Raw genomic sequence first — 45,708 nt, 5'->3', positions numbered from 1 at the left:
CATTTCGCAAAACCCCTATCTGCGCATGCAGGTAGGGGTTTTGTCTTTGTGGGCTAGAAACTCCCCAGCCCCGTGATATCGTTCCCCATCACGTCACCCGCGCCCGCCAGAGACCTGCCGATGTCCAACAGCTGCCTGCACCCCGGTTTCATGATCGTCCATGGCAACCGCCTCGACGACCTGCGAAGCCTGGTCGTAAGCTGGATGCGCCGCTACCCGCTGGCGCCACTGGAGAATGAAATCGCCCTGGTGCAAAGCAATGGCATTGCCCAGTGGCTCAAGTTGGCCCTGGCAGAAGACCCGCTTGAAGACGACCAGGGCGGTTGTGGTATCGCCGCAGCCATTGACGTGCAGCTTCCCGGCAGCTTCATGTGGCAGTTGTACCGCAGCGTGCTGGGCCGCGAGGAAATCCCCGAGGTTTCACTGCTCGACAAGTCACCCTTGACCTGGCGCCTGATGCGCCTGCTGCCCACGCTGGTGGAGCAACAGCACTTCGAGCCACTGCGGCGCTTTCTGACCGACGACAGCGACCTGCGCAAGCGTTATCAGCTGGCTGAGCGCCTGGCAGACCTGTTTGACCAGTACCAGGTTTACCGAGCCGACTGGCTCAAGGCCTGGGCTGCTGGCGACCACATCGTCATCACCGCCCGCGGCGAGCGCAAGCCACTGCCGGCGGGCAACCGTTGGCAGGCCGAGCTGTGGCGCGCGTTACTGGAAGACGTCGGCCAGCAAGGCATGGCCCAGAGCCGCGCCGGTGTGCACCAGCGCTTCATCGAATGCATTGATCAGTTGCAGCAGGCACCTGCCGGGCTGCCACAACGGGTAATCGTGTTCGGTATTTCCTCGCTACCCGCCCAGGCGCTGGAGGCGTTGGCCGGCCTGGCCCGGTTCAGCCAGGTACTGCTATGCGTGCACAACCCCTGCCGGCACCATTGGGCTGACATCGTTGCCGACAAGGACCTGTTGCGACACCAGTACAAGCGCCAGCAGCGCAAGCAAGGCATGCCCCTGCAACTGGACGATCAGTCGCTGCACCAGCACGCCCACCCGCTGTTGGCGGCTTGGGGCAAGCAAGGCCGCGACTACATCAACCTGCTCGACAGCTACGACGACCCCGGCAGCTATCAGGGCGTATTCAGCGACGGCCGCATCGACCTGTTCAGTGATGGCAACCCCGCCACAGTGCTCAACCAACTCCAGGACGACATCCTGGAACTGCGCCCGCTCGCTGAATCCCGCGCATTGTGGGGCCCGGTGGATCCAGTCAGTGATCCCTCGGTGCGCTTCCACATTGCCCACAGCCCCCAGCGTGAAGTGGAAATTCTTCACGATCAGCTGCTTGCCCGGTTCAGCGCCGATGCTACATTGCGCCCGCGCGACGTGATCGTCATGCTGCCGGATATCGACACCTACGCGCCGCACATCCGCGCGGTGTTCGGCCAGTTGCCCCGCAAAGACCCCCGTCATATCCCCTTCACCCTGACCGACCAAGGCCAGCGTGGACGCGAGCCGCTGTTGATCGCTCTGGAGCACCTGCTGAAGCTGCCGGAGAGCCGTTTTGCCGTGAGTGAAGTGCTCGACCTGCTGGATGTGCCGGCAGTGCGTGCCCGCTTTGGCATCCGCGAAGCAGACTTGCCCACCCTGCACCGCTGGATCGAGGGCGCAGGTATTCGTTGGGGGTTGAATGCTGAACAGCGGGCCAGCCTTGGTTTGCCCGGCGGCCTCGAGCAAAACTCCTGGCGCTTTGGCCTGCGCCGTATGCTGCTGGGTTATGCCGTGGGTATCGGGGAAGCGTGCGACGGCATTGAGCCCTACGACGAAATCGGTGGCCTGGACGCGGCATTGATTGGCCCGCTGGTCGCCTTGCTCGATGCGCTTGAGGTTGCCTGCGAAGCGTTGGCCACGCCGGCTACCGTAGAGCAGTGGGGCGAGCGCCTGAATGCCCTGTTGCAGGTGTGTTTCGTTGCCGACGACGAACGCGACGAATTTCTGCTGATGCAGTTGCAGGACCTTCGCGAAACCTGGCTGCAGGTGTGCGAAACAGTGGGCCTGCAAGACCCGTTGCCGTTGACGGTAGTGCGTGAGGCTTGGTTGTCTGGGCTGGATGAAGGCAAATTGTCCCAGCGCTTTCTGGCCGGCTCGGTAAATTTCTGTACCCTCATGCCCATGCGCGCCATTCCGTTTAGGGTGGTCTGCCTGCTGGGCATGAACGACGGTGACTACCCGCGAGCGCAGCAGCCCCTCGACTTCGACCTCATGGCCAGTGACTACCGCCCCGGTGATCGCTCCCGGCGCGAGGACGACCGCTACCTGCTGCTTGAGGCACTGCTTTCGGCGCGGGATCAGCTGTATGTCAGTTGGGTCGGGCGCAGCATTCGCGATAACAGCGAGCGCCCCGCTTCGGTGCTCATTGGCCAGTTGCGTGATCACATTGCTGCCGGTTGGCGCCTGCCTGGCGCCGAGCAGCACGACCTGCAGGCCGCAGGTGAGCAGTTGCTGCATGCCCTGACCCAGGAACACCCGCTGCAGCCATTCAGCCCGCGCTACTTCGAGCGCGGCAGCCCGCTGTTCAGCTATGCCCACGAGTGGCAGGTACTGCACCAGCAGGCTCCTGTGGACAACCCGGCCGAAGCGCTGGAGCCTTTCATCGATGATGAACCGCTCAGCCTGAACCAACTGAGTGACTTTCTGCGTCACCCGGTCAGGCACTTCTTCAGTCAGCGACTGAAGGTTTACTTTGAGGCGCTGGAAGCCCCAACACCGGACGAAGAGCCCTTTGTGCTCGATGCGTTGCAACGCTACGCCGCCAGCGAAAGCCTGCTGGGCGCAGCGCTGGCCGACCCGGCCAACGCGCAGCACGCCCTGCACACTCAGGCCCGACGCCTGCAGGCCTGCGGGTTGCTGCCGCTGGCAGGCTTTGGCCAGCTGTTGCAGGATGAATTGATCGAACCGCTGCCCAACCTGCTGCAGCGTCACCAGCAGCTCCTGGCCCGGTGGCCGACGCAGGTGGACGGGGCCTTGCCGGTGCATTTCGAGCAGGGGCCGCACCGCCTGGAAGGCTGGCTTGGCCGGGTGTTCCAGTCTGACGACCAGAGCCTGTTGAGCATCACTACCGTGCCCAACACCCTCAGCGCCGGGCGAAACAGCCTCAAGTGGCACCGCCTGATCGCGCCCTGGGTCACCCACCTGGCGGCGTGCGCCGCCGGGTATCCCTATCACAGCGCCCTGGTAGCCAGTGACCTGACCTTGCTACTGCCCCCGCTTGACCCGCAACAGGCCGCGCAACGGCTCGGCGAGCTGATGGTGGCTCGCCAGGCAGGCATGAGCGCGCCGTTGCCGGTCGCGCCGAAAACAGCCTTCGCCTGGCTGGGCCAGGATGACAGCGATAAAGCCCTGGCGGCGGCAGCCCGCGCCTATGAAGGCGATGAGCGCAACAGCGGTGGCGAGCGTGACGAGAGCGTCGCCCTGGCCCGGCAGTTCCGCGATTTTGCCGCGCTTACCGCTGACGAAACCTTCGAAGGCTGGTGTGAAACCTTGTATCGCCCCCTGTTCGATGCCCCCTGGCAGACCCTGGGCAACCCGGAGACAGCCGCATGACCCAGGACCGCCCACTGGCCTTGACCTTCCCCCTGCACGGCAGCCAACTGATCGAGGCCAGCGCCGGCACCGGCAAGACCTTCACCATCTCCGCGCTGTACCTGCGCCTGATCCTTGGCCACGGTGGCGAGCACGGCTTTGCCCGCGAACTGCTGCCACCTCAGATCCTGGTGGTGACCTTCACCGACGCCGCTACCAAAGAACTGCGCGAGCGTATTCGTACGCGCCTGGCGGAGGCAGCGCGGTTTTTCCGGGGTGAACTGGAAGCAGCCGACCCGCTGTTGGTGCAACTGCGTGATGACTACCCGCAGGACGCCTGGCCCCGTTGCGCCGGGCGCCTGGAAATCGCCGTGCAATGGATGGACGAGGCCGCTGTCTCGACCATTCACGGCTGGTGCCAGCGCATGCTGCGTGAACATGCTTTTGACAGTGGTAGCCTGTTCACTCAGACCCTGGAAACCGACCACAGCGAGCTGCTGGGCCAGGTCATGCGCGACTACTGGCGGCGTTTCTGCTACGGCATGCAAAACCAGGCACTGGCCTGGGTGCGCAGCCATTGGGGCAGCCCTGATGCCTTGCTGCCCCGCATCCGGCCCCTGTTCGGGCGGGTGCGCACCGAACCGTCAGGGCCTGACCCTGAGGCCCTGATCGACGCCGCGCTGCGTGAACGCGACGGCCAACTGGCCCAGCTGAAAGCGCCGTGGGCAGCCTGGGCCGAAGAGCTGCGGCAGGTTTGCCGTGATGCCCTGGCAGCCAAGCAGGTGGATGGGCGCAAGATGCAGGCCCGCTATTTCGAACCCTGGTTCGACAAACTCGCCCTTTGGGCCGCCGACCCGCAGTGCGTTGAGCTGGACCTGGGGACCGGCTTCACCCGCCTGACGCCTGCGGGCATGGCCGAGGCCTGGAAGGTCGGCGAGCCACCCACGCACCCGGCGCTGGACGCCATGCAAACCCTGCAGCAGAACCTGCAGGCCTTGGCCACCCCCGACGCCGCGTTGCTTGAGCACGCGGCGGGTTGGGTGGCTGCCGGGTTCGAGGTGGAGAAACGCCGCCGCGCCGAGATGGGCTTCGACGACATGCTGCTGCGCTTGCAGCACGCCTTGAACGGTGATGCCGGGGAACGCCTGGCCAGCCTGGTGCGCGAGCAGTTCCCGGTGGCGCTCATCGACGAGTTCCAAGATACCGACCCCGTGCAATACGGCATTTTCGAACGCATCTACCAGATCGGTGAAAACCGCGCCGAAACTGGCCTGTTCATGATCGGCGACCCCAAGCAGGCCATCTATGCCTTCCGCGGCGCCGATATCTACACTTATCTGGCTGCACGGCGCGCCACCCACGGGCGCTTGCACAGCCTGGACACCAACTACCGCTCCAGCAAGGCCATGGTCGCGGCGGTGAACCAGGTGTTTCTGCAGGCCGAAACCCGCGCGGCAGGGCGGGGCGCGTTTCTGTTCCGTGAAGCCGAGGACAACCCGTTGCCCTTCATTGCCGTGCGCGCCAAGGGCCGCAGCGAGCAACTGATGCTCGACGGGCAGCCGTGTGCCGCCTTGCAGTGCTGGCAACTGGCAAGTGATGCACCCGTTTCCGGGAGCCTGTACCGCAAGGAGATGGCAGCCAGTTGTGCCAGCCATATCGTCTCGCTGCTCAACGGCGGCCAGCAGGGTATGGCAGGCTTCCAGAACGCACAGGGCGAGCTGCGTCCCTGCCTGCCGTCAGACATCGCCATCCTCGTGCGTGATGGGCATGAGGCGCAGCTGGTGCGTGCAGAGCTCGCTGCACGAGGTGTGCGCAGCGTCTACCTGTCCGACAAGGACTCGGTGTTCAGCGCACAGGAGGCACATGACTTGCTGGCCTGGCTGAAAGCCTGTGCAGAGCCAGATTCGGAGCGCTTGCTCAAGGCGGCCCTGGCCAGCGTCACCCTCGGCCTGTCGCTCACCGCGCTGGACCGCCTCAACCAAGATGAGCGGGTTTGGGAAGACTGGGTCATGCGCTTTCGCGCTTACCGTGAAACCTGGCAGCGCCAGGGCGTGTTGCCCATGCTGCGGCACCTGCTGCACGACTTCGAGCTGCCGCGCACGCTCATCCGCCGCACTGACGGCGAGCGGGTGCTCACCAATTTGCTGCACCTGGCCGAGCTGCTGCAACAGGCAGCCGGTGAGCTGGACGGCGAGCAAGCGTTGGTCCGTCACCTGGCCGAGCAACTGGCCAATGCCGGCCAGGCGGGCGATGAGCAGATTCTGCGCCTGGAGAGTGATGAGCAACTGGTCAAGGTGGTGACCATTCACAAGTCCAAGGGGCTGGAATATCCCCTGGTCTACCTGCCGTTCATCTGCACCAGCAAGCCGGTGGACGGTAGCCGCCTGCCGCTGGCCTGGCATGACGGCCAAGGCAATGCCCACCTCACCCTGACCCCCGACGCGCAGCAGATCGAACGCGCCGACGACGAGCGCCTGGCCGAGGACCTGCGGTTGCTGTACGTCGCCCTGACTCGCGCCCAGCATGCCTGCTGGCTGGGTGTCGCCGACCTCAAGCGTGGTAACCACAAGCGCTCACAGCTGCACCGGTCGGCCTTGGGTTACCTGTTGGGCGGGGGCGCTGAACTGGCTGATTCCCAGCAATTGACGGTATGGCTGCAAACACTGGCAGACACCAGCCCGCACATCACCTGCCCAGGCCTGCCAACGGCTGAAGCTCAGCATTACCGCATGCCCCACGCCCAGCGTGAGCTGGTGGCGGCGCGCACCCCGCGGCGCTCGGCAGCCGAGCACTGGTGGATCGCCTCCTACAGCGCCTTGCGCATAGGTGACCAGGCGTTGGGCGCCGACAGTTCCCAGGCCCAACAACTGCTGGATGATGAATGGGTTGATGCCACGGCCCTGCGCGAAGTGGCGGCAGGCAGTGGCGATATCCACCGTTTCCCCCGCGGTCCGAACCCGGGTACCTTCCTGCACGGGCTGCTGGAATGGGCGGGCCGTGAAGGCTTCGACAAGGTGGCCAGCGACGCTAGCCTGATCGAACGTACGGTCGGGCAACGCTGCAATCGCCGTGGCTGGGAAGGGTTCATACCCACATTGACCGAATGGCTGGCCCGCCTGCTGACCGAACCTTTGCCGCTGGCAGCAGGCGGCCTCAGCCTGACCCTGGGGCAACTGAGCCGCTACCAGGTAGAAATGGAGTTCTGGTTCGCCAGCCATCAGGTCGATGCGCAGCAGCTCGACCGCCTGGTAGCACACCATACTCACCCTGGGCAGCCGCGCCCGGCGGCTCAACCCACGCTGCTCAACGGGATGTTCAAGGGTTTCATCGACCTGGCGTTCGAGCTGGACGGGCGCTACTACGTCACCGATTACAAGTCCAACTGGCTGGGCCCGGATATCCAGGCCTATGACCACGCGGCCATGCAGCGCGCCATCCTCGAACACCGCTACGACCTCCAGTACGTCCTCTACCTGCTGGCTTTGCACCGCCAACTGCGGGCTCGGCTGGCGGATTACGACTACGACCGCCACGTGGGCGGTGCGCTGTTCATTTTCCTGCGCGGGGCCAGCAGCAGCGGGCATGGCGTGTACCACACCCGGCCCCCGCGTGCGCTTATCGAAGGCCTTGATGCGCTGTTCCGGGGCGAGCATCCGCCCGTGCAGCAGGACCTGTTTGCCGGAGTCGAGCCATGAGCCGCACCTTGATGGACCTGTTACCCACGCCGCTGCAGGCCGAGCACTTGCTTGCACTGGCGCCCCAGCGCAACAGCAATGACCTGTTGCAACTGCTCGACCGTTGGGTGGAGCGCGGCTGGCTGCGTGCCCTGGACCGCGCGTTCGTGTCATTTCTCGAGGAGCGCGCGCCGGGCAGCGACCCACTGCTATTGCTGGCCGCTGCCCTGGCCAGCCACCAGCTGGGCCACGGGCATGTCTGCCTGGACCTGCAGCAGACCCTCGCCGAGCCAGACTTCGCGCTGTCGTTGCCACCCGAGGGCGATGCCCTGATCGGGCCGTTGCTGTTGCCTTCGCAGTTGTTGGCCAACCTCGACCTGCACGCTTGGCGCCAGCGCATCGCCGCAAGCCCGCTGGTTGCGGCCGGCAATGCGCCCGGCCAGCACACCCGGCCACTGGTGCTCAGCGGCGAGCGCCTGTACTTGCGCCGTTACTGGAGCTACGAACGGCGGATCGATCACAACCTGCGCCTGCGGCTGACCCAGGCAGACGCCTTGCCCGCCGACTTGCCCGCTCGCCTCGCCCAGTTGTTCGAGACGGGTGAGTCACCCGGGCAGGTGGACTGGCAGAAGCTGGCCTGTGCCCTGGCCACGCGGGCCGGCTTCAGCATCATCACCGGGGGGCCCGGCACCGGCAAGACCACCACGGTGGTGCGCCTGCTGGCCTTGCTGCAGGCGCCGGCGGTGGAGCAGGGCAGGCCGCTGCGCATCCGCCTGGCCGCCCCCACCGGCAAGGCTGCTGCGCGGCTTACCGAGTCCATTGGCCAGCAGGTCGAGCGCCTGCAGGTGAGTGATGAGGTGCGTGGGCATATCCCCACCGAGGTCAGCACCGTCCACCGCCTGCTGGGCAGCCGCCCTGGGTCGCGGCACTTCCGCCACCATGCCGGCAACCCGTTGCCGCTGGACGTGCTGGTGGTCGATGAGGCGTCCATGATCGACCTGGAGATGATGGCCAACTTGCTCGATGCCCTGCCGCCCAAGGCACGGCTGGTGCTGCTGGGGGACAAGGACCAGCTGGCGTCGGTAGAGGCGGGCGCGGTGCTCGGTGACCTGTGCCGGGATGCAGAGCAGGGCTGCTATTCCCCGGCCACCCAGGCATGGCTCGAAGGCATTGGCGGCCAGTCGCTGGCAGGCAGCGGCCTCACAAGCGGTGATGCCCACCGTCACCCACTGGCACAGCAGGTGGTAATGCTGCGGTTTTCCCGGCGTTTCGGCGAGGGTAGCGGTATTGGCCAGCTGGCACGGTTGGTCAACCACCAGGACAGCGACGGTGCACGCAACCTGCTGGCCAAGCCCCCGGCCGATGTTCACAGCCTGGCCTTGAAACAGGAGCACGACCGCGCCCTCGACCGGCTGCTGCTCGATGGCCTCAACCTGGGCATCGACGGCCCCCAGGGCTATCGAAGCTACCTGCGCACCCTAGGCCGCTATCGGCCGGCCCTGGGCACCGCATTCGATGACCCGGCCTGGGAGCACTGGGCCGCCCGGGTACTGCACAGCTTCGAAGACTTCCAGCTGCTGTGCGCCGTGCGCCGGGGTGCCTGGGGTGTCGAGGGTCTCAACGAGCGTGTGGCGCGGGTGCTGCACACTGCCGGCCTGATCGACACCCAGCAGCCTTGGTACGAAGGCCGCCCGGTGCTGGTGACCCGCAACGACTACGGCCTGGGCCTGATGAACGGTGACATCGGCATCGCCCTGCGCCTGCCGGACGAGCAAGGTATGCCCCTGCTGCGTGTGGCGTTCCCGCGTAACGATGGCAGCGGGGGCGTGCGCTTCGTGCTGCCCAGCCGGCTGAACGAAGTGGAAACCGTGTTCGCCATGACCGTGCACAAATCCCAGGGTTCGGAGTTTGGCCATACCGCCCTGGTGCTACCCGATGCACTGAACCCGGTACTGACCAAAGAACTGGTGTACACCGGCATCACCCGGGCCAAGCACTGCTTCACCCTGGTCGAGCCACGTCAGGGGATCTTTGAAGAGGCGGTGGCGCGTAAGGTGCGGCGGATTTCCGGGTTGATGCTGGAAGAGGTATAGGGCCAGACAAAGGTGCAGGCAATCGTCGGCGATGGGCTGCAACGCAGCCGCACCAACGCCCAGCGGTGCCACCCGCTCACTCCAGAAACTGACAAGTGCGCGTCTCCCCCATCAACATTAAACGGTTCAGCTCTGTGACTTCACGGATGTAATCCCACAGCAGGGTAATCCGCTTCAACTTGCGCAAGTCCTCCCGGCAGTACATCCAGAATTGCCGCGTCACCTCTACCTCCTCCGGCAACACCGTCACCAGCCTTGGGTCTTGTGCGGCCAGAAAACACGGCAGAATCGCCAGGCCACGGCCCTGCAGGGCCGCCGTGTACTGGGCGATCACGCTGGTGCTGCGCAGGTGCGCAGTGGCGCTTGGGATCAGGTTGGCCAGGTACAGCAGCTCCGAGCTGAACGCCAGGTCATCGACGTAGCTGATGAACGGGTGCCCCGCCAGGTCCGCTACCTGCCTTATCGGCGCGTGGCTGTCGAGGTAGGGCTGGGTGGCGTACAGCCGCAAACGGTAGTCGCAAAGCTTGCAGCATACATAGGGCCCGTGCTCCGGCCGCTCCAGGGCGATGACGATATCCGCCTCGCGTTTGGACAGGCTGATGAAGTGCGGAAGCGGCAGGATGTCCACGGAGATTGCCGGGTAGGCCTCAACGAAATGGCTGAGCTGGGGGGTGATGAAGAAGCTGCCGAAGCCTTCCGTACAGCCCATCCGCACATGGCCGGACAGCGCCACACCCGACCCCGATACCTGCTCGCACGCCATGTGCAGCGTGCTTTCGATGGTCTCTGCATAGCTCAGCAGGCGCTGGCCCTCCGCGGTCAGTACGAAGCCTGTGGTACGCGACTTCTCGAACAGCAAGGTGCCCAGCGCTCCCTCCAGTGAACTGATGCGCCGGGACACCGTGGTGTAGTCCACACCCAGGCGTTTGGCGGCGCTGCTGGCTTTGCGGGTTCGGGCGACTTCAAGAAAGAACTTCAGGTCGTCCCAGTTCAATGCGCTGAGGGATGTGAGGTCTTTTTGCATGATGATCCGGTTTTTTTGTGCGTTCTTGTTGGATGTTTGCACATCTATACTCGAAACATGCCTTTCAACGCCACCCCGCGTTTGCCCGGCGCTGGCGATCTCGTCCTGACAATAATTCCAAGGAGAACGCAGATGAATGCACCGCAATCCCCCGACCAGGCCAAAGTCGAGCAGGTAAAGCTGCTGATCGACGGGCAATGGGTGGCGTCCAGCACCGGGGAGTGGCGTAACGTCGTCAACCCGGCCACCCAGCAAGTGCTGGCACGTGTGCCGTTCGCCACGGTGCAGGAGGTCGATGCTGCGGTGGCGGCAGCCCAGCGCGCCTTCGTGAGCTGGCGTGATACCCCGATTGGTGCGCGCATGCGCATCATGCTCAAACTGCAGGCGCTGATCCGCGAGCACAGCAAACGCATCGCCCAGGTGCTCAGCGCTGAACAGGGCAAAACCCTCGCCGATGCCGAGGGCGATATTTTCCGCGGGCTGGAGGTGGTGGAACACGCGGCGTCCATCGGTACGCTGCAGATGGGCGAGTTTGCCGAGAACGTGGCCGGCGGCGTGGACACGTACACGCTGCGCCAGCCGATCGGCGTGTGTGCGGGTATCACCCCGTTCAACTTCCCCGCCATGATCCCCCTGTGGATGTTCCCCATGGCCATCGTGTGCGGCAATACCTTCGTGCTCAAGCCTTCCGAGCAGGACCCGCTTTCCACCCTGTTGCTGGTGGAACTGGCGCTGGAAGCCGGTGTGCCGCCTGGCGTGCTCAACGTGGTGCATGGCGGCAAGCAGGTGGTGGACGCCATCTGCACGCATAAGGACATCAAGGCGATTTCGTTCGTGGGCTCAACCGAGGTGGGTACCCACGTGTACAACCTGGCCAGCCAGCACGGCAAGCGCGTGCAGTCGATGATGGGGGCGAAGAACCATGCGGTAGTGCTGCCTGACGCCAACCGCACGCAAACCGTCAATGCCTTGGTCGGCGCCGCATTTGGGGCAGCCGGGCAGCGTTGCATGGCCACGTCGGTGGCGGTGTTGGTGGGCAAGGCCCGGGAGTGGCTGCCGGACATCAAGGCGGCTGCCAGCAAGCTGAAGGTGAACGCCGGCAGCGAGCCTGGCACCGACGTCGGCCCTGTGGTTTCCAGGCGCGCCAAGGAGCGTGTGCTTGGCCTGATCGAAAGTGGCATCCGCGAGGGGGCTAAACTGGAGCTCGATGGCCGCGATGTGAAGGTGCCCGGTTACGAGCAGGGCAACTTCGTCGGCCCCACCCTGTTCTCCGGTGTCACCACCGACATGCAGGTGTACACCCAGGAGATCTTCGGCCCGGTGCTGGTGACCCTCGAGGTGGATACCCTCGACGAAGCCATCGCCCTGGTCAATGCCAACCCCTTCGGTAATGGCACCGGCCTGTTCACCCAAAGCGGCGCGGCTGCGCGCAAGTTCCAGAGCGAGATCGATGTCGGCCAGGTCGGCATCAACATTCCCATTCCGGTGCCTGTGCCTTTCTTCAGCTTTACCGGCTCGCGGGGCTCCAAGCTGGGTGACCTCGGCCCGTACGGCAAGCAGGTCGTGCAGTTCTACACTCAGACCAAGACCGTCACCGCGCGCTGGTTCGATGACGACAGTGTCAATGACGGTGTGAACACCACCATCAGCCTGCGCTAAGGAGTACCGCATGCGTATTGCATTCATCGGCTTGGGCAACATGGGGGCACCCATGGCCCGCAACCTGATCAAGGCCGGGCACGCGCTTGAACTGTTCGACCTGAACAAGGATGTGTTGGCAGAACTTGCCGCACTGGGTGGGCACATCAGCGCCTCGCCCAAGGAGGCAGCGGCTGCCGCCGAGCTGGTCATCACCATGCTGCCGGCCGCTGCCCATGTGCGCAGCGTGTACCTGAACGAGGACGGCGTGCTGGCCGGTATCCGCCCAGGCACCCCTACGCTTGACTGCAGCACCATCGACCCACAAACGGCGCGCGAGGTGTGCAAGGCTGCTGCGGCCAAAGGTGTCGACATGGGGGATGCACCCGTCTCTGGTGGCACCGGGGGCGCGGCGGCGGGCACCTTGACCTTCATGGTCGGCGCCAGTGCTGAACTGTTTGCCACCCTCAAGCCGGTGCTGGAGCACATGGGCCGTAACATCGTGCATTGCGGCGATGTAGGTACCGGGCAGATCGCCAAGATCTGCAACAACCTGCTGCTGGGTATTTCGATGATCGGTGTTTCCGAGGCCATGGCCCTGGGCAACGCGCTGGGCATCGATACCCAGGTGCTGGCGGGGATCATCAACAGTTCTACAGGCCGGTGCTGGAGTTCGGACACCTATAACCCCTGGCCAGGCGTCATCGAGACTGCACCCGCGGCACGCGGCTACACCGGCGGCTTCGGTGCCGAGCTGATGCTCAAGGACCTGGGGCTGGCCACGGAAGCTGCGCGGCAGGCGCATCAGCCGGTGATTCTTGGCGCCGTCGCCCAACAGTTGTACCAGGCCATGAGCTTGCGCGGGGAAGGTGGCAAAGATTTCTCTGCCATCGTCGAGGGGTACCGCAAGAAGGCTTGATGCAAGCAGTGGAGTTTACTGTGGGCCTGGCGCCCCTCCCTCTGTAACTGCGCACCAGAGGGAAGGGCGTGCGGGCCCCGTTTTTTTATTCCGGCCCTATCGCAGGGGGTAGCCCAAGCGGCTGCCTGTCACGCGAAGACGAAGTACTTGCGTACGGTTTCGACCACTTCCCACGTGCCTTTCATGCCGGGTTCGATCACGAACACATCACCAGCCTTGAGGTGCTTGGGCGCTTCACCTTCCGGGGTGATGATGCAGTAGCCATCGAGGAAGTGGCAGTACTCCCACTTGTCGTAGTTGACCTCGAACTTGCCCGGGGTGCAGATCCAGGTGCCCATGATCTTGCTGCCGTCGGCCGACAGGTAGGCATTGAGGTTCACGGTGTGCGGCTCGCCGCCGATACGTTTCCACTTGGTGGCGTCCACGACCGGCGTGGGGCAGGTTTCACGCAACACGGTGATGAAATCGGACATGGCACAACTCCTGGTGACTGGTTGGATGACCCGTCACCATAGGGTGTATGGCCAGCGCGGAGTTGCCTGAACTCGACGTCGAGGTGCCTGGACGCGCTATGCCGTGCCGGTGGAGCATAAAGCGGTTTCTTACTGACTCAGGCGATACGTCCTATAAAGCGGGAGGCCCCATCTGATGGTACTAACGCTGGGAATGCTGTGAAATTCACATCGTTTTTAGTGTGTATAATACACATTAGCTGTCGATGGGAGCGAGAATGCGCAGTCGAGAAGTCATCAAACTCATTGAGGCTGACGGGTGGTATCTGGTGGAAGTGAAGGGGAGTCATCAACAGTTTCGGCATCCTGTGAAGAAAGGCCGTGTCACTGTCCCGCATCCCAAAGCGGAGCTACCAAAAGGAACCGTGCATAGCATTCTGAAACAATCTGGCCTTACACCTACTCCAGGTGTGTCGAGCCACGCTAATGGAGACAATCAATGAAGTTTCCCGTCGTATTGCACAAAGACCCCGAGTCGGAGTATGGGGTAGTTGTGCCGGATGTAGCCGGTTGCTTCTCCGCCGGTCCAACTGTCGCCAAAGCGCTTGAAGCTGTACAGGAAGCGCTGGCGCTTCATTTCGAAGGGCTTGTCGCCGACAACGAGCCATTACCGCAGCCGCAGGAAATTGATGTACATGTGGCCAACCCTGACTACCAAGGTGGAGTATGGGCCGTTGTGGATTTTGATGTGACGCCTTACTTGGGCAGGGCGGTCCGTTTCAATGCGACGCTGCCGGAGCACCTGCTTCAACGTATCGATGAAAAAGTCAGGCACGATCATCGCTACGCTTCCCGTTCAGGCTTCCTCGCTTCTGCCGCCATGCGTGAACTTGCATCGTGAACCTGACCATCGACGGTGGCGCGGCTTATGCCCACCAATACCGCACAAAGTGAAAGAACACCGGCGCGGCAAAGCACACCGAGTCCATGCGGTCGAGCATGCCGCCGTGGCCTTCGATCATGTGCCCCCAGTCCTTCACGCCACGGTCGCGCTTGATGGCCGACATGACCAGCCCGCCGAAGAAGCCCATGGCGTTCACGGCCAGGGCCATCAGCGCCGCCTGCCAGAAGTTGAACGGGGTAATCCAGCACAGCAAGGCGCCGATCAGCGTCGCCAGTGCCACACCACCGGCCAGGCCTTCCACCGTCTTGGACGGTGACAGGTTGGGCGCGACCTTGTGTTTGCCGAACAGTTTGCCGCACACGTACTGCAGCACGTCGCTGATCTGCACCACCAGGATCAGCCAGGCGATCAGCAACAGGTTGCGGCCTTCGTAGCCGGGGATATCGAGGGTCATCAGCGCGGGTACCGAGGACACGCAGTACACCGCGATCATCAGCCCCCACTGTACCTTTGAAGCCCGCTCCAGAAAGCGCGTGGTGTCGCCGCCGAAGCTGGCCAGGATCGGCAGCAGCAGGAACAGGTAAACGGGGATGAAGATGCTGAACATGCCGTACCAGTCCATGGCAATCAGCACGTACTGCACCGGCAGCGCCACATAAAATGCCGCTACCAGTGCCGGGTAGTCACTGCGCCGGGTGGGGGTGAGGGTCATGAATTCGCGCAGTGCATAGAACGACACCCCGTAGAACAGCACGATCACCCCGTACTTGCCGAACAAAAAGGCGATGCCGATCACCAGCACCATCACCCACCAGGCGTTGATACGGGCGTTGAGGTTATCGATGACCGCATGGGGGCCGGGGCCTGCCCGCCATTTCAGCAAGCGGCCGATCACGCTGGCGAGCAGCAGCAGGGCGCCAATGCCGGCGAACAACGAGAGGGTATTGTCGTGCATGTCAGGCATCCTTGGGTGCAAGGTTGAGCAGGGCCTGGCTGGCCCGATCGAGAAACGCCTGCTTGGTCTCACCGGCCTGCAGGTGCATGGGTTCACCGAAACTCAGCGTGCACAGCAACGGCAGCGGCAAAGCCCGGCCTTTGGGCATCACCCGGTTGAGGTTGGCAATCCAGACGGGTACCAGTTCGACCTGCGGGTGGGCGGCTGCCAGGTGGTAAAGCCCGCTTCTGAACGGCATCAAGGGCTCGTCGCCCAGGTTGCGGGTACCCTCGGGGAAAAAGATCAGCGAGTCGCCCTGGGCCACCGCGTCCAGTACCGGTTGCAGCGGGTTGCCACCGCCTTCGTCACGCTGGCGGTTGATCAATACGCCATTGAATACCTGCCGGATCAGGAAGTCGCGGATGCCGGGCTTGGCCCAGTAATCCGCGCCTGCCACCGGGCGTGCACGGTTGCGCAACGCCTGTGGCAACGAAGCCCAGAGCAGCACGAAGTCGCCGTGGCTGCTGTGGTTGGCAAAGTACAGGCGCTGAACGGGCTCCGGTGTGCAGCCCAGCCACAGGGCGCGAGCGCCGGTTATCAGGCGTGCGGCAGAGGTGATGACGTAGGCGGTAAGGTTGGCGAGCATGGGTTGATCATCATCCGTTGAAAGGCAGTATCAGCAAGGTGGCCAGGGCCACCATGATTTGCAGCGCCAGGCACACGCCCTGTCGACGTAGCAGGGCCAGGGCGGCCTTGCTGCGTTCGGGCCAGTTGCGGTGGTCAGGCGCCTGCGGTTTGAGCGAAAGCTCGATGAGCGCCCGGTCCAGCGCCAGGGTATCCGCTGCCAGGTCGTGACTGTTGGCGAGGTGGGCGAACAATGCAGCATCCAGCCCGACGCGAATCGCCCAGTACTTGTGCAGCACACCCAGGGCGGTCAATACGGCGCAGGCCAGGGTGGCGAGCGGGTGCACCGTGACACCGAGCATGGGCGCCATACCATAGGCAAGCGCCAGCAGGGTAAGGCCGTCGGAGAAACGCTCCAGTTGGCTACCACGCTGTAGCAGGGTGGCAACGACCCAGAGGCTCATGATGGCCTCCTCAGGTGCTGCAGCACCCGTTGGTGTGCTGCATGCAGCCTGATGCCCGGGCGCGCCTTGCGGACCAGCGCTTCGGCCTGGTGGGCGTCGGCGCAGCGCCCGCTCACTATCAGCCAGGCTGCCACGGCGCAGGCACTGCGGGAGTAGCCCAAGGCGCAGCAAACCAGTAATGGGCCCTGGCTGTGCAACTGCTCGATACGGGCGGCGGCCTGGCGCAGCAGTTGCGCAGGCGGCGGGATCAGATCAAGCGCCGGGAAGTGCTCGTAGTATTCGGGTGCACCGGTTGCCGTGGGGCTGGGTTTGGCCAGAAACGGCAATTCGGCGCACAGGTCGACCACGGCCGCAAAGGGCAGCGTGCGTGCCGGGATCCGCCCCAGGTAAACGCCGTCGCACACTTCGTTTGGCTGCGGGTGGCGCCACGTCCACACTCGGGCGTTGAGCCAGGCGCCGAGCAGGTAGGGGCCTAATAGCCAGGTAGCCGCCACCGATAGGTGCCCGTCAGCATTTTTCTGAAAACCGCCAGCCCCGAGCACGGCATAGTTCAGTGCCACCAGCAGCAATGACACGCAGGGCCAGAGCAGCCACAGCCAGCCGCCGCGCAGAGTGGCAGCCGCCAGGGTGCACATCAGTGCCCCTGCCAGGTAGTACGAGGCGATGCGCCAGCGCTTGGTATCCCGTGCTAACTGCGCACCTTGCCAAGGCAGCCGCCCTGCCTTGGGCCACAGCCAGAGGCACACCAGCCCTGCAAGTGCGCCGGTCGGCAGGTCAATGAAGTGATGCTGCCAGGTGGTCAGCACCGAAAGGCCAATCAGCCCCATCCAGCCGTGTACCAGCCAGCGCCAGGGCTGGCGGTGCACGTGGCGGGCGAACATCGTCCAGATGATCACCAACAGGGCAATATGCAGCGAGGGCGCCTGGTTGAAAGGTTTGTCAAAACCCATCAGCAGGTCGAACAGCCCGCCAAACAGCCCGTCCAGTGCTGGCCGCTCGAAGGTAAAGCGCAGCGGCCACAGGATGAAGCAGGCCACGCAGATCAATTGCGCCGACAGTAGCGCCAGGGCATGTCGGTCCATCTCCTGCCGGGTGCGCGGCAGCAGGAACGACAAGCCATACAGCAGGTCGATAGACCAGTACGGGATGATCGTCCACGGCCACAGTGGCATGCGGGTTTCCCAGCCGAACACCAGGCTGCCCACATCGCTGCGCCCTGCGGCGTAGTTGTTGGCCAGCCCATAGCTCAGGAAAAACAGCGGCCCCAGCAACAGCAGCCAGCACACCCCTCGGCGTATCAGGCCGGCTTCGCGCGTGGGGTTCATTCAACGTACCCGCTGTGCCAGGCTGACGCTGAAAATACCCCACTCATCGATACGCTGGGTGAGCTTGCGGAAGCCTGCCGCCTCCACCAACTGGTCCATTTCGGCCTGGCTGCGACGGCGCATTACCCAGGCCTGGCCTTCGCGGTGGCTGGTGAGGGCGCGGGCGATCATCTCCAGCTGTGGGTGCCACGGCTGGCCGGTGTAGACCAGGTAGCTGCCATCTTCCATCGCATCGGCCAGCCCGGCGAGTGAGTTGCCCACCAGCTGGTTGCTGGCGAACAGCTCATACAAGCCGGAAACCACAGCCAGGGTTGGCGGTTGTTCAAGCGAGGCCAGGCTCTGGCGATCAAACGCATCGCCCTGAACGAAGCGGGCAATGTCGGCCAGCCCCTTCTCCTGGATCAACGCCGAACCTTGCTCCACGTTAAGGGGGCTGTAATCACGCAGCAGGATCGAGTCTGGCAATTGCTCCAACTGCTGCAGCGCTTCCAGAATGTAGCGGCCGTGGCCAGCTGCGATATCGAAGATGTGCACCGGGCGCTGAGCCTGATGCAAGCAGCTGATGGCCTGGCGTAGCAGCTCTTCGACGTGCAGCTTGCGCTGGCGAATACCGCGCCAGCCAATGGCATCGAGGTAGTTCTTGTCTATTTGGGCACCCAGCCAGCCTTTGCCGGAAGGCTTGTTGCGGTACACGTAATCCAGGGTGCTGCCAGAGTCGAACCCGGTGTCGAAGCCCAGCTTCACGCCTTCCGACAGCCCGCTGCCAAACCGCAGCCCCGCCCGGGTAGCGCGCCAGTACAGGTCACGCGGGGAGTTGCGCGGCAGCGGTGCGGCCAGGCTTTCGGCCTCGGCGCAGGTGGCGCCGGTCTTGTCCGCATCCAGCAGCGATGGCAGCGCGCAGGGGCTGGCGAAACAGTGCTCCACGAAGCGCTCGATGCGGCGCAAGGCATGTGCCCGGTCGCGTTCGCCCAAGGTGTCGTGGAAGAACCCGGGCAGAACGTGCATTTCCTTGCGGGTGCTGCCCAGGTTGTGGAAGAAGCGCTCCTGCGGCTGGCGCTCAACCACCAGGTCGGCACCGGACACCAGCAGTTGCGTTGGCACCTGTATCGCCTGCGCATCGGCAACTACACGGTCGGCAGCGTCGTACAGCCCCAACAGCATGGTCACCGAGATCGGCCGGCTGATGAGGGGGTCGGCGGTATACGACATCACCCGTTCCGGGTCATGGGTAAGCAACCCTGGCTTGACGTAACTGTTGACGAAAAAGTTGCCGCGCACAGCCTTGAGCAATTTCAGGCCAGGGCGGGCGAAGGGCACGTACAGCTTGACCTTGAAAGCCGGTGAGGCCAGCACCAGGCAGCGCACCTTCGGCGCGTAATCATGCGCCCAGGTGGCGATCAGCACAGCGCCGACGCTTTGTGCCACCACCACAAGTTCCTGCTCGGCGATACCGTGGCTGGCCTGAATGTGCTCGATGAACGTCTGTACGTCGCGCACGCTGGTGGCAAAGCCCGGGCTGTCACCCCGTGCACCTGGGGAAAGCCCATGGCCCCGGGCATCCCAGGCGAAGAAGTCATAGCCCGGCATGTCCAGCTCATCAGCCAGGTGGGCCATGCGGCCGCCGTGTTCGTGGCCGCGGTGGAACATCACCACCGCCCGGCGCGGCTGGTACTCGTTGCGGGTTGCAGGCCAGTGGCGGTAGTGCAGCTCGACGCCATCATGGGTAGAGAAGTGCAGGGTTTGCGCTTGGCGCATGTTCGAAATCCTTTTGCGGCTGCAAGTTAGGCCTGGCGGGTTTCCGCGAGCCCGCGACGAACGCGGTTGTAAAGGGTATAGAGCGAGAGCGCGAGGATGACCAGCAACAGGCCGTTGACCCAGGCTGCGGTAAGCAGCCCCACTGCCACCCCTGCGCCCAGCACGCCGAACGCAAAGGCGCGGTCGCTCTTGCCCATGGGGCCGTCATAGCGCCGCGAAGCTCCGGCCAGCGGGCCCATCACCCCGGCGTACTCGCTGACAGTGGCGAACAGCACCACCAGCACCACCAGCACAGGTGACACGCCGGGCAGCAGGGCGAAGGGCAGGTACAGCGCAGCATCCGCGATCACGTCGCACAGCTCGTTCAGGTAGGCGCCCAGGGTGGACTGCTGGCCAAACTCCCGTGCCAGCATGCCGTCGATGGCATTCAGCGCCATGCGCACCAGCATCCATACCGGCACCAGCACGAACAGCCAGGTGACGTGGGGCACAGCGGCTAGCAGCAGGCCCAGCAATACCGACAGCAGGGCGGCGCATACCGTGACCTGGTTGGCGGTTACGCCGCGATCATGAAGGCGCTGCACCGAGGGGCGCAGCAATGCCTGGAAACGGGGTTTGAGCTGGTAGATCGATGCCACTGGCAAATCCTTTTTCGAGTGGGCCGCATGGGCGTCATTTTGGGTGAGTCTTGCACTGGGGTAAAGCCACCTGCGCGACAGCAGGTGGAGGAAGACCTTCAGTGTAGGAAGTATCTGATTTGAGGGGCCTGGCGTTTGAAGTTCCTTCCTGGGTGTTAGGTTTTTTGGCCTCAACCAAGGGCAGGGAGCTGCGCGATGCGCGTGAACATTGAAGGCAGAGGCCAGGCAGTAGATGGCGACATCACCACTACAGGTGCCGTTTGTATTGCCACCGGCACGGGTTACCTGGACAACTCACGCAGTGTGCTGCGCGTCGGCGACCCGACCACGGCGTGCCCGGTTTGCGAGCAAGCAGGCGTGGTGGCCGAAGGGGCTGAAAGCTTCATATCCGATGGCCAGCCTGTCGCCACGGATGGTTCATTGGTGATCTGCGGTTGCTCACCTGGCAGCAACCGGGTCGTCGCACCGCTCTACGAGGCGCCGCCGAGCAGCCAGCCCGGTACCGCGGGTGGGCCAACTGCCTTGGCTGAGCCAGCGACTGTTTTCCGAGGGGACGGGTTTTCCCGAACCCTTGTCAGCGCGCTGCCCGGTACCCTTGAACCGGGGTTCTATCTGGTTCCCCGGCGCATGTCGTTTGCGCACGTCTTGCTGCAGCTCGCTGAGCATGATGCCACCTTGCCCATCTCCCGCTTGAAATGGCTCAACCCCACGTATGCACAGGGCTTCAAGGCTGGGGAAATGTTCGTCATCGGCGACCCGGACAACGGCCATGCCTGCACCCGCGAGGAAGGGCAGCTGATGGCCGCCGCGCAGCACACCAGGCGCGCACTGCAAGCGCTCGACATGGCCGAAGCCGATTTCATGATGGAGCACCAGGCAGAGATTGCCGGGTTACTCGAAAACGCCAGCCAGGCCATGGGGGTGGGCACGGATATGCTCAACCAGGGGCTGAAACAGGTAAGCGGAACCCTGTCGGCGATCGAACAGTTGCATCAGCAGGAGTTTCTCCGCCATGGCCATTTGAACAGCCCAAGCTTCTTTGCTGAGCGGCGGCACCTTTTACAGCAGCTGGACGGGCAGTTGAAGGCCGCGTTGCTCAATAAACAACTGAACCTGGGTAACTATGAGCGCCTGAAGAAGCGCCTGAATATCTCTACCAAAAGCCTGGTGCATCACTGGTCCAAAGCTGGCGGGCCGGGGCAGATACCCGGTTATGCGACTCACCTGGATAAGGTGGCGCGGCTTAGTAAGTACCTCAAGGCGGGCGGGTATGCAGGAATTGGGATGGGTGGAGGGGCTTCGTATTTGAAAATTCAAGAGGTCTGCAGGGCTGGTGACTCTCGCGAATGTGAGCGTGTCAGGGTAGTAGAGATAGGAAGCTTTATAGGCGGGACATTTGGCGGTACTGCGGGAGCTACTATTGCCACTCCCGCCGTCTTGTCCATATGTGGTGTAGTCGGATTTAGTACTGCAGGCGTTGGGGCAGCTTTATGTGGTATTGCTGGAGTTGGAGCAGCATCTTACCTAGGTGGCTGGATAGGCGAATTAATAGGTGAAGAGGGCGGTGAGATGCTATTCAGGGGGAGCAATGATTGACGTTGATACATGGCCGTTGAAAGCGCAGCTTGCTTTCGTAGTATCACCCTTTTTGATAATCATCCTCGGGATGATCGTGAATGCATCTGTGATCTGGTCCCGTGATTTCAAGGTGCTAAACGAGGCTTTCATGAATAACACGTATGTCGCAGGTGTCAGGGGTGTCATGGGGGACACCAGTATACGGGCGCGTTGGTTTATAGCATGCACCGTAGCAGGCGCTGTTGTTTTTACAAAATTCAACTGCCGTATTGGAGTGGTGAATGAGTCTGAGGTGATGGGCGTTCCATTACATTTGAGAAAGCGGCTGCGGGTGGCATTTTGGCTGAATGCAGTCGGCTTTTCTTGGCTCGTATTTGTGTGTGCAGTGATAAAGTTGGGCAGGTTGCATTAATTCAGCCTGAGTTTCCACCTGGGAGGAGAGAAAAGCCTGCCTATGTGCGGGCCGCAGGAGAATCAATAGTTGAATTGATGATGAGGCGGCGCCAGATGAATTTTGAAGCGTGGCCACCACCTTGAAGTTAGTCTTACTACTGCCGCCCATTTTTCATCGGTCTAACGTCCCTTCACATCAAGTCAGGGCTGGTAAACTCAACAGAGATAAAAAATTTCCCGCCCCGGCTGAGGTCTCGAATACTGATTGCGTCCTGGCTGGAAATCTTTGCCTTTTCATGGTTGGTCACAGGCTATTTCATCATCCGTTAAAAGGCTTTTCCCTATCAACGCCACCAACCCCGCCGCATACCCTGGCAACGCTGCAAAATCCCGTGCGCACAGCAGCAAACGGCGGTTGGCCCAGGGTTCCTGTAAGCCAGCCCAATGCAATGGCAGCAAGCCCTGCCAGCGCTGTACCGCCGCCAGCGGCACAACGCCGACTCCCGCCCCGCCAGCAACCATGCGGATTACCCCGTCAAACCCCTCGGCCCTTACCCGTACCTGCATGCGCAGGCCGGCACGCAGGGCCAATTCTTCGAGGTACAACGCCAGGGCGCTGGCAGGCCCCAGGCCGACATAGCCGTAGGCCAGGCTGTCGATAAAGCTGGGTGACGGCATCCGGGCCAGCGGGTGGCCCGGGGGCGTTACCAGCACCAGTGGATCGTCGCGAAAGGGCCGCGTCTGCAGGTGCTCCACCGGGGCGGCACTTGAGACCACGCCCAGGTCGGCAATGCCCTGGGTAATGGATTGCACAATGCGCAAACTCGGCATCTCCTGCACATCCACGCTCACCCCGGGGTGGGTTGCCAGGTAGCTGGCCAGCAGTTCCGGCAGGTATTCGGTAAGGGCTGCGGTGTTGCACAGCAAGCGCACCTGGCCCTGTTGCCCTTGGGCGTACTGCGCCAGGTCGAACTGGAGGCGCTCCACCTGCTGGCCGATCAGCCGGGCGTGCTGCAACAAAGCCTGGCCGGCTGCCGTTGGCACAACGCCGCGGCGGTTGCGCTTCAGCAGCGGCACACCCAGCGAAGCCTCCATGGCGCGGATGCGCGCGCTGGCTGCGGGTAGCGACAGATGGCTCCGTCCGGCGCCCGCGGTGATGTTTCCACATTCCAGGGTGTGTTGAAACAGCTTGAGATCAACCAGCTCGAAGTGCATGTGGCTCTGTCCACGCAATAGTCTGGGTGAGTATATGGCAGATGTTCACACGGTCAGGCATCCGCCATCATCAACCCATGAATACATTCCTCGCGTTTTACCAGGATATCGGCCCAGCCCTTTCGTTACTGGTGGTGCTGACCTTTCTCATGGCTGGCGCAGTGAAAGGCGTGATCGGCCTGGGTTTGCCGACGGTAGCAATGGGGTTGCTGGGCCTGGCTATGCCCCCTGCGCAGGCAGCGGCCCTGCTTATCGTGCCTTCGACCCTGACCAATCTCTGGCAGCTGGCCAGTGGTGGGCATCTGCGCACGTTGCTCGTGCGTTTGTGGCCCCTGCTGGCAATGACCTTCATTGGCACCCTGCTGGGCAGCGCCTGGCTGGGCATCGACAGCGGCCCCTGGGCCGTGCATGCCCTGGGCGCAGCCTTGCTGGTGTACGCCCTTTACGGGTTGGCCGGGCCGGGCTTCAGCCTGGCACCTTCCCGGGAGCGCTGGCTGGGGCCCATATGCGGGCTGATCACCGGGGTGGTCACGGCCGCTACCGGGGTGTTCGTGATGCCGGCGGTGCCGTACCTGCAAAGCCTGGGCCTGTGCCGTGAGCAGATGATCCAGGCATTGGGCTTGTCCTTCACGGTTTCCACCCTGGCATTGGCCATGGGCCTCGCCGGCCAGGATGCACTGGGCGGTCAGGCCCTGGGGGCCTCACTGCTGATGCTGGCGCCGGCGTTGCTGGGCATGCTCGCCGGGCAATGGCTGCGTCAGCGTATCAGCCCAGTGCTGTTCAAGCGGTGCTTCTTCATTGGCCTGGCCATGCTGGGCGCCCATCTGTTGCTCAACGGCTAGCAGATGATGGGCTAAGCATGTCTACCCGCTGGAACTCGAAATCCTGCGCCAGGTAGTCCATGCGCCGCTCAGCGAATGCGGTCATGTGGGGCAGCGCGGCGTGCACATCCAGCGCTGCTTTGTCAGCCCATACTTCGAAGAATACGAACAGGGTCGGGTCCTGCTGGTCGCGCAGCATGTGGTACTCGATGCAGCCAGGTTCCCGGCGGCTGGGCTCCACAAAGGGCCTGAACAGGTTTTCGAAAGCATCGGCCATTTCCGGCCGCGTCTTGGCCTTGAGGATGAACGCATATTGCTCAGTCATGAAAAGTCGCTCGTGTGAAGGAAGGGCAATGTTAGGGCAATAATAAAACCTGGATTCGTGCTTTTGGGTCACATGTATTGTGCGGCAACGAGGCTGTTTGCTGCATTCCACTGTCTATAACCTGCGGCCTCAACTTTTCACTGAGCCGGTCGCCGGCTATCAGAGGCCCAGCATGAAGCACATCCTTTTGCTCAACGGCGGCAAACAGTTCGCCCATTCTCACGGTCAGCTCAACCAAACCCTTCATGATGCAGCGCTGGCCCATCTGGACCATGCCGGGTTCGCGGTGCAGCAGACCTTCATCGACGGCGGTTACGACGCACCGGCCGAGGTAGAGAAGTTTCTCTGGGCCGATGTCATCATCTACCAGATGCCAGGTTGGTGGATGGGCGCGCCCTGGACGGTGAAAAAGTACATCGACGACGTGTTCACGGAAGGCCATGGCAGCCTGTACGCCAACGATGGCCGCAGCCGCTCGGACACCTCGCGCAAGTATGGCAGTGGTGGCTTGTTGCAAGGCAAGCAGTACATGCTGTCGCTTACCTGGAACGCACCGCAGCAGGCGTTCGATGCTGCAGACGATTTCTTCGAAGGCAAGGGTGTCGATGGGGTGTACTTCCCGTTCCACAAGGCCAACCAGTTTCTTGGCATGACCGGCCTGCCCACCTACCTGGCGGTGGACGTGATCAAGCGCCCGGACGTGCCGGTTGCGGTGGCAGGTTACCTGACGCATCTGGACAAGGTGTTCGGCAAGGCGATCTAATCCCGGCAGCTACCTGCCGCAGGCCTGAATGTGAAAACCCGATCCGAAGAGCTCCAGGTGTTCGTCGCTGTCATCGACTGCGGCTCCCTTTCCGCAGCCGCCGAACAGATCGGCCAGACCCCCTCGGCGGTCAGCCGCACCCTGGCACGCCTTGAGGCCAAGCTGGGCACCACGCTGGTGAACCGAACCACACGGCGCATGGACCTCACCGAAGAGGGGCGCTTCTTTCTCGAGCGGGCGCGGCAGGTACTGCAGCAGATGGACGACATGGAAGAACGCCTGGCGATCAACCGCCAGATGCCCACCGGGCGCCTGCGCATCAATGCGGCGGCGCCTTTCATGCTGCATGCCATCGTCCCGTGGGTTGGCGAGTTTCGTCAGCACTACCCTGGCATCGAGCTGGAGCTGAACACCGACGACCTGATCATCGACCTGCTGGAGCACAGCACGGATGTGGCGATCCGTATCGGTGAGCTGGCCGACTCCAGCCTGCATGCCCGTAGCCTGGGCAGCAGCCCGGTACAGGTGCTGGCCAGCCCTGCTTACCTCGCCCGTCAGGGGGTGCCGCTGCGGGTCGAGGACCTGCCCAGCCACAGCCTGCTGGGCTTCAGCCAACCCGAATCACTCAACCGTTGGCCCCTGCGCCATGCCCAGGGGGAGCAGTGGGGCATTCGCCCGGCGCTGACGGCCTCCAGCGGCGAAACCCTGCGCCAGCTGGCCTTGGCGGGGGAGGGCATCGTCTGCCTCTCGCATTTCATGACCCACGACGACATCCGCGCCGGGCGCCTGCAGGTATTGCTGGCAGACGCCAACAACGGCTATCGCCAGCCCATCCATGCCGTCTACTACCGCAATACCCAGCTGGCCCTGCGCATCCAGTGCTTCCTTGATTTCATCCAGCGCAAACTGGAAAAGTACGCCAGCCCAGTTGCCTGATCACGACATGGCCTGCCCGCCGACGGCGAAATTTCCGGGTGCCGATTGCACACCGGCGGCCCTTCGGCCTTACTGACAACTCGACAAAAACCAACACCAAGGAAGTGTCATGCGTATTGTCCCGTTCCAGTACCTGGCCCTGGCCGCCGCGATCCTCAGCTGCTCTTCGGTGCATGCCGTTGTGTTGGAAGGCGGCGCCGTCGCTGCTCCCGATGAGTACGGTGCAAAGGTGGCCGCCGACATCCTGAAGAAAGGCGGCAATGCGGTGGATGCTGCGGTGGCTACCGCCTTCACCCTGGCCGTCACCTACCCGGAGGCCGGCAACATCGGCGGGGGCGGCTTCATGACCCTGTTCGTCGACGGCAAGCCTTACTTCCTCGATTACCGTGAAGTCGCCCCGCGGGCGGCCACGCGCAACATGTACCTGGATGACAAGGGCGAAGTCATCGAGAACCTGAGCCTGGTCGGCGCCCGCGCAGCGGGTGTGCCGGGGACGGTGATGGGCCTGTGGGAGGCACACCACAAGTTCGGCAAATTGCCCTGGAGCGAGCTGCTGACCCCGGCCATCGGCTATGCCAAAAATGGCTTCAAGGTGGCGGAAAAACAGTACCAGTACCGCAACGATGCCCAAGGCATGTTCAAGACCGCCACCAACTTCAACGACTATTTCGGCAACATGAAGGTTGGTGAGCTGTTCAAGCAACCCGAAATGGCACAAACCCTGGAACGCATTGCCGACAAGGGTGTAAGCGAGTTCTACCAAGGCAAGACCGCAGACCTGCTGGTGGCGCAGATGCAGGCCGACAAAGGGCTCATCACCAGGCAGGACCTGCAGGACTACAAGGCTGTCTGGCGTGAACCGATGGCCGTGAGCTGGCGCGGTAACGTGGTGTATACCGCGCCGCCGCCCAGCTCTGGCGGGGTCGCCCTGGCGCAGCTGTTGGGCATCAAGGAAGACCGTGCCGCCGATTTCAAAGGCGTGGCGCACAACTCCGCGCAGTACATCCACCTGCTGGCCGAAATCGAGAAGCGGGTGTTCGCCGACCGTGCCGATTACCTGGGCGACCCGGCCTTCACTCAGGTACCTGTGGACAAGCTGGTCGCCAAGGCCTACCTGGCCAAACGCGCCGCCCAGGTCAACCCGAAGGCCATTTCTGATACGGAGCAGGTCAAGCCCGGCCTCGAGCCGCACCAGACCACGCATTTTTCCATCGTCGACAAGCAGGGCAACGCCGTCAGCAACACCTACACCCTCAACCTGGACTACGGCAGTGGCGTCGTGGTCAAAGGTGCAGGTTTCCTGCTCAATGATGAAATGGACGACTTCAGCGCCAAGCCCGGTGCGGCCAACGCGTTCGGCGTGGTAGGCGGCGATGCCAATGCCATTGCCCCCGGCAAGCGCATGCTGTCGTCGATGAGCCCCAGCCTGATGACCCGCGACGGGAAGGTGGAACTGGTGATCGGCACGCCGGGCGGTTCGCGGATCTTTACCTCGATCTTCCAGGTGATGAACAACCTGTACGACTACAACATGCCGCTGGAAAAGGCAGTGGCCGCGCAGCGCGTGCATCACCAGTTGCTGCCCAAGGACACGATCTACTACGACAGCTATGCCCCGTTGACCGGCCAGGTGGCCGATGACCTGAAGCAGATGGGGTACGTGCTTGAGGACCAAGGCTGGGAGATGGGCGACATCCAGGCGATCCGGGTAAACGGCGCCACGCTTGAAACCGCCTCCGACCCCCGCGGCCGCGGCGTGGGCCTACTGGTCAAGTAACCCCACGCCACGCCCGATCACACCCTGAACCGGCTCACCAACATCTGCAACTCCCCGCCAAGCCGCGCCAGCTCCACGCTGGACGCGGCTGTCTCATCGCTGGCTGCCGCCGTCTGCTCCGACACATCGCGCACATTCAGGATGCTGCGGCTGATCTCTTCCGCCACCGCACTCTGCTGCTCTGCGGCCGCTGCAATCTGCTGGTTCATCGACTGAATGCTCGACACCGTGCTGGTGATGCTCTCAAGCGACGACCCTGCCTTGCGCGCCAGTTCCACGCTGCTGTCGGTCAGCGAGCGGCTGCCCTGCATGGCATTGGCCACCTGCTGGGTGCCGTGCTGCAGGCTGGCGATGAGCTCTTCGATTTCTTCGGTGGATTTCTGCGTACGCTGGGCCAGGCCACGTACCTCGTCGGCGACCACGGCAAAACCACGGCCTGCCTCGCCGGCACGTGCCGCCTCGATGGCTGCGTTCAGCGCCAGCAGGTTGGTCTGTTCGGCAACCGACTTGATCACGTCCATTACACTGCCGATTTTCTGGCTTTCCTGCTGCAGCAGGTTCATGGCCTCTGTGGAACGGTGCATGTCTTCGGCCAGGCGCTCGATCTGGCCAATCGCTTCACCGACCACGCGGTCACCGGCACGGGCTTCGCCATCGGCCCCCGTGGCGGCGTGCGATGCCTGTTCGGCATTGCGCGCCACTTCCTGAACGGTAGCAGCCATCTCGTGCATGGCGGTGGCCACCTGGTCGGTCTCGACCTTCTGGCTGTTGGCCCCTGCGCTGGTCTGCTCGGTCACTGCCGACAGCTCTTCGGCGGCGCTGGCAATTTGCGTGACGCCATCACGAATCCCGCCAATCAGCTCGCGCAGAGTGGTACCCATGCGTGCGATGCCTTGCTGCAGCACACCCAGTTCATCGCGGCGGGTAACCCGCAGCTGCTCGGTAAGGTCGCCGCTGGCAATCCGCTCCACGGCCACCAGGGTGTCCTGCAACGGGCGAGTGATCTGGCGGGTGATCAGCACGGCCGCCAGCACACCGACCAGCAGCGCCAGCAATGTAGCCACGGCCTGCAGGGTGCGGGCCTGGCTGCTTTCGATGTCGCGACGCTCCAGCTGGATCTTGTACAGCGCATCGCTGGTCTTGACGATGTCGGCACCTTCTACCGTCATTTCTGCCCGGGCGACGTTGATGGTGGCGACGGCGTCGCGGAACTGGCGCGCAGCGTCACGGAACGCCAACACGGCGCGCTCCAGCGGCTGCAAGGTGGCCTCCTGGCCAGGTAATTCCCGCTTGAGGGTGTCCACCTCGGCCAGTGCAGCGTCCAGCTGACGCAACGCAGCCTGTTCGTTTTGTGCGGTGTTATCGGCAATGTAGCCGCGCACGTCGATGCGCACCTGCAACAGCTGCTGGCGGGTCTTGCTGATCAGTTGCTGCTGGGCCAGGCGCACGCTGTCGCCCTCGGCGCGTGCCATCACGGCCTGGCTCAATGCGTCCATGGCCTTGTCGGCCTGGGCAGAGGCGTTGTCCATGGCGGCGCGGGCAGTGCGGCCGGCGTCGTAGCCCTGGCGCATCTTGGCCAGCGAGACTTTGTAGGCGCTGATGGTTTCGCCCAGCTCGCCCAGCAACTTCACGTTTTCAGGGCTCTTGAAGGTATGCGCCAGGTAGGCCTGCTGCTTGCTGAATGTATCGAGCTTGGCCTGGGTATTGGCCGCTGCTGCGTCGTCACCGTTGGCGATCATGTATTGCAGCCGCGCGATGCGCAGGTCGGTCAGGTCCTTGTTCAGCTGGCTGATATCGCTCATCCAGTTGCTGCGGTCAATCAGGCTGCCCAGGCTGGTCCAGCCAGTGAGGGCCAGCACGCCGGTCAGGATAAGCACCAGGCCGAAGCCCAGGCCAAGTTTCAGGTTGACGCTGATGTTGGCAAACCAGCTGTTCATGCACGCACTCCAGAAGTTGTTTTTCGCTCTCTTGATCTTCGTTCGCAAGGCGTTGTTGTTCTGGATGCCCGCTGAATCGTGCTGGGTGTATCGGCAGCGAAAGGGGAAGCTGAAACGCTTTTTCAGCAAAACCGTAACAGGCGCGGGGTAAAGGGGCCGTTTGGCGGCCCCGGAGATCTCAAAGGTTGCGGGCGCTGAAGGTATCGCAGCTGTCTACTTCGCCCTGGGCGAAGCCGGCCTTGAACCAGCGCACCCGCTGCGCCGAGGTGCCGTGGGTGAACGAGTCAGGGACCACGCGGCCCTGGCCCTGTTGCTGCAACCGGTCATCGCCAATGGCATTGGCCGCGTTCAGGGCCTCCTCCACATCACCCGGTTCCAGCCAGTTCAGGCGCTTCTGCGCCTGGTAGGCCCACACACCGGCCAGGCAGTCGGCCTGCAACTCCTGGCGCACCAGCAGGCCGTTGTCGCCCTCCATGCGCTGGCCACTGCGGCGGGCGGCATCCACCTTGGCCGATACCCCCAGCAAGGTCTGCACGTGGTGGCCAATCTCGTGGGCGATCACGTAGGCCTGGGCAAAGTCACCTGCAGCGGCAAAGCGTGTTTCCATTTCACGGAAGAACGACATGTCCAGGTAAACGCGCTGGTCCGCCGGGCAATAGAACGGCCCGACCGCCGCCGAGGCAAAGCCACAGGCCGAATTGACCTGGCCGCTGAACAGCACCAGTTTGGGGTCGCGATACTGTTTGCCGGCCTGCGCGAACAGCGCCTGCCAAGTGTCTTCGGTATCGCCCAGGATGGACGCGACGAACTCGGCCTGCTGATCGTTGGCAGGTGGCGCCTTGCCAGAAGTGGCGGTGGGTGCCTGCTGCTGCATCTGGCCGGTCAGTTGGCCCAGGATCTGCAACGGGTCCTGGCCGGTCAGCCAGCCGATGCCCACGATCAGCAGAATGGCGCCGAGCCCCAGCCCTTTGCCGCCACCAAACCGCATCCCGCCGCCACCTGAGCCCCGGGCGTCGACCACATTGTCGCTACGTCGGCCTTTTCGCCATTCCATGAATGCTCTCCAGAGCCTGAAACAAGAAGATAAAGATTAGTCCACTGCACCGACAGGTGTCAGGCGCTTCTGTCATGCATAACCATTTGGTTAAGCCTCTTCGGCATGAATTCAATATTCATTGCATCCATGCTCCCTGAAACTGTAAGTCCGCCTGCCCCACCCAGGCGTTCCATAATTCCAAGAGAGGAAACCGGCATGCCCGCTCAGGACAACAGCCGCTTCGTGATCCGTGATCGCAACTGGCACCCCAAGGCCCTGACGCCTGACTACAAGACCTCGATCGCGCGCTCGCCGCGTCAGGCCTTGGTCAGCATCCCACAGTCGATCAGTGAAACCACCGGCCCTGATTTCTCCCACCTGGGTTTTGGCGCCCATGACCACGACCTGCTGCTGAACTTCAACAACGGCGGCTTGCCGATTGGCGAGCGCATCATCGTTGCCGGTCGCATTGTCGACCAGTATGGCAAGCCTGTGCCAAACACCCTGGTCGAAATGTGGCAGGCCAACGCCGGCGGCCGCTACCGCCACAAGAATGACCGCTACCTGGCGCCGCTCGACCCCAACTTCGGGGGTGTAGGCCGCTGCCTCACCGACCGCGACGGTTACTACAGCTTCCGTACCATCAAACCCGGCCCGTACCCCTGGCGCAATGGCCCGAACGACTGGCGCCCGGCGCACATTCACTTCGCCATCCGCGGGCCTTCGATCGCGACCAAACTGATCACCCAGCTGTATTTCGAGGGCGACCCGCTGATCCCGATGTGCCCGATCGTGAAGTCCATCGCCAACCCGCAAGCCGTGCAACAGTTGATCGCCAAGCTCGACATGAGCAACGCCAACCCGATGGATTGCCTGGCGTACCGCTTCGACATCGTGCTGCGTGGCCAGCGCAAGACCCACTTCGAAAACTGCTGAGGACCCCGCCATGCCAATCGAACTGCTGCCGGAAACCCCTTCGCAAACGGCCGGCCCCTACGTGCACATCGGCCTGGCCCTGGAAGCGGCCGGCAACCCCACCCGTGACCAGGAAATCTGGAACCGCCTGGCCAAGCCTGAGGCTGCCGGCGAACACATCGTGCTGATCGGCCACGTGTACGACGGCAACGGCCACCTGGTGCGCGATTCGTTCCTGGAGCTGTGGCAAGCCGATGCCAACGGCGACTACCAGGACGCCTACAACCTGGAGAACACCTTCAACAGCTTCGGGCGCACCGCAACCACCTTCGACGCAGGCGAGTGGACGGCGCACACGGTCAAACCGGGCGTGGTAAACAACGCCGCAGGTGTGCCGATGGCGCCGCACATCAACCTCAGCCTGTTTGCCCGCGGCATCAACATCCACCTGCACACCCGCCTGTATTTCGACGATGAAGCCGAGGCCAACGCCAAATGCCCGGTGCTCAACCTGATCGAGCAGCCCCAGCGGCGGGAAACCCTGATTGCCAAGCGCTGCGAAGTGGACGGGAAGACGGCGTATCGCTTCGATATCCGTATTCAGGGGGCAGGGGAGACGGTGTTCTTCGACTTTTAAGTAAAGGGGCGCTCGCTCCGTCCAGGCCAAGGCAATGCCTTGACGGAGTGGCCCCTCAGGCAGCCTGGTAATCAGCTGTTTACAGGCTTGAGGTCGAACGCATCGGCCTGGTACTGGAAGAGCAGGCAATCGGCTGCCGCGGTGCACCCGCTTTCGTGTACCAGGTCCGCCGGTAGCTTGTAGTACGACCCCGCCGGGAATTCGCTGCGTTTGCCATCGATCACTGCGTAAAACGTGCCGTGCAGTACTACTGTCGGCAGCACCTGGCTGTGCTGGTGCAGGCCATTGTCGGTCCCTTTTCTGAACCTGACATAGGCCGAATAAGGCCCGGTGCCAAAGATATCGCCCTCTACGTTCGCGTAGCTGACGGCGCCCTGGGTATTGGGCACCGCTTGCCGTGCGAGGGCGCTGCTGTCGGGTACCGACACGGTTTTTTCTGCCGCATTGATGCCTGTTGCCAGGGTTGCGAGCGCCATGCCCGCGACTATTTTCTGTAATGCCTTCATGTGAAATTCCTTCGCTGGATAACCCTGCAGCCAAGGCTAAAGTAACGCCATTCACACAGATACGTCCCTGCATGGCCAAGACCTGTGCTTATTTTGCACAGATCAAGCTTGCTACCTGGGTTGGGCGTAATAAGCCTGCACATACTCCAACAACGCCCGCACCTTGGGTGCCAGGTAGCGGCTTTGCGGGTAGACCGCGTAAAGGTTGCGCGCGGGCAACTTCCAGCCTTCAAGTACTGGCACCAGACGCCCGTCGAGCAACGCATCGTGCACGATGAAACGGTCGAAACTGGCAATGCCCAACCCGCCAATTGCAGCAGCGCGCAGGGCCATCGGTGAGTTGGCACTCAGGCGCCTGGGCATGACGATGTCGTGTTGTTCGCCATCCGCGCGGGTGAGCTGCAACCGCTGAGGGTGCGCAAGGTTGCTGTAGCCGAGCAGTGCATGGCTGCTCAGCGTACCCGGTGAGCTGGGCGCACCATGGCGTTTGAGGTAACCGGGGGCCGCGACCAGCATCACTTCGCTGGGCGCCAGCCGGCGAGCCACCAGGCTGGAGTCCGGCAGATGATCGGTGATCCGCAGGCACACATCGACTTCATCTTCGAGCATGTCGATAAAGCGATCACTGCAATTGAGCTCCACCTGCAGGCATGGGTGGCGTTCCACAAAGTCAGCCAGCCAGCGCCCCAGTTCCAGCTCGCCGAAGGCGGTTGGTACACCCAGGCGCAGGGTGCCCGTGGGTTGCTGCTGATGCTCGGAGAGCTCAAGCGTCATCGCTTGGACCTGCTCAAGGATAGAGACGCAGTGGCGATAAAAAAGTGTGCCCGCTTCGGTCAGGTGCAGGCGGCGTGTAGTGCGGGCAAGCAGTTGTGTGCCCAGCTGGCGCTCCAGTTGCTTCACCTGGCGTGACAGTACGGTGTGGGACTGGCCTGTACAGCTGGCCGCGGCGCTGAAGCTGCCGAGGTCGACGACCCGGCGAAAGGTGTGCATGGCGGCCAACTGGTCCATCTTCACGGGCTCCTGACAGGGCCGGTGGGCCGTAAGGGCCCAACCGACTAAGGGATCAGCGCCGAACCAGCAATACGCCGCTTTCCATATGGTGGGTGTAGGGGAACTGGTCGAACAACGCACAGCGTTCGATCCGGTGCGTATCGTGCAACTGGGCGATGTTTTGCGCCAGGGTTTCCGGGTTGCAGGAGATGTACAGGATGCGCTCGAAGCGCCGGGTGAGCTCGCAAGTATCCGGGTCCATGCCGGCACGCGGCGGGTCGACGAACACGGTGCCGAACCTGTAGCTGCCCAGGTCGATGCCCTCCAGGCGGCGGAACGGCCGCACGCCGTTCAATGCCTGGGTCAGCTCCTCTGCCGACAACCGCACCAGGCGCACGTTGCCCACAGCGTTTTCGTCCAGGTTGCTCAGCGCGGCATTCACCGACGTCTTGCTGATTTCAGTCGCCAGCACCTGGCGGGCGCGGGTGGCCAGCGGCAGGGTAAAGTTGCCGTTGCCGCAATACAGCTCCAGCAGGTCATCCTCGCGTTCGCCCATGGCGTCGAACGCCCAGCCGAGCATCTTCTGGTTCACCGCGCCATTGGGCTGGGTGAAGGCCCCCTCGGGCTGGCGATAGCTGAACACCCGGCCCGCCACATCGAGTTTCTCCATCGCATAGTCGCGGCCGATGACCAGGCGCTTGCCCTTGGAGCGGCCGATGATGCTGGCGCCCAACTCATCGGCAAGCTGCCGGGCGGCCGCTTCCCAGGCATCGTCCAGTGGGCGGTGGTAGCACAGCGTGATCATCGCGTCGCCGGCCAGCGTGGTCAGGAACTCGACCTGGAACAGGCGGTTGCCCAGCGCCTCGTTGCCCTGCCACGCAGCCTTCAGCCGAGGCATCAGGGCATTGATGGGGCGGCTGGCGATTGGGAAATCGTCGATCAGAATCGCCTTGTGCTTGTCCCCGGGCGCAAACATGGCGTAGTGGCGCTGGCCGTCCTCGCGCCACAGGCGGAACTCGGCGCGCAGGCGGTAGTGCTCGCGCGGTGAATCGAAAACGGCAGGCTCCGGCGCGCTGAAGGGCGCCAGCAGCTCGCGCAGCCGGGCTACCTTGGCGTCCAGCTGGCTGGCGTAGGAGGAGGGGTCGAAAGCGGCACTCATGCGTTGAACCAGCCCAGCTTGATGACGAACAGAATGGAAAGGATGACCAGCGCCGCGTTCAGGTCGCGATGGCGGCCACTGATCAGCTTGATGGCTGTCCAGGCGATGAAGCCGAAGGCGATACCATTGGCTATCGAGTAGGTCAGCGGCATGGCCAGGGCGGTGACCACCACCGGCGCGGCTTCGGTAACGTCATCCCAGTTGATTTCTGCCAGGCCCGAGGCCATCAGCACGGCAACGAACAGCAGGGCCGGTGCGGTGGCGAAGGCCGGTACGCTGCCGGCCAGCGGGGCGAAGAACAGCGCCAGCAGGAACAGCACGGCGACCACGATGGCAGTCAGGCCGGTGCGGCCACCTGCGCTCACGCCAGCGGCAGATTCGATGTAGCTGGTGGTGGTGGAGGTGCCCAGCAACGAACCGGCCATGGCGGCGGTACTGTCGGCGATCAGGGCGCGGCCCATCTTCGGCATGTGCCCATCCTTGCCCATCAGCCCGGCGCGCTTGGCCACGCCGATCAGGGTGCCGGAATTGTCGAACAGGTCGACGAACAGGAAGGCGAAGATCACGCTCACCAGCCCCACGTCCAGGGCGCCGGCGATGTCCAGCTGCAGGAAGGTAGGGGCCAGCGAAGGCGGCATGGAGACGATCCCGCCAAAGGGTGTGACGCCCATTGCAATGGCTGCCACGGTAACCGCCAGGATGCCGATCAGCACCGCGCCGCGCACTTTCAGCGCTTCCAGCCCCACGATCAGGAAGAAACCGAGGGTGGCCAGAATCGGCGCGGGCTGGCGCAAGTCACCCAGGCCCACCAGCGTGGCTGGGTTATCCACCACAATCCCCGCGTTATGCAGGGCAATCAGTGCCAGGAACAGCCCGATGCCCGCAGCGATGGCTGAGCGCAGGGGCAGCGGAATGCTGTTGACGATCCACTCGCGGATGCGAAAGATCGACAACAGGAAGAACATCACCGCCGACAGGAACACCGCGCCCAGGGCTACCTGCCAGGTGTGGCCCATGTGCAGCACCACGGTGTAGGTGAAGAACGCGTTCAGGCCCATGCCCGGCGCCAGGGCGATCGGGTAGTTGGCGATCAGGCCCATGGTGGTGGAGCCGATGGCGGCCGCCAGGCAGGTGGCGACGAACAGCGCCCCCTTATCCATGCCGGTCTCGCCGAGGATGCTCGGGTTGACGAACAGGATGTAGGCCATGGCCAGGAAGGTGGTGACGCCCGCCAGTATCTCGGTGCGCACATTGGTGTTGTGTGCTTTTAGTTGAAACAGCCTTTCCAGCATGCCCGCTCCCCGAGGCGCCCCCGGCGCCATGAATGTATCGACCCCATCAGCAAAGCACAGACCGTACCGGTTGCCGTGGTTTTGTGTGGGGTGGAAAAAAGCCGCGCATCATACCAGCATGCCAGGCGGGGGCCTATGGCCGTTGGGGAAAGGGTTTCGCACGGCGTGTGCCCGCGATCGGGCCGGTACAGGCCAACCCTTCAGCCCTCGTGCAAGCGATCGCGCTTGGCCAGTGTCGGGAACAGTTTAATCCACACCCCCGTCACCACCAGGGTGCCCACACCCCCGAGCACCACGGCAGGCACTGTGCCAAACCAGTGCGCCGTGACCCCGGATTCGAACTCGCCGAGCTGATTCGAGGCACCGATGAACAGCCCATTGACTGCGCTGACACGTCCACGCATTTCGTCCGGCGTCTCCAGCTGCACGAACGCCCCGCGGATCACCATGCTGATCATGTCGGCAGCCCCAAGCACCACCAGCACCGCCAGCGAGAACCAGAACGAGGTGGACAGGCCGAACGCGATGGTGGCCATGCCGAACACGCCCACCGCCGTGAACATGGTCCGCCCCACCTTGCGTTCGAACGGGAACCGGGCCAGCCACACCGACATCAGCAAGGCGCCCACCGCTGGCGCTGAGCGCAGCAGCCCCAGGCCCATTGGCCCGGTCAGCAGGATGTCCTTGGCGAACACCGGCAGCAGTGCCGTCGCCCCGCCCAACAGCACGGCGAACAGGTCCAGCGAAATGGCGCCGAGGATGTCTGGCCGGCTGCGGATGAAGCGGATGCCTGCCAGCAAAGACTCAAGGCTGGCGCGCCCGCGCTGGGCCACCTGGCCACGGGCCTGCAGGCTCAGGGTCAGCACGCAGGCGATGGCATACAGGGCGACCGTTGGCCCGTACACCCAAATGCTGCCAAAGGCATAGAGAAAACCGCCCACGGCAGGCGCCACGATGGTTGCCGACTGGGTCGCAGATGCCGAGGCTGCCACGGCCCGTGGGAACAACCCGGCCGGTACAACGTTGGGCAGCAATGCCTGTGTGGCGGGCATCTCGAACGAGCGGGTGGCCCCCAGCAGGAAGGCCAGGGCGAAGATCAGTTCGCGGGTGACATGGTCGGTAGCGCTGCCCACCGCCAGGGCCAGGGCGATCAGCCCCTGCAGGCTCTGGCACAGGGCCGCCACCTTGCGCCGGTCATAACGGTCGGCCACATGGCCGGTGTGCAACATGAACAGTACCCGGGGTGCGAACTCCACCAGGCCCACCAGCCCCAGGTCCAACACGTTGCCCGTTAACTGGTAGAGGTGCCAGCCAATGGCCACGGTGAGCATCTGGAAACCGCTGGCGGTAAACACCCTGGCCAGCCAGAAGGCCAGAAAAGGGCGGTGATGGCGCAACAACTGCGGCGCAGAATCAGACATCGGAACCCTTGACCTCGGCGCGTGGGGAAGGCTGCAGCCTATCATCTGTTTGTAACAAATGGTTGCTGTTTGCACGCCCGGGCATTTTTCCGCCGCATTTGGAACCGGGGTGGGGCAACCGGTCACGCGGCAAACCACCACACGGCCAGTTGGGCCTTTCGGGGCTATGCTTGCAGGCATATCGTTGATCTGGGTCAATCGTTGCAATCGTAACGATCCCGCGACGGTTCGGCCTTCTGGCCGTAATCCCTGCACATCGAACAGAACAATTCCAACGCGCCGTACTCGACTACGTGGGGGCAGTGGGGCGACGGTGCCACCGGCCCGATCGCCGGATTACCTGAAGAGGAAGCATTATGTTCGGTCTAGAGGCCCTGGATCTCGCCCGGATCCAGTTCGCGTTTACCGTATCCTTTCACATCCTGTTCCCGGCCATCACCATTGGCCTGGCAAGCTACCTGGCCGTGCTCGAAGGCCTTTGGCTGAAGACCGACAAACAGGTCTACCGGGACCTCTATCACTTCTGGTCGAAGATCTTTGCTGTCAACTTCGGCATGGGGGTAGTGTCTGGCCTGGTCATGGCCTACCAGTTCGGCACCAACTGGAGCCGGTTCTCCGAGTTCGCAGGTTCGGTCACCGGGCCGTTGCTCACCTACGAAGTCCTCACCGCGTTCTTCCTTGAAGCAGGCTTTCTGGGCGTAATGCTGTTTGGCTGGAACCGGGTAGGGCGTGGCCTGCACTTTTTCGCCACCTGCATGGTGGCGCTCGGTACGCTGGTGTCCACATTCTGGATCCTGGCCTCCAACAGCTGGATGCAGACCCCCCAGGGCCACGAAATCATCGATGGCCGCGTCATACCGGTGGACTGGCTGGCGATCATCTTCAACCCCTCGTTCCCGTTCCGCCTGATGCACATGGCCACGGCAGCCTTTGTCGCCACCGCCTTCTTCGTCGGTGCTTCGGCGGCCTGGCACCTGCTGCGCGGGCGCGACAACCCCTCGGTGCGCAAGATGCTGTCGATGGCCATGTGGATGGCCCTGATCGTGGCGCCCGTGCAGGCGCTGATCGGCGACTTCCACGGCCTGAACACGCTCAAGCACCAGCCGGTGAAAATTGCCGCCATCGAAGGCCACTGGGAGAACAAGCCGGGCGAGGCAACGCCGTTGATCCTGTTCGGCATCCCCGACATGCAGGCTGAAACGACTCGCTTTAAGGTCGAGATACCCGTACTCGGCAGCCTTATCCTCACCCACAGCCTGGACCAGCAGGTACCGGCGATGAAGGAATTCCCGCCCGAAGACCGGCCCAACTCCACCATCATCTTCTGGTCGTTCCGCATCATGGTCGCGCTCGGCATGCTCATGATTGCCGCCGGCTTGTGGAGCCTGTGGTTGCGCAAGGGTGGCAAGCTGTACACCTCGCGCCCGTTCCTGCATTTCGTCACCTGGATGGGGCCGTCCGGGTTGTTGGCGATTCTTGCCGGCTGGTTCACCACCGAAATCGGTCGCCAGCCCTGGGTGGTGTATGGGGTCATGCGCACCGCCGACGGTGTGTCCAACCACAGCTACACCCAGCTGGGCTTCACCTTGGTGGCCTTCGTGGTGGTGTATTTCGCCCTGTTCGGCACCGGCTTTGCGTACATGATGCGCCTGGTGCGCAAAGGGCCGCATACCGGTGAAGGGGACCAGCCGCGCCCGGGTGGGCCAGGCCAGCAACGTACGCCAGCACGGCCATTGTCCGCCGCCGACGACAGCAGTGATGCTGCCACTGCAGACCTGAGCAAGGGGAACTGAGCCATGGGTATCGATCTTCCACTGATCTGGGCTGTCATCATCATCTTCGGCGTGATGATGTACGTGGTGATGGACGGCTTCGACCTCGGCATCGGCATGCTCTTCCCTTTCGTTAAAGGTGAGCGTGACCGGGACGTGATGATGAACACCGTTGCTCCCGTGTGGGACGGTAATGAAACCTGGCTGGTACTGGGAGGTGCCGGATTGTTCGGTGCCTTCCCGATGGCGTACGCGGTGGTGCTCGAAGCCCTGTACCTGCCGTTGATGCTGATGCTGATCGGCCTGATTTTCCGCGGCGTGGCGTTCGAGTTCCGCTTCAAGGCCAGCGCCCAGCGCCGGCATCTGTGGGACAAGGCCTTCATTGGCGGCTCGCTGGTGGCCACGTTCTTCCAGGGGGTAGCGCTGGGTGCCTTCATTGAAGGTTTCAAAGTGGTGGACCGCCACTTCGCCGGCGGTACGCTGGACTGGCTGACACCCTTCAGCCTGTTTTGTGGCCTGGGGCTGATCGTGGCGTACTCGCTACTGGGCTGCACCTGGCTGATCATGAAGACCGAAGGGCCGCTGCAGGAGCAGATGCACAACCTTGGCCGCCCGTTGGCCCTGGTGCTGCTGGCGGTGATCGGCATCGTCAGCCTGTGGACACCTGTGGCCTATCCACAGATCGCCGAGCGCTGGTTCAGCATGCCCAACCTGATCTGGTTCATGCCGGTACCGGTGCTGGTGCTGGTGACCTTCTACGGGCTGTTCAAGGCAGTGGCGCGCAGCGCGAATTATGCGCCGTTCCTGCTGACCCTGGTGTTGATCTTCCTTGGTTACAGCGGCCTGGGCATCAGCCTGTGGCCGAACATCATCCCGCCGTCCATCTCCATCTGGGAGGCCGCCGCGCCGCCGCAGAGCCAAGGCTTCATGCTGGTCGGCACCTTGTTCATCCTGCCTTTCATCCTGGGTTACACCTTCTGGAGCTACTACGTGTTCCGCGGCAAGGTGACTCACGATCAGGGCTATCACTAGGAGGCTGAAAAATGACCAGTAACCAAGGTGCGGAGCAGAAGAAACCCTTGTGGCAGCGCCTGGGCTGGCTGCTGCTCATCTGGGCGATGAGCGTGGCGGCACTGGGTGTGGCGGCCTGGGTGATGCGGCTGTTCATGAGCGCAGCCGGGTTGACCACCCACTGAGCGCTGCCGGGGCTGCCAGGCAGCCCCGGCACCTTTATTTGCGCGCCTTGAGCACGACGAACTTGGGCGTTGCCGCCACCTGTTCCACACCGCGGAACAGGCGGGCAAGCTTGCTGTGGTAGCCCAGGTGGCGGTTACCCACGATGTACAGCGCGCCACCCACTACCAGCGCTTCGCGGGCCTGCTGGAACATGCGCCAGGCCAGGAAATCACCCACCACTTGTTGCTGGTGAAACGGTGGGTTGCACAGCACAACGTCCAGGGATTGCTTGTCGATCCCTGCCAGGCCATCGCCCGCCAGGAACGTGGCCGGGCGCTCGCCCAGGGCTGCCTGCCAGTTTTCTTGCGCGGACTGTACGGCCATGTAGGACTCATCGACCAAGGTATAGTGCGCGTCCGGGTTGGCCATGGCGCTGGCAATGGCCAGCACCCCGTTGCCACACCCCAGGTCTGCTACCCGGGCGCTGCCCAGGTTCCCAGGCAGGTGAGGCAAGAATGCCCGGGTGCCGATATCCAGCCCCTCTCGGCAAAACACGTTGGCATGGTTGACCAGCTCCAGCGCCGGTGCCTCCAGGCGGTAACGGCTGGGGTACGGTGAGCAGGCGAGCGGTTGCTGTGCGGGGGTTGCCGTCAGCAGCCGGGCTTTTTTCTGCGCCAGTGAGGCCTGTACTGGGCCGATGTATTTTTCCATCAGCTCGCCGGCGGCACGCGGCAGGTGCTTGATCATGGCGCCGGCCATCACCTGCGCGCCAGGGGCGAGGTGGCCTTGCAGGCGAATCAGCTGCTCTTCAAGCAATGCCAGGGTCTTGGGGACACGGATCAACACGCGGTCGAATTCACCTTGCCAATGCTCGCTGGCCGGTATGAACGGTACGCTGTCGAATGACACGCCTCGGCGCACCAGGTTCTTGCCCAAGGCAAGGTGTGCCAGGTGTGAATCGCCACTGCTGACCACCTGCACATGGCCGGCCAGGCTGGCCGCCAGGGCGCCAAAACTGTCATTGAGCACCAGCACTCGCCAGCCAGCCTGGGGCGCCTGCTGGTGCAACTGCTCGAGCAGGTATTCGTCGGCGGCGTCGAACGCCTGCAGCGGGTCGTTGGCCTGCTCGGGTTGACGGATCAGGTCGAGGGCAGCAAAAGGGGTGGTCAACAAGGGCATGGCGTCTGGCTCGGGTACGAATCTGCCCGTTGCGGTTCGCCGCGGGCTTTGCCGGGCGATTCTACAGCGCTTTGCCGAAGGTCGCAGGCTCGAACGTCAGATCCAGCCGCGCAGGGCTGCAATGGCCACGGCGCCAGCCTTGTTGGCCGCGTTGGTTTTGGTGATCACGCTGCGAATGTGAAAATTGACCGTGCTTTGCGACAGGGACAGGATGCAGGCCACGTCGGCGGCGGTTTTGCCGGCGGCGGACCACTTCAATACCTCAAGCTCCCGCTCGCTCATTTTCGGTTGAGGCGGGCAAAGTGCATCCAGATGATGCTCGGAGAGTACCGCATGCAGGGTGTGGCACATCCACTGGACGCTACCCGCCTTGTCGTACAGTTCGGCCGTTTCGATTCTGCCAGCGGGCCTGGCCACGCTCATTTGGCTTTCGTTGTGCTGCAAGTCGTGAAGTGACTGTGTCCAGCCGTGCCGAAGGCCATGCTGGCATGCCGCCTCGCGCACATGAGGGGCTTCTTTGTAGAGTTCGTCAGTCCACAGTACGGGTGTGGTGGAGGTGTGGCTGGCGATACTGGCGCTGTCCTGCTTGTAGAAGTCTTCATCCTGGTAGCACAGGATCCAGTCGCTCGGGTAATTGCTATAGAGGTAGAAGTGCGGGGTTTGGGTGGCGATCTGTATTCGCAGGTTCAGGCCGAGGTAGTCGAAGTCCAGATCCTGGGTAAGGTGCACAGCGATATCGAACAGTTTCCGCGGGTGGCGCTCGCTCACAAAGGCGTGAAGATGCTCTGGCTTCCAGTGAAACATCTGAAGTCTCCAGTGGGCATCGGAGCCCAATCCGTATGGGTGCCGGTTTGAGTGTAGGAAACGTTTCAGCCCATCGTTGGTACATTTGGCTATAGCAGGCGGGCTTTCTGTGACCGAATGTGCCGCGAACGGCACTAGGCCCCACAAAGCAGTGGTTTTTATCCAGACTACTTTGCGCGACACTGTATGGACCCCGCATTTGGAGCCCGACATGACCGCCAGCGCTGAGAAATTCACTCGTCAGACCCTGCTCGATGTTCAGCCTTTGACGCCGAACCTGTTCAGCCTGCGAGTCACGCGCGATGCGGGCTTTCGCTTCCGCTCGGGTCAGTTTGCCCGCCTGGGGGTGAGCAAGGCCGATGGCAGTGTGGTGTGGCGAGCCTATTCGATGGTCAGCGCGCCGCACGACGAGTACCTCGACTTCTTCTCCATCGTAGTACCCGATGGCGAATTCACAAGCGAGCTGAGCCGCCTGGGGGCAGGCGACACGCTGTTGATAGACCGCCAGGCATTCGGGTTCCTGACGCTTGACCGCTTCACCGGCGGGCGCGACCTGTGGCTGTTGGCAACGGGTACCGGCATCGCGCCGTTCATGTCGATCCTGCAGGACTTCGAAGCCTGGGAGCGTTTCGACAACATCAAGCTGGTGTATTCGGTACGCGAGGCCAAAGAGCTGGCATACGTCGATGAAATCAACGCCCTTGAGCAGCGTGATTACCTGGCGGAGTTCGCCGGCAAACTGCAGTTCATTCCTGTAGTCACCCGCGAGCAGCACCCCGGCGCGCTGGACCAGCGCATCACTACCCTGATCGAGAACGGTGAGCTGGAGCGGGCAGCTGGGTTGGCGCTGTCACCCGAGCACTCGCGCATCATGCTGTGCGGCAACCCTGAGATGATCGATGAGACGCGCAAGGTGCTCAAGGCGCGCGACCTGCAGTTGAGCCTGAGCAAGCGCCCTGGCCAGGTCGCGGTGGAAACCTACTGGTAATTACTGCCTGCGAACGGCGGGCGCCGCTCGCAGGGTACTGCCTCAAGGGCGGTTTTTGAGCAGGTCGCGGATTTCGGTAAGCAGCGTTTGCTCAGGCGACGGAGCAGGCGGCACGCTTGGCGCCACCGCTTCTTCGCGCTTGAGGCGGTTGATGGCCTTCACGCCCATGAAGATGGCGAAGGCGATAATCACGAAGTCGATGACGGTCTGGATGAACTTGCCATAGGCCAGCACCACCGCCGGGATATCGCCCTGAGCAGCTTTCAGGGTGATGGCCAGGTCGCTGAAATCGACACCGCCGATCAACAGCCCCAGTGGCGGCATGACCACATCCCCAACGAAGGACGAGACGATCTTGCCGAAGGCCGCGCCGATGATGATACCGACCGCCATGTCGACGACGTTGCCTTTGACCGCGAAGGCCTTGAACTCACTGATCATGCCCATGTATCTATTCCTTTGTAACAAATGGTGAGGTAAACGCAGTGTAAGCCACTTAAACGCTTCATGCGCTGCATTCAGGGGTAGTGACTACGGTCGCAACGAATAGTTTTGTCGCATCCCTGGCCCGCCAGGGCACGTTCGCTACGTTATCATTCAGGCTTTTTTACCCGGAGACACTCCCCATGGCCAAGGCCAAGCGCATGTATGGTTGCACCGAGTGCGGCGCGACCTTCCCCAAATGGGCTGGGCAATGTGGCGAATGCGGGGCCTGGAACACCCTGGTCGAAACCATGATCGAAAGCGGGGGTGCGGCAGCGCCAAGCAGTGGGCGTGCGGGCTGGACCGGGCAGCAGGCGCAGATCAAGACCCTGGCCGAAGTCAGCGTCGAAGAGATCCCGCGCTTCACCACCAGCAGTACCGAACTGGACCGCGTGTTGGGTGGCGGGCTGGTGGACGGCTCGGTGGTGCTGATTGGCGGTGACCCGGGTATCGGCAAGTCGACCATCCTGTTGCAGACCTTGTGCAACATCGCGGTGGGCATGCCTGCGCTGTATGTCACCGGCGAAGAGTCCCAGCAGCAGGTGGCCATGCGCTCGCGGCGCCTGGGGCTGCCCCAGGACAAGCTCAAGGTCATGACCGAAACCTGCATCGAAACCATCATTGCCACGGCGCGCCAGGAAAAACCGCGGGTGATGGTAATCGACTCGATCCAGACCATCTTCACCGAGCAGCTGCAGTCGGCGCCGGGCGGTGTGGCCCAGGTGCGTGAAAGTACTGCATTGCTGGTGCGCTACGCCAAACAGAGCGGCACGGCCATTTTCCTGGTGGGCCATGTGACCAAGGAAGGCTCGCTGGCAGGCCCGCGGGTGCTGGAGCACATGGTCGACACGGTGCTGTATTTCGAGGGCGAGTCCGACGGCCGCCTGCGCCTGTTGCGGGCGGTTAAGAACCGCTTTGGCGCGGTCAACGAACTGGGCGTTTTCGGCATGACCGACCGCGGCCTGAAGGAAGTGTCCAACCCATCGGCGATTTTCCTCAACCGCACCCAGGAAGAAGTACCCGGCAGTGTGGTGATGGCGACCTGGGAGGGCACGCGGCCGATGCTGGTGGAGGTGCAGGCGCTGGTGGATGACAGCCACCTGGCCAACCCGCGCCGGGTCACGTTGGGGTTGGACCAGAACCGCCTGGCCATGCTGCTGGCGGTGCTGCACCGGCATGGGGGTATTCCGACCCACGACCAGGACGTGTTCCTCAACGTGGTCGGCGGGGTCAAGGTGCTGGAAACCGCATCAGACCTGGCCTTGCTGGCGGCGGTAATGTCCAGCTTGCGCAACCGGCCGTTGGCCCACGGCCTGCTGGTATTCGGTGAAATCGGCCTGTCGGGCGAGGTGCGGCCGGTGCCCAGTGGGCAGGAGCGCCTGAAAGAGGCGGCCAAGCATGGCTTCAAGCGTGCCATCGTGCCCAAGGGCAATGCCCCCAAGGAGGCACCGGCCGGGCTGCAGGTCATTGCGGTCACCCGGCTGGAGCAGGCGCTGGATGCACTGTTCGAATAATGGTGGGCGCCCAAATGCCCCAGGCCTAATTGGCCCGAAACAAACGTAGGAGCGAGCGCAGCTCGCGATGC

At 63.1% G+C, this 45,708-nt stretch carries 40 protein-coding genes; 20 read left to right on the top strand and 20 right to left on the bottom strand.

All coding sequences use genetic code 11. The features are described from left to right. Positions 1–120: 120 nt before the first annotated feature. Genes recC through recD form a run of 3 tightly spaced genes read left to right on the top strand, consistent with a single transcriptional unit; the run spans position 121 to position 9,343 of the window. Complete coding sequence (gene recC / locus IAE38_RS18235) at positions 121–3,597, top strand: exodeoxyribonuclease V subunit gamma (RefSeq protein ID WP_201218538.1); 3,477 nt, start codon at positions 121–123, stop codon at positions 3,595–3,597. Further along, on the top strand, positions 3,594–7,271 hold the full coding sequence (recB, locus tag IAE38_RS18230; RefSeq protein ID WP_201218537.1) for an exodeoxyribonuclease V subunit beta: 3,678 nt from the start codon (positions 3,594–3,596) through the stop codon (positions 7,269–7,271). The genes recC and recB overlap by 4 nt, the downstream gene beginning before the upstream one ends. Next, positions 7,268–9,343 (top strand): exodeoxyribonuclease V subunit alpha, encoded by a 2,076-nt coding sequence (gene recD / locus IAE38_RS18225; protein ID WP_201218535.1) that lies wholly within the window; start codon positions 7,268–7,270, stop codon positions 9,341–9,343. The genes recB and recD overlap by 4 nt, the downstream gene beginning before the upstream one ends. Positions 9,344–9,419: 76 nt before the next feature. Here recD and IAE38_RS18220 read toward each other — a convergent pair whose 3' ends face one another. Beyond that, positions 9,420–10,367 carry a LysR family transcriptional regulator gene (locus IAE38_RS18220; protein ID WP_201218534.1) on the bottom strand — a complete coding sequence of 316 codons (948 nt, stop codon included), beginning with the start codon at positions 10,365–10,367 and terminating at the stop codon, positions 9,420–9,422. Between the two features lie 132 nt (positions 10,368–10,499). On the opposite strand from IAE38_RS18220, the gene IAE38_RS18215 reads away from it, so the two are divergent. Both IAE38_RS18215 and mmsB read left to right on the top strand, forming a co-directional pair. Further along, on the top strand, positions 10,500–12,026 hold the full coding sequence (locus tag IAE38_RS18215) for a CoA-acylating methylmalonate-semialdehyde dehydrogenase (protein WP_201218533.1): 1,527 nt from the start codon (positions 10,500–10,502) through the stop codon (positions 12,024–12,026). A gap of 10 nt (positions 12,027–12,036) precedes the next feature. Then, positions 12,037–12,924 carry a 3-hydroxyisobutyrate dehydrogenase gene (mmsB, locus tag IAE38_RS18210; protein ID WP_028633349.1) on the top strand — a complete coding sequence of 296 codons (888 nt, stop codon included), beginning with the start codon at positions 12,037–12,039 and terminating at the stop codon, positions 12,922–12,924. A gap of 128 nt (positions 12,925–13,052) precedes the next feature. On the opposite strand, the gene IAE38_RS18205 is transcribed toward mmsB, so the two are convergent. Continuing rightward, positions 13,053–13,397 (bottom strand): cupin domain-containing protein, encoded by a 345-nt coding sequence (locus IAE38_RS18205; RefSeq protein ID WP_028633348.1) that lies wholly within the window; start codon positions 13,395–13,397, stop codon positions 13,053–13,055. A gap of 257 nt (positions 13,398–13,654) precedes the next feature. On the opposite strand from IAE38_RS18205, the gene IAE38_RS18200 reads away from it, so the two are divergent. Further along, positions 13,655–13,879 (top strand): type II toxin-antitoxin system HicA family toxin, encoded by a 225-nt coding sequence (locus tag IAE38_RS18200; RefSeq protein ID WP_080667837.1) that lies wholly within the window; start codon positions 13,655–13,657, stop codon positions 13,877–13,879. Beyond that, positions 13,876–14,277 carry a type II toxin-antitoxin system HicB family antitoxin gene (locus IAE38_RS18195; protein WP_201218532.1) on the top strand — a complete coding sequence of 134 codons (402 nt, stop codon included), beginning with the start codon at positions 13,876–13,878 and terminating at the stop codon, positions 14,275–14,277. Before IAE38_RS18200 ends, IAE38_RS18195 begins: the two co-directional genes overlap by 4 nt. A gap of 25 nt (positions 14,278–14,302) precedes the next feature. On the opposite strand, the gene IAE38_RS18190 is transcribed toward IAE38_RS18195, so the two are convergent. From IAE38_RS18190 to IAE38_RS18165, 6 genes are read right to left on the bottom strand one after another with little or no spacing between them, the layout of a single operon-like run. Beyond that, positions 14,303–15,235 (bottom strand): phosphatidate cytidylyltransferase, encoded by a 933-nt coding sequence (locus tag IAE38_RS18190; protein ID WP_028633346.1) that lies wholly within the window; start codon positions 15,233–15,235, stop codon positions 14,303–14,305. A 1-nt stretch (position 15,236) separates the two neighbouring features. Continuing rightward, positions 15,237–15,860 carry a lysophospholipid acyltransferase family protein gene (locus IAE38_RS18185; protein ID WP_201164545.1) on the bottom strand — a complete coding sequence of 208 codons (624 nt, stop codon included), beginning with the start codon at positions 15,858–15,860 and terminating at the stop codon, positions 15,237–15,239. A gap of 10 nt (positions 15,861–15,870) precedes the next feature. Next, positions 15,871–16,302 (bottom strand): hypothetical protein, encoded by a 432-nt coding sequence (locus tag IAE38_RS18180; RefSeq protein ID WP_201218530.1) that lies wholly within the window; start codon positions 16,300–16,302, stop codon positions 15,871–15,873. Then, on the bottom strand, positions 16,299–17,627 hold the full coding sequence (locus IAE38_RS18175) for a phosphatase PAP2/dual specificity phosphatase family protein (RefSeq protein ID WP_201218529.1): 1,329 nt from the start codon (positions 17,625–17,627) through the stop codon (positions 16,299–16,301). Before IAE38_RS18175 ends, IAE38_RS18180 begins: the two co-directional genes overlap by 4 nt. Continuing rightward, positions 17,628–19,382: a bifunctional alpha/beta hydrolase/class I SAM-dependent methyltransferase gene (locus IAE38_RS18170; protein ID WP_201218528.1), complete on the bottom strand. Its 1,755-nt coding sequence runs from the start codon at positions 19,380–19,382 to the stop codon at positions 17,628–17,630. A 26-nt stretch (positions 19,383–19,408) separates the two neighbouring features. Then, entirely contained in the window at positions 19,409–20,020 is a 612-nt protein-coding gene (locus IAE38_RS18165) for a CDP-alcohol phosphatidyltransferase family protein (protein WP_201218527.1), read from the bottom strand. A gap of 195 nt (positions 20,021–20,215) precedes the next feature. Between IAE38_RS18165 and IAE38_RS18160 the strand changes: the two genes are divergently transcribed. Together IAE38_RS18160 and IAE38_RS18155 are read left to right on the top strand one after the other, a co-directional pair. Beyond that, positions 20,216–21,616: a PAAR domain-containing protein gene (locus tag IAE38_RS18160; RefSeq protein ID WP_201218526.1), complete on the top strand. Its 1,401-nt coding sequence runs from the start codon at positions 20,216–20,218 to the stop codon at positions 21,614–21,616. Then, a complete protein-coding gene (locus tag IAE38_RS18155) occupies positions 21,609–22,010 on the top strand; it encodes a hypothetical protein (protein ID WP_201218525.1) in 402 nt (133 codons plus the stop codon). Before IAE38_RS18160 ends, IAE38_RS18155 begins: the two co-directional genes overlap by 8 nt. 275 nt (positions 22,011–22,285) lie before the next feature. Here IAE38_RS18155 and IAE38_RS18150 read toward each other — a convergent pair whose 3' ends face one another. Next, positions 22,286–23,206 (bottom strand): LysR family transcriptional regulator, encoded by a 921-nt coding sequence (locus IAE38_RS18150; RefSeq protein WP_201218524.1) that lies wholly within the window; start codon positions 23,204–23,206, stop codon positions 22,286–22,288. 77 nt (positions 23,207–23,283) lie between these two features. On the opposite strand from IAE38_RS18150, the gene IAE38_RS18145 reads away from it, so the two are divergent. After that, positions 23,284–24,048 carry a sulfite exporter TauE/SafE family protein gene (locus IAE38_RS18145; protein WP_201218523.1) on the top strand — a complete coding sequence of 255 codons (765 nt, stop codon included), beginning with the start codon at positions 23,284–23,286 and terminating at the stop codon, positions 24,046–24,048. Here IAE38_RS18145 and IAE38_RS18140 read toward each other — a convergent pair. Then, positions 24,038–24,352 (bottom strand): putative quinol monooxygenase, encoded by a 315-nt coding sequence (locus IAE38_RS18140; protein WP_028633337.1) that lies wholly within the window; start codon positions 24,350–24,352, stop codon positions 24,038–24,040. The two genes, IAE38_RS18145 and IAE38_RS18140, sit on opposite strands and share 11 nt — an antisense overlap. A 172-nt stretch (positions 24,353–24,524) precedes the next feature. Here IAE38_RS18140 and IAE38_RS18135 point away from each other — a divergent pair, with 172 nt between their 5' ends. The 3 genes from IAE38_RS18135 (at position 24,525) to ggt (ending at position 27,828) form a co-directional block, all read left to right on the top strand. After that, entirely contained in the window at positions 24,525–25,115 is a 591-nt protein-coding gene (locus IAE38_RS18135) for an NAD(P)H-dependent oxidoreductase (protein WP_201218522.1), read from the top strand. A gap of 30 nt (positions 25,116–25,145) precedes the next feature. After that, entirely contained in the window at positions 25,146–26,051 is a 906-nt protein-coding gene (locus IAE38_RS18130) for a LysR substrate-binding domain-containing protein (RefSeq protein ID WP_201164556.1), read from the top strand. Positions 26,052–26,160: 109 nt separating this feature from the next. Continuing rightward, positions 26,161–27,828: a gamma-glutamyltransferase gene (ggt, locus tag IAE38_RS18125; RefSeq protein WP_201164557.1), complete on the top strand. Its 1,668-nt coding sequence runs from the start codon at positions 26,161–26,163 to the stop codon at positions 27,826–27,828. A 17-nt stretch (positions 27,829–27,845) separates the two neighbouring features. Here ggt and IAE38_RS18120 read toward each other — a convergent pair whose 3' ends face one another. Further along, positions 27,846–29,765 (bottom strand): HAMP domain-containing methyl-accepting chemotaxis protein, encoded by a 1,920-nt coding sequence (locus IAE38_RS18120; RefSeq protein ID WP_201213963.1) that lies wholly within the window; start codon positions 29,763–29,765, stop codon positions 27,846–27,848. A 178-nt stretch (positions 29,766–29,943) separates the two neighbouring features. Next, positions 29,944–30,819, bottom strand: a complete 876-nt coding sequence (ypfJ, locus tag IAE38_RS18115; RefSeq protein WP_028633332.1) for a KPN_02809 family neutral zinc metallopeptidase — start codon at positions 30,817–30,819, stop codon at positions 29,944–29,946. A 198-nt stretch (positions 30,820–31,017) separates the two neighbouring features. Between ypfJ and pcaH the strand changes: the two genes are divergently transcribed. Then, positions 31,018–31,737, top strand: coding sequence for a protocatechuate 3,4-dioxygenase subunit beta (pcaH, locus tag IAE38_RS18110; protein ID WP_201218521.1), 720 nt, complete (start codon positions 31,018–31,020; stop codon positions 31,735–31,737). A 10-nt stretch (positions 31,738–31,747) separates the two neighbouring features. Then, the gene (pcaG, locus tag IAE38_RS18105) at positions 31,748–32,353 is read left to right on the top strand and encodes a protocatechuate 3,4-dioxygenase subunit alpha (protein WP_201218520.1); all 606 of its coding nucleotides are present in this window, start codon (positions 31,748–31,750) and stop codon (positions 32,351–32,353) included. Between the two features lie 71 nt (positions 32,354–32,424). Here pcaG and IAE38_RS18100 read toward each other — a convergent pair whose 3' ends face one another. The 5 genes from IAE38_RS18100 to IAE38_RS18080 form a co-directional block, all read right to left on the bottom strand. Beyond that, a complete protein-coding gene (locus IAE38_RS18100) occupies positions 32,425–32,859 on the bottom strand; it encodes a cupin domain-containing protein (RefSeq protein WP_201218518.1) in 435 nt (144 codons plus the stop codon). Positions 32,860–32,970: 111 nt separating this feature from the next. Further along, positions 32,971–33,867, bottom strand: a complete 897-nt coding sequence (locus IAE38_RS18095; RefSeq protein ID WP_201218517.1) for a LysR family transcriptional regulator — start codon at positions 33,865–33,867, stop codon at positions 32,971–32,973. Between the two features lie 55 nt (positions 33,868–33,922). Beyond that, positions 33,923–35,008, bottom strand: coding sequence for a tRNA (uridine(54)-C5)-methyltransferase TrmA (trmA, locus tag IAE38_RS18090; RefSeq protein WP_201218516.1), 1,086 nt, complete (start codon positions 35,006–35,008; stop codon positions 33,923–33,925). Next, positions 35,005–36,300 carry an NCS2 family permease gene (locus IAE38_RS18085; protein ID WP_028633327.1) on the bottom strand — a complete coding sequence of 432 codons (1,296 nt, stop codon included), beginning with the start codon at positions 36,298–36,300 and terminating at the stop codon, positions 35,005–35,007. The genes trmA and IAE38_RS18085 overlap by 4 nt, the downstream gene beginning before the upstream one ends. Positions 36,301–36,500: 200 nt before the next feature. Continuing rightward, positions 36,501–37,721: an MFS transporter gene (locus IAE38_RS18080; RefSeq protein ID WP_201218515.1), complete on the bottom strand. Its 1,221-nt coding sequence runs from the start codon at positions 37,719–37,721 to the stop codon at positions 36,501–36,503. Between the two features lie 356 nt (positions 37,722–38,077). On the opposite strand from IAE38_RS18080, the gene IAE38_RS18075 reads away from it, so the two are divergent. Genes IAE38_RS18075 through IAE38_RS18065 form a run of 3 tightly spaced genes read left to right on the top strand, consistent with a single transcriptional unit; the run spans position 38,078 to position 40,689 of the window. After that, the gene (locus tag IAE38_RS18075) at positions 38,078–39,514 is read left to right on the top strand and encodes a cytochrome ubiquinol oxidase subunit I (RefSeq protein WP_201164564.1); all 1,437 of its coding nucleotides are present in this window, start codon (positions 38,078–38,080) and stop codon (positions 39,512–39,514) included. Positions 39,515–39,517: 3 nt separating this feature from the next. Continuing rightward, the gene (cydB, locus tag IAE38_RS18070; RefSeq protein WP_028633324.1) at positions 39,518–40,525 is read left to right on the top strand and encodes a cytochrome d ubiquinol oxidase subunit II; all 1,008 of its coding nucleotides are present in this window, start codon (positions 39,518–39,520) and stop codon (positions 40,523–40,525) included. A gap of 11 nt (positions 40,526–40,536) precedes the next feature. After that, positions 40,537–40,689, top strand: coding sequence for a DUF2474 domain-containing protein (locus tag IAE38_RS18065; protein ID WP_033727993.1), 153 nt, complete (start codon positions 40,537–40,539; stop codon positions 40,687–40,689). Between the two features lie 34 nt (positions 40,690–40,723). On the opposite strand, the gene IAE38_RS18060 is transcribed toward IAE38_RS18065, so the two are convergent. Continuing rightward, positions 40,724–41,848, bottom strand: coding sequence for a methyltransferase (locus IAE38_RS18060; protein ID WP_201218513.1), 1,125 nt, complete (start codon positions 41,846–41,848; stop codon positions 40,724–40,726). 96 nt (positions 41,849–41,944) lie between these two features. After that, the gene (locus IAE38_RS18055; protein WP_028633322.1) at positions 41,945–42,652 is read right to left on the bottom strand and encodes an autoinducer binding domain-containing protein; all 708 of its coding nucleotides are present in this window, start codon (positions 42,650–42,652) and stop codon (positions 41,945–41,947) included. A 211-nt stretch (positions 42,653–42,863) separates the two neighbouring features. On the opposite strand from IAE38_RS18055, the gene IAE38_RS18050 reads away from it, so the two are divergent. Continuing rightward, positions 42,864–43,640 carry a ferredoxin--NADP reductase gene (locus tag IAE38_RS18050; protein WP_201218512.1) on the top strand — a complete coding sequence of 259 codons (777 nt, stop codon included), beginning with the start codon at positions 42,864–42,866 and terminating at the stop codon, positions 43,638–43,640. Between the two features lie 42 nt (positions 43,641–43,682). On the opposite strand, the gene mscL is transcribed toward IAE38_RS18050, so the two are convergent. Beyond that, on the bottom strand, positions 43,683–44,087 hold the full coding sequence (mscL, locus tag IAE38_RS18045) for a large-conductance mechanosensitive channel protein MscL (protein ID WP_060483036.1): 405 nt from the start codon (positions 44,085–44,087) through the stop codon (positions 43,683–43,685). 179 nt (positions 44,088–44,266) lie between these two features. On the opposite strand from mscL, the gene radA reads away from it, so the two are divergent. Continuing rightward, positions 44,267–45,637, top strand: a complete 1,371-nt coding sequence (radA, locus tag IAE38_RS18040) for a DNA repair protein RadA (RefSeq protein WP_028633319.1) — start codon at positions 44,267–44,269, stop codon at positions 45,635–45,637. Positions 45,638–45,708: the final 71 nt, after the last annotated feature.

The sequence above is a fragment of the Pseudomonas sp. S32 genome, from assembly GCF_016648095.1.
In the GTDB taxonomy this organism is placed as follows: Bacteria; Pseudomonadota; Gammaproteobacteria; order Pseudomonadales; family Pseudomonadaceae; genus Aquipseudomonas; species Aquipseudomonas parafulva.
The sequence above is the reverse complement of the archived record's forward strand: the minus strand, read 5'-3'. Positions and strand labels throughout refer to the sequence as shown.

Excerpts from the sequence above, each read along its gene's own strand:
- recC (WP_201218538.1), top strand. The coding sequence starts at position 121 with ATGTCCAACAGCTGCCTGCACCCCGGTTTCATGATCGTCCATGGCAAC.
- recB (WP_201218537.1), top strand. The coding sequence starts at position 3,594 with ATGACCCAGGACCGCCCACTGGCCTTGACCTTCCCCCTGCACGGCAGC.
- recD (WP_201218535.1), top strand. The coding sequence starts at position 7,268 with ATGAGCCGCACCTTGATGGACCTGTTACCCACGCCGCTGCAGGCCGAG.
- IAE38_RS18220 (WP_201218534.1), bottom strand. The coding sequence starts at position 10,367 with ATGCAAAAAGACCTCACATCCCTCAGCGCATTGAACTGGGACGACCTG.
- IAE38_RS18215 (WP_201218533.1), top strand. The coding sequence starts at position 10,500 with ATGAATGCACCGCAATCCCCCGACCAGGCCAAAGTCGAGCAGGTAAAG.
- mmsB (WP_028633349.1), top strand. The coding sequence starts at position 12,037 with ATGCGTATTGCATTCATCGGCTTGGGCAACATGGGGGCACCCATGGCC.
- IAE38_RS18205 (WP_028633348.1), bottom strand. The coding sequence starts at position 13,397 with ATGTCCGATTTCATCACCGTGTTGCGTGAAACCTGCCCCACGCCGGTC.
- IAE38_RS18200 (WP_080667837.1), top strand. The coding sequence starts at position 13,655 with ATGCGCAGTCGAGAAGTCATCAAACTCATTGAGGCTGACGGGTGGTAT.
- IAE38_RS18195 (WP_201218532.1), top strand. The coding sequence starts at position 13,876 with ATGAAGTTTCCCGTCGTATTGCACAAAGACCCCGAGTCGGAGTATGGG.
- IAE38_RS18190 (WP_028633346.1), bottom strand. The coding sequence starts at position 15,235 with ATGCACGACAATACCCTCTCGTTGTTCGCCGGCATTGGCGCCCTGCTG.
- IAE38_RS18185 (WP_201164545.1), bottom strand. The coding sequence starts at position 15,860 with ATGCTCGCCAACCTTACCGCCTACGTCATCACCTCTGCCGCACGCCTG.
- IAE38_RS18180 (WP_201218530.1), bottom strand. The coding sequence starts at position 16,302 with ATGAGCCTCTGGGTCGTTGCCACCCTGCTACAGCGTGGTAGCCAACTG.
- IAE38_RS18175 (WP_201218529.1), bottom strand. The coding sequence starts at position 17,627 with ATGAACCCCACGCGCGAAGCCGGCCTGATACGCCGAGGGGTGTGCTGG.
- IAE38_RS18170 (WP_201218528.1), bottom strand. The coding sequence starts at position 19,382 with ATGCGCCAAGCGCAAACCCTGCACTTCTCTACCCATGATGGCGTCGAG.
- IAE38_RS18160 (WP_201218526.1), top strand. The coding sequence starts at position 20,216 with ATGCGCGTGAACATTGAAGGCAGAGGCCAGGCAGTAGATGGCGACATC.
- IAE38_RS18155 (WP_201218525.1), top strand. The coding sequence starts at position 21,609 with ATGATTGACGTTGATACATGGCCGTTGAAAGCGCAGCTTGCTTTCGTA.
- IAE38_RS18150 (WP_201218524.1), bottom strand. The coding sequence starts at position 23,206 with ATGCACTTCGAGCTGGTTGATCTCAAGCTGTTTCAACACACCCTGGAA.
- IAE38_RS18145 (WP_201218523.1), top strand. The coding sequence starts at position 23,284 with ATGAATACATTCCTCGCGTTTTACCAGGATATCGGCCCAGCCCTTTCG.
- IAE38_RS18140 (WP_028633337.1), bottom strand. The coding sequence starts at position 24,352 with ATGACTGAGCAATATGCGTTCATCCTCAAGGCCAAGACGCGGCCGGAA.
- IAE38_RS18135 (WP_201218522.1), top strand. The coding sequence starts at position 24,525 with ATGAAGCACATCCTTTTGCTCAACGGCGGCAAACAGTTCGCCCATTCT.
- ggt (WP_201164557.1), top strand. The coding sequence starts at position 26,161 with ATGCGTATTGTCCCGTTCCAGTACCTGGCCCTGGCCGCCGCGATCCTC.
- IAE38_RS18120 (WP_201213963.1), bottom strand. The coding sequence starts at position 29,765 with ATGAACAGCTGGTTTGCCAACATCAGCGTCAACCTGAAACTTGGCCTG.
- ypfJ (WP_028633332.1), bottom strand. The coding sequence starts at position 30,819 with ATGGAATGGCGAAAAGGCCGACGTAGCGACAATGTGGTCGACGCCCGG.
- pcaH (WP_201218521.1), top strand. The coding sequence starts at position 31,018 with ATGCCCGCTCAGGACAACAGCCGCTTCGTGATCCGTGATCGCAACTGG.
- pcaG (WP_201218520.1), top strand. The coding sequence starts at position 31,748 with ATGCCAATCGAACTGCTGCCGGAAACCCCTTCGCAAACGGCCGGCCCC.
- IAE38_RS18100 (WP_201218518.1), bottom strand. The coding sequence starts at position 32,859 with ATGAAGGCATTACAGAAAATAGTCGCGGGCATGGCGCTCGCAACCCTG.
- IAE38_RS18095 (WP_201218517.1), bottom strand. The coding sequence starts at position 33,867 with ATGGACCAGTTGGCCGCCATGCACACCTTTCGCCGGGTCGTCGACCTC.
- trmA (WP_201218516.1), bottom strand. The coding sequence starts at position 35,008 with ATGAGTGCCGCTTTCGACCCCTCCTCCTACGCCAGCCAGCTGGACGCC.
- IAE38_RS18085 (WP_028633327.1), bottom strand. The coding sequence starts at position 36,300 with ATGCTGGAAAGGCTGTTTCAACTAAAAGCACACAACACCAATGTGCGC.
- IAE38_RS18080 (WP_201218515.1), bottom strand. The coding sequence starts at position 37,721 with ATGTCTGATTCTGCGCCGCAGTTGTTGCGCCATCACCGCCCTTTTCTG.
- IAE38_RS18075 (WP_201164564.1), top strand. The coding sequence starts at position 38,078 with ATGTTCGGTCTAGAGGCCCTGGATCTCGCCCGGATCCAGTTCGCGTTT.
- cydB (WP_028633324.1), top strand. The coding sequence starts at position 39,518 with ATGGGTATCGATCTTCCACTGATCTGGGCTGTCATCATCATCTTCGGC.
- IAE38_RS18065 (WP_033727993.1), top strand. The coding sequence starts at position 40,537 with ATGACCAGTAACCAAGGTGCGGAGCAGAAGAAACCCTTGTGGCAGCGC.
- IAE38_RS18060 (WP_201218513.1), bottom strand. The coding sequence starts at position 41,848 with ATGCCCTTGTTGACCACCCCTTTTGCTGCCCTCGACCTGATCCGTCAA.
- IAE38_RS18055 (WP_028633322.1), bottom strand. The coding sequence starts at position 42,652 with ATGTTTCACTGGAAGCCAGAGCATCTTCACGCCTTTGTGAGCGAGCGC.
- IAE38_RS18050 (WP_201218512.1), top strand. The coding sequence starts at position 42,864 with ATGACCGCCAGCGCTGAGAAATTCACTCGTCAGACCCTGCTCGATGTT.
- mscL (WP_060483036.1), bottom strand. The coding sequence starts at position 44,087 with ATGGGCATGATCAGTGAGTTCAAGGCCTTCGCGGTCAAAGGCAACGTC.
- radA (WP_028633319.1), top strand. The coding sequence starts at position 44,267 with ATGGCCAAGGCCAAGCGCATGTATGGTTGCACCGAGTGCGGCGCGACC.